This window comes from Streptomyces hydrogenans (assembly GCF_014656075.1).
GTDB lineage: Bacteria > Actinomycetota > Actinomycetes > Streptomycetales > Streptomycetaceae > Streptomyces > Streptomyces hydrogenans.
The window spans coordinates 1-40,874 of sequence record NZ_BNBS01000075.1; the positions used below are offsets into that span (position 1 = coordinate 1).

The following is a 40,874-nucleotide window of genomic DNA, read 5'->3' on the forward strand; positions in this document are numbered from 1 at the left end:
GAAGGCGCCGGGGGCGCGGAGGGAACGGGCGGCCGGGGGGCCGCCGCGCTCGCCCCCGCCCCCGTCGCCCCGGCCGCCGCCGAGGGCTACCGCGGCATCGGCACCGATCCGCTCACCGACGCCGAGCTGGACCGGGCCAGGACGCTCGCGCTCGGCCCGGCCGACACCGCCGCCCGGCAGGACGTCGACGGGGACCGCGGCCGGCCGCAGCACCTCGGCACCGAACTCGCCGACCCGGTCCCCGGCCGGGAGGGCGACCGCCGCGCCCAGGTCCGCTTCTACGACTACGCGCGCGACGAGCTCGTCACCCGGACCGTCGACCTCGCCACCGGCAAGGTCGTGTCCACCGCGACCAGTCGCGGGGTGCAGCCCTCGGCCCACCCCGAGGAGCTGCGCGCCGCGCTCGACCTCATCCTCGCGAGCCCCCTCGGCAAGGGCGTCGAGGAGGACTTCCGGGACGCCACCGGCACCGAACTGAAGAGCGCCGACCAGCTCTGGTTCAACGGCGACGTCTACCGCGTCCACCGCGAGAGGAACGTCCCCGAGGCGCTCTCCCGCTGCGGCGAACACCGCTGCGTCCGGCTCGTCACCAAGGTCCGCAACGGCGCCTGGATCGACACCCGGAACCTGATCGTCGACCTCTCCGCGAAGAACGTCGTCCGCGTCGGCTGACCACCGCCGCCCGCCGTTGTCGTCACCCGCCCCGTCCGCGGGGCCCGTACGCAAGGAGCACGTCCGCATGACCGACCGGCACCACCGGCGGGCCAGGGGGATCCTCGCCGCCCTCGCCGTCACCGCCTCCCTCGGCACCGCGACCGCGGCCGCCGCGCCCGCCCCGCCGACCCCGCCGACCCCGGGGACCTTCCCCACCACCCGGCCCCACCCGTCCGTCTCGGCCGCCTGCTCGGCCGCGTACCGCATCACCAAGAAGCTCGACGGCGGCGCGTCCTGGGACATGTGCTGGCGCTACAGCACCGACGCCGGCCTGATCCTCGACCGGGTCACCTACCAGCCGCCGGGCGGCGCGCCCGTGCGCGTCCTCACCACCGCCCGGCTCGCCCAGATCCACGTGCCCTACGACGACGGCGGCGCCGAGTACGACGACCTCACCGGCGCCGGCTTCGGCTGGGGCCTGCAGGACCTCAAGCCCGCCGAGTGCCCCGGCGGCACCCTCTCCTCCGTCAAGGTCCCCGAGGTCGGCACGGTCAAGGGCCTGTGCACCACCACCCGCGCCCGCGGCCACGCCTACCGCATGGCCAGCGACAGCGGTTCCGGCGTCTACCAGGCCCAGGCCAAGGACCTGCTCGTCTACACCGTCAACAAGGTCGGCTGGTACGAGTACATCTCCGAGTGGCGCTTCGCCGCCGACGGCACGATCGGCGCCAACGTCGGCGCCACCGGCAGCCTCTCGCCCGTCGACTACAACGCCACCGACGGCCGCGGCTGGCCCATCGGCAAGGAGGCCCGCGGCTACGCCACCAGCCACGCCCACAACGTCTTCTGGAAGCTCGACTTCGGCCTCGACAACGGCAAGGACCGGATCGAGCAGTACGACTCCACCGTCACCGCGCCCGTCGGCGACGGCGGCCCCACGGTGAAGACCAAGCGCACCGCGGTGACCAAGGAGCTCGCCGGCGACGCGAAGAACATGCGCTGGTGGCGGGTGGTCAGCGGCACCGGCAAGAACGCCGACGGCCACGCCCGCAGCTACGAGATCGTCCCCGGTCACACCGACACCCACGCCGGCCGCGGCTTCACCAAGCACGACGTCTACTTCACCCAGTCCCGCGCCTGCGAGCAGTACGCGAGCAACAACATCGGCAACTGCCCGGCCGCCGCCGGTGACAGCGTGGACAAATGGGTCAACGGGGAGACTCTGGCCAAACCGACCGTGTGGGTCAACATCGGGTTCCACCACATCGCCCGGGACGAGGACCAGCAGCCCATGCCCGTCCACTGGCAGGGCTTCCAGCTCGCCCCCAGGGACGTAACCGCTATGAATCCCCTCACTCCGCCCGATCTCGCCTCGCAGAACGGACAGCCGGACAGCCGGAGTTGAGCATTCCGCCGACCGATCCTGCTGCACCGCCTCCCGCTCGCGGAGTACCCTTCCTTGATCTTGTCGGAAGAATCGGTACGAGGGTCCGGAGCAGAAGGCGGTGCGCGGGTGGGCTCGGGAGGTCTTGAGCTGCCCCCAGGTGACGCGGGTCACGAGGGGGGACCGGCCGACCCCGGGGAGGCACCGCCCACGGTGATCCTCCCCACCGGCCAGGCCGCGCCCCCCGGCGCGGTCCCGGTGGCCCGCCCCGTCGAGATCGGCGCCGAGCTCGACTGGGGCGCCGAGGCGTGGGGCGAGGTCCGCACCCGCGCCCAGCGCGCCGGCCGCGCCTACATCTGGCTCAATCTCGTCGAGCAGCGGATGCGGGCCGTCGTCGCGGCCGTCCTCAGACCGGTCTACGAACCCGTCCACGGCGACGAGTGGGTGGTCGCCGCCGCCGGCCCGGCGGGCCAGGAATGGGTCCGCCGGGCCGTCGCCGTCCGCGAGGTCTCCCGCCGCAAGGGCTACCTCCTCGACCCCGCCGACGACAACGTCCTCTCCTTCCTCACCCTTCCCCAGCTCCGCGAGCTGATGGTGCAGCACTGGCCCTGCTTCGAGCCCTACTTCGACGACCGGCGCGAGGTCGAACTCGCCCTCGACGAACTGGAGGTGACCCGCAACGTCGTCTCCCGCAACCGGGCCCTCTCGCCCACCGTCCTCGCCCAGGCCGAACGGGCCTCCGCCCGCATCCTGGAGATCCTCGGCAGCGGCGCCGGCGTCCCCTCCGCCGACCGGCTGCCCGTCGACGCCGTCGAGGACCTCGTCGGCGACCGCTACGCCGACGTCGTCTCCGTCCACCCCGACCGCGTCCGGCTCCAGCGCCAGCTGCCCGCCGAGGACCTCTTCGGCGGCGCCCGCCGCCTCGACGCCACCGGCATAGGCCTGAACCTGCTCGTGCAGAACTTCTCCGGCCGCCGCATGGTCCGCCTCGCCGAGTCCGGCTGCCGGATACGGCTCCTCTTCCTCAACCCCGCCAGCAGCGCCGTCAAGCGCCGCGAGCGGGAGCTCGGCATCCGCAAGGGCGAACTGAGCCGCTCCGTCGAGATGAACATCCTGCACATGCGCCGGGTCCGCTCCAAGCTCCGCGACCCCGACGCCTTCCAGATCCACGTCTTCGACGAGACCCCCCGCTTCACCGCCTACCTCGTCGACGGCGACGGCCCCGACGGGGTCGGCGTCGTCCAGTCCTACCTCCGCAGGGCCCGCGGCATGGAGGCGCCCGTCCTGGTGCTGCGCGGCGGCGGCCGGACCGTCGTCCGCCAGGACGCCCCCGGACGTGACGCGGACCACGGACTCTTCGAGACCTACCGGGAGGAGTTCGAGTCCGTCTGGCTCGACTCCCGCCCCGTCTCCTGAGCCCCGGCCGCGCACCCCGCGGCGGCGTTGTCAGTGGCGCGTGCGAGGGTGGCAGCACCAACGGGGGAGATCACGTAAGGAGGACCCGATGGCCTGGCATGGGGAACCACTGGTCGGCTTCGACCTGGAGACGACGGGGACGGACCCGCTCGAATCCCGCATCGTCACCGCGTCGGTCGTCGGCGTCCACCGCGGCGCGGTCGTCCGGCAGCGGGACTGGCTCGCCGACCCCGGAGTCCACATCCCCGAGCAGGCCGCGGCCATCCACGGCATCAGCAGCGAGCGCGCCGCCGCCGAGGGCCGCCCGGTCCGCGAGGTCGCCGACGAGGTCGCCGAGACCCTGACCGGCTACTGGTCCCAGGGCGTCCCCGTCGTCGCGTACAACGCCTCCTTCGACCTCACCCTGCTCTCCGCCGAACTCCGCCGGCACGGACTGCCCTCGCTCGCCGAGCGGATGGGCGGCACCGGCATCGGGCCCGTCCTCGACCCGTACACCATCGACCGGGCCGTCGACCGCTACCGGCGCGGCAAGCGCACCCTGGAAGCGGTCTGCGGCGAGTACGGCGTGGAGCTCACCAGCGCCCACCAGGCGTCCGCCGACGCCCTCGCCGCCGTCCGCGTCGCCCTCGCGATAGCCGACCGCCACCCGCAGGTGGCCGCCCTCGCCCCGGCCGAACTGCACGAGCGGCAGATCGGCTGGTACCGCGCCTGGGCCGAGAACTTCCAGGACTTCCTGCGCCGCAAGGGCGACCCGGAAGCCGTCGTCGACCCGGTGTGGCCGCTGCGCGGCGACCCGGTGCCGGCCCGCTGACCTGCCGCTCCGGGGCGACCGGGGCCCGGCCGGGGGAGGCCCGCCGGACCGCCCACTGCCCGTCCGGAAAGGTGACATTCTCGGCCCGGCGCGCCCGTGCCGGCCCGCGAACCCTTCCTACGATGCCGGGACCCCCACCAGCACCCGCGAGGCGCCCACGCGCCGGAGTAGGAGCGCGTCCCGTGCAGTTCAACCTCATCGGCCCCTTCGAGCTGGTGACCGGTGACGGCCGGACCCACACGCCGAAGGCCCCGAAGATCTGCCAGATGCTCGCCGTGCTCGCCCTCCAGCCGGGCGAGGCCGTGGCCACCGACACGCTGATCAGAGAGCTGTGGGGCGAGAACGCGCCGGGCAACGCCCCCAAGATCCTCCAGACCCACGTCTACCACGCCCGCCGCATGCTGGACGAGGCGCTGGACACCGCCGACCGCCGGCCGCTCGTCACCCAGGTCCCCGGCTACCGGCTCGACATCGACGGCGACCAGACCGACGTGCACGTCTTCGAACGGCTCGTGCGCCAGGCCCAGCGGGACCTCTCCCAGGGCTTCCCGGAGAACGCCGCCGCCCACCTCGTCGAGGCCAGGAGGCTCTGGCGCGGACCGATGCTGTGCAACGTCCAGGTCGGACCGGTGCTCACCGGCCGGGTGGCCCGCATGGAGGAACTGAGGATCCGCGCGCTCGAACTGTGGGTCGAGTCCGAGATACGCCTCGGCCGCCACCGCGAACTCCTCCCCGAACTGCGGACCCTCGTCAACGACCACCCGCTGCACGAGTGGTTCCACGGCCAGCTCATCTCCGCCCTGCACCGGGCCGGCCGCCGCGGCGAGGCCCTCCAGGCGTACCGGCACCTCTACGCCATCCTCAAGAGCGAACTCGGCCTCGAACCCTCCGCCGAGCTGCGCCGCCTGCAGGCCGAGATCCTGCACGCCACCGACCAGGACGGCACCCGGACCGTCGCCCGCCGGGGCGTGGGGCCGCAGCCGCACGTCACCCCGCTGTGGCCGTCCGCCGCCGCCAGCTGACCCGCCGTCGGCGGGAGGGGCGGCTCAGCCGCTCCGGACCGGGTCCGGCGCCACCTCGCGCAGCCGGCGGCCGAGCGCCCGCACCAGCTCGGGCGGCCGGCGGGCCGACGCCTCGAACGGCCCCTCCTCCAGCACCGCCCGCACCGCGCACTCCAGCAGCAGCGTGACGACCGCCGCCTCCTCGCGCCGGGCCGGCGGCGCCCCGTCCGCGGACGGCGGACCGTCGGGTCCGGCCGGCGCGGCGAGCCCGAAGACGTCCCGCAGCAGTTCCCGGGCCCGGCGCACCGACGCCTCCCGCGCCCCGGAGCCGAACCGCCCCTCGCCGGCGGACGGGCCCGGCAGCGCCCCGGCGAAGCGGCGCAGCCCCGCGTCCGCGTAGGGATCCGGCAGCACCGCGCCGGCCGCGGGCCTGCCGGGCAGCGCGTACGCGCGCGACGCCACCGACCGCGACAGGCCCTCCGTCAGCGCGGCCGCGAAGCTCCGCCCGAGCGCCGTCGCCCCGGCGCCCGTTCCCCGCGCGTCGTCCCCTGTTCCTCCTGGCATTTCCCCGACGCCCCCGCGCATTCGTCCGCCGACGCTTCACCGAACCGCTTTCGGTGAACTCGGGTCCCACGGAACCCGACCGGCGGTCATTCCCCGGTAATCGGAAACCCCGACGCCGCGGGGAAGGCCGATTACTGGCAGGAGACCAGGGTGGGAAGGGTCCGCTGGTATCGTCCGGATCGGATTTCCGCAGGTGTTGCAGACATGAATGGAGTGAATGCGCCGTGACCGATGCCAATTACACACTGGTGACCGACATAGAAAAGCACCAGGAGGCTTTCGGAATAGCGTTCAACTCCGGCGACGCGGACGCGGTCAATGCCATGTACGTCGACAACGCGCTCGGAATGTGGGAGCCCGGGTTTCCGCTGTACGGCGATGCCCGGCGCGATTACGTGGTCGAGTTCCTGAAGAACCGCAAGCCCACCGTCGACGCGACGGTCCGCCAGCAGCTGGTCGTCGGCGACACCGCCCAGCTGGTGGTCGAGTGGCAGATGGCGGCGCTGGACGAGGACGGCCGGCCGGAGCTCCTCAAGGGCGTGGCCATCGACGTCCTGCACCGCGGCGAGGACGGCTACTGGCGCTACGTCGTCGACAACCCGTTCGGCGTCAGCGGCCCCTGGGACGCCGAGGGCGCGGCGCAGGCCTGACCGCGCCTCACGCCGGGGAGCGACCCCCCCCACCACCGATCACACCCGACGCGGCGCACCCGCCGCACGACGTACGGAGTACCCCTGTGTCCACCCTTCCCGCCTCCGGCGCGCCGGTCACCGTCATCGGCCTCGGCCTCATGGGCCAGGCCCTCGCCGGCGCCTTCCTGGCCAAGGGCCACCCGACCACCGTCTGGAACCGGTCCGCCGCCAAGGCCGACGACCTCGTCGCCCGCGGCGCCGTCCTCGCCGACTCGGTCCAGAGCGCGGTCGAGGCGAGCCCGCTCGTCGTCGTCTGCGTCTCCGACTACGACGCCGTGCACCAGCTCCTCGGCCCGGTCGGCGGCTCGCTCGCCGGCCGCACCCTGGTCAACCTGACCACGGCCAGCTCCACCCAGGCCCGCGAGACCGCCGAGTGGGCGCAGAAGCTCGACGCCGCCTACCTCGACGGCGCCATCCTGGCCCTGCCGCACGCGATCGGCACCGAGGAGGCCACCCTCCTCTACGCCGGCCCGCAGGCCACGTTCGAGGAGCACCGCGCCACCCTGGAGGTGCTCGGCGCCGAGGCGACCGTCTACCTGGACGAGGACCACGGCCTGTCGGCCCTCTACGACCTGTCCGTCCTCAGCATCATGTGGGGCGTCCTCAACAGCTTCCTGCACGGCGCCGCGCTGCTCGGCACCGCGAACGTCAAGGCGTCCACCTTCGCGGAGCTCGCCGTCACCGCGATCAACGTGACCGCCGAGTACGCCTCCGCCTACGCCCAGCAGATCGACGCCGGCGAGTACCCGGCCACCGACGCCACCGTCAACGTCCACGTGGGCGGCATGACGCACCTGGTGGAGGAGAGCGAGACCCTCGGCGTCAACGCCGAGCTGCCCCGCTTCTTCCTGGAGCTGGCCAAGCGCGCGGTCGCCGCCGGCGACGCGGAGAACAGCTACGCCTCGCTGATCAAGCAGTTCCGCAAGCCCTCCGCCTGATCCCGAACCGCACACCGGCACCACGAGCCGGGAACCCGTCGCCCACAGCGCCTCGGATTCCCGGCTCCGCCGTGCCTCCACCCGTCCGACACCTGACTCGACATCATTCACGGGGGATCCATGTTCACCGACCGTGGCACGAAGGCCACCTCCCGCTCGGCGATATCCCGCAGAGCCGCGCTGAGGTCCGGCGGCCTCGCCCTCGCCGGCACGGCGCTCGCCACCGGCCTGCCCTCGCTCGCCGAGGCCGCCGAGAGCGCCGACCTCACCGCCCGGACCAGCTACGACAGCATCGTCGTCGGCGCCGGTCTGGCCGGTCTGGTCGCCGCCCGCGAACTGCGGGCCAAGGGCCGCCGCGTCCTCCTCCTGGAGGCCCGCAACCGGATCGGCGGCCGCACCTGGACCGACCGCTTCAACGACTACGAGATCGAGCGCGGCGGCGCCTGGGTCGACCCGCTCCAGCCGCACGTCTGGCGCGAGATATCCCGCTACCGGCTGAACGTCGTCGCCGACGCCGGGCCCGAGCGGGTCCTCATGCCGACCACCACGGGCTTCGCCGAGTCCGACCCGATCACCGCCTACACCCGGCAGGGCGAGCTGTTCACGCCCTTCTTCGACGGCGCGCGGGAGTACTTCCCCCGGCCCTACGCGCCGTTCACCCGCGAGGACCTGATCACCCCGCTCGACGGCTTCTCCCTGCGCGATCGGCTGAACCAGCTGGCCTACGCGCCCGAGGACGAGATCCGGATGACCAGCACCACCGGCCTGTACGGGGCGCCGACCGCACGCGGCTCCCTGCTCCAGCTGGCCCAGTGGTGGGCGCTGGCGGGCTGGAACTACACCGGCTTCTCCGGGATCAACACCTACCGCATGGAGCGCGGCACCGCCGCGCTGGCCGGCGCGATCCTCGCGGACGGCCGCCCCGACCTCAAGCTCAACTCCCCGGTCGCCTCCGTCACCGAGGCCAACGGGCGGGTCACCGTCGTCACCCGGGCCGGCCTCTCGTACTGCGCGCCCGAGGTCGTCATGGCCGTCCCCGTCAACGTCTGGAAGCGGATCACCTTCAGCCCCGGCCTCCCGCAGGCCCACCGGACGGCCACCCAGCAGGGCTACGGCGTCCCCCGGCAGAAGAAGGTCTGGCTCGACCTGGCGACGCCCACCGACCGCTTCCTCGCCGAGGCGCCCGAGGACCACCCCTTCGTCATCATGGGCCGGATGAACGACAACGCCCCCGTTGTCGCCTTCACCGTCGACCCCACCCTGAACCTCGCCAGCCACGCCGCCGTGGAGGCCGCGGTCCGCCGCATCGTCCCCTCGGCGACGCTGCGCTCGTACACCGTCTGCGACTGGCAGGCCGACGAGTTCTCCCTCGGCGGCCCCACCTACCGCAGCCCCGGCCAGCTGACCGCGCTGCACCGGGCGATCGCCCAGCCGCTCGGCAGGATCAAGTTCTGCGGCGACGACCTGGCCCTCGGCTGGACCGGCTACATGGACGGCGCCATCGAGTCCGGCCTCCGGGTCGCCGGCTCGCCGACCCTGGCCCCGCTGCCGGCCGCCGCCCCCGCCACCCACGGCATCGCGGTGCCGCGCGTCGACCGCAGGGTCTACCGCTCGATGATCGGCCTCTGACCACCCGCTCCCACCACCTCACCCCAGGGGTTTTCATGACGACGTCCCAGCGATCCGTCACCGAACCGGTGGACGCGGTCTTCGCCTGGTTCCGCGAGATGCACGAGAAGCACCCGGTCCATCACGACGACACGTACGGATGGCAGCTCTTCCGGCACGCCGACATCACGCGCGTGCTCACCGATCCCACCACCTTCTCCTCGGACACGGTCCGGCTGTACAACGACCCCCAGCCCGACTTCGACCTCTTCCTCATGGGCAACCTGGTCACCAGCGACGCCCCCCACCACAAGAAGCTGCGCCGCGCCATCAGCGGCGCCTTCACCCCGCGCGCCGTGGCCGGACTGGCCGGACGCATCGAGCGGACCATGGCCGAACTGCTCGACGCCGTGTCCGGCAAGGACGGCTTCGACCTCATCGGGGAGGTGGCCTACCCGCTGCCGATCCTGGTCGTCGCCGAGATGCTCGGACTGCCGGCCGAGGACGTCCCGATGTACCGCGGCTGGGGCGACGCCCTGGGCGCGCTGGACGCCGCGACGGTGCCGCCCGAGGTGATGGCCGAGGAGATCGTCCCCGCCCTGCGGGAGATGAACGCCTACATCCTGGAGCACGTGCGCAGGCGCCGGGAGAACCCGGGCGACGACGTGATCACCATGCTCACCCGGGCCACCATCGACGACGCGCCCCTGCGGGACGGCGATCTGATCGGTCTGATCGGACTCACCCTCTTCGCCGGCCACGCCGCCTCGATGGCGCTGCTCGGCAACGCGGTCCTCACCTTCGACCGCCACCCCGAGGCGTTCGCCGCCCTGCGCGCCGACCGCACGCTGCTGCCCAACGCCGTCGAGGAGCTGACCCGGCTCTACCCGCCCTTCGCCCGCCTGGTGCGCGTCACCACCGCGGAGACCGAGCTGTGCGGCCGGAAGATCGGCAAGGGCGAGCTGGTGACGCTCTGGTCGGGGGCGGCCAACCGGGACCCCCGGCGCTTCCCGGACCCGGACCGCTTCGACCTCCACCGGGACACCAGCGGGCACATCGCCTTCGGTCTCGGCGCGCACTTCTGCCTGGGGGCGCCGCTGGCCCGGCTCCAGGCCCGGATCGCGCTCGACGCGCTGTTCGACCGCTTCGAGAGCATCACCGTGGACCACGCCGCCGGCGTCGAGTTCGAGGACCCGATGCAGATCATCTGTCCCCGGCGGCTGCCCGTACGAGTCTCCGGCTGAGCCGGCCGACCGCATCCGAGGAACCCCATGTCCCTGTCATCCAAGCCCTCCGCGTCCGTGACCCCCTCCGCGCCCCCCGCGGAGGGGGAGGCGCCGGCCGGGTGGCGGTCGTGGCACCGTCCGCTCCTGCTGGCGGCGGCGGTGATGGTGCCCGCGGCGGTCGTCTCCGCCGTGGGCCTCCTGGTCGACGACCGCGTCCTGCTCGACGCCCCGATCTGGCTCAAGCCGTTCAAGTTCTCGCTGTCCTTCGCCGCCTTCTGCCTCACCCTGGCGTGGATGGTGTCGTTCGTCCCCCGCCGCCGGCGGCTCGTGTGGTGGGCGGGGACGGTCGTCGGGGCGGGCAGCGTCATCGAGATCGTGATCATCTCGGGCCAGGCGGCGCGCGGCAGGCGCAGTCACTTCAACTACGCCACCCCGCTCGACGAGACGCTCTACAACGTGATGGGGGGCACGGTCATCCTCCTGTGGCTGGCCACCCTCACCCTCGCCGTGCTGCTGGTCCGGGCCCGGCTCGCCGACCGGGCCTCGGCCTGGGCGATGCGCTGCGGCATCGTCCTGGCCCTGGCCGGGACCGCCGTCGGCTTCCTGATGGACCGGCCGGCGCCGGGACAGAAGATGGGCGTCACCGACGTGGTGGGCGCGCACAGCATCGGCGTGCCGGACGGCGGCCCCGGCATGGCCCTGACCGGCTGGTCGACGGCCGGCGGGGACCTGCGGGTGCCGCACTTCTTCGGCATGCACGCGCTCCAGCTCCTGCCGCTGCTGGTGCTGCTGCTCGGGCTGCTGGCCCCGCGCTTCGCGCGGCTCGCCGACGACCGGCTGCGGCTGCGGCTGGTGCTGGTCGCGGCGGGGGCGTACGCGGCGGTGTTCGCGCTGATCCTCTGGCAGGCGCTGCGCGGCCAGGCGCTGCTCGACCCGGACGGGACGACGCTGGCGGCGGCCGGCCTGGTGCTCGCCGCCACCGCGACCGGCGCCCTCGCCGCACTGCGGTCCGGCCCCCGGGAGCCCGCCTCCTGACCCGCCGGTACCGTCCCGGAACGGCCCCGGAGCTCTCATCGAGCTCCGGGGCCGCGGCCGTCGTCGTGGGAAGTCTCAGAAGCCGTCGAAGAAGCCGTACAGCCGGCCGATCCGGCCGTCCGGCGCCACCCAGGCGACGTCGGAGCCGCTGGCCACCGGCGGACGGCCGGGCGGGCCGACCCGCCAGGTGAAGTGCACCGCGTCGTGGTGCGCCAGGACGGTGCCGAAGGTGAAGCTCATGCCCCGGAAGTTCCCCTGCGCCGACGCCAGATAGGCGTCGACGGCCGCGTGGCCGGCGGCGTCCGCCACCGGGTCGGTGTAGGTGCCCTCCGGGGTGAAGACCTCGGCGACCAGGGCCCGCCGGAGCCCCTGGTCCGTCTCGTTCCACATCGCGATGTACTTCTCGACCAGTCCGGTCGCGGCCTTCTTGTCCATATCCGCAGGCTACAACAGGGACAAGGGCCGGGAATCGGCCCTCGTGCGTCTTCGTGGTCCTTCGTCAGGTGTGCCCGGAATTCCCGGGAAAGAATTCGGCCGCCTCCCGGACGATTGTCCGGAAGGCGGCCGAATTCAACGGGTCATTCCGACGCGCGGTCCCCGGCGGAGCCCGCGGGCGGGAAATATCCCGCCCGGACGAAGAAGTCCACGTAGGTGGCGAACAGCGCGCGGTCGACCGGCGGGCAGACCAGACCGGTGTCGGCCAGGGCCCGCTCGGTCTCCGAGACGTCGATCGGCGGGTACGTGGTCGTGCCGGACCCGGCGTTCATGCCCTCGAACGAGTCGAGCAGCGGGACCACCGCGTTCCTCCGGTCCGACCGGACCCGCGCCGACCACGTCTCCCAGTCCAGGGCGGGCAGCTCGTAGCCGAAGGACCGGAGGTGGCCGACGAAGTCGGTGAACGTCTGGTCCTGCCGGTTGTAGAGGTGGAAGGTGCGGTTCGCCGCGTCGGCCCGGCGGGACAGCGTCACGATCGCCCCGCTGACGTAGTCCACCGGGACCATGTGGAGGACGCCGGCCAGGCTCTCCGGCACCGCGCCGGTCTCCAGCAGCCCCTTGAGGCTCAGCCAGACGAAGTCCTTGGTCTGGCAGGCGCCCGTCACCCGGTCGCCGCAGACCACGTCCACGCGGTAGACCGACACCGGCACCCCCCGCTCCCGGGCGAGCCCGATGACCTGCTCGGCCACCCACTTGCTCTGCAGGTAGCCGTTGTGCAGCAGGTGGCCGGGGCCGGTCGGGTCCGTGACGCCCGCCGGGGCGGTGTCGCCGGGACCCGGCGCGGGGAAGACGCCGGTCGTCGAGACGTAGTGCACCGGCACGGTCCGGTGCGCCGCGGCCAGCCGCAGCACCTCCCGGGTCCCGCCGACGTTCCCCGCCGCGAGCGCGGTGTACGGCCGGACCCAGCTGACCGTCGCCCCCGCGTGGTAGACCGCGTCGACCCGCCGGGCGAGCCCGTCGAACTCCTCCTCGGACAGGCCGAGACGGGGCGCGGCGAGGTCGCCGACGACGACGCGGACCCGCTCCGGGTCGATCTCGTCCGCCACCCGGTACCACGCCAGGCCCTCCCACAGCCGGGCGGCCGCCCCCTCCGCGTCGGCGCCCCGCACCAGGCAGTGGACCACCGCGCGGGTCGAGCGCATGAGGTCGCGCAGCAGGAAGGCGCCCAGGAAGCCGGTGGCGCCGGTGAGCAGCACCTCGCCGGGATCGGTGGCGACCGGGATGGTCCGGTCGGTCGCGCGGACGTCCTCGTCGAGGTGGACCTCGGCGGCGAAGTCGACCCCGGCGGGCCCCCCGGAGCCGTCGGCGGTGGCCGCCAGGAGCGTGCCCAGGTGGTCCGCGAGCTCCTGCGGCGTCGGGTGCTCGAAGACCAGCGAGGGCGGCAGCCGGAGCCCGGTGGCCTCCGCGAGCCGGTTGCGCAGCTCGACCGAGGTGAGCGAGTCGAAGCCGATCGCGGAGAACCGCTGCCGCGGGTCGACCGCGCCCGGCGCGGAGTGCCCGAGGACCATCGCGACCTCGTGGCGGAGGAACTCCGCCACCGCCTCGCTCCGGCCCTCCGGCGTCAGCCCCGCCAGCCGCTCCGGCAGCAGCTCCTCGTCGGCCGCGGCGGCCCCGTCGGCGGTGGGGACCAGCCGGCGCAGCAGCAGCGGCGCCCGGGTGGCGTGGGAGCGCAGCGCGCCCAGGTCGAGCGGGGTGACCACCAGCGCGGGCCGGCCGGCCAGCAGGGCCCGGTCCATCAGGGCCGGGCCGGCCCCGTCCGCGATGGTACCGAGCCCGGACCGGGCGATGCGGTCGAGTTCGGTCCGGGTGAGGTGACCGCTCATGCCGTCCTCGTGCGCCCACAGCCCCCACGCCAGCGAGGCCGCCGGCAGGCCGAGTCCGGCCCGGTGGCCGGCGAGGGCGTCGAGGAAGGTGTTGGCCGCCGCGTAGTTGGCCTGGCCGGTGCCGCCGACGACGCCCGCCACGGAGGAGAACAGGACGAAGGCGTCGAGCTCCTGGCCGAGGGTCAGCTCGTGCAGGTGCCAGGCGGCGTGTGCCTTGGGCCGCAGCACGGTGGCGAGCCGGTCCGGGGTGAGGTCCTGGACCAGGCCGTCGTCGAGGACACCGGCGGCGTGCACCACCGCGGTGAGCGGGTGCTCCGCCGGTATGCCGGCCAGGAGCGCGGCGACCTCCGCCCGGTCGGCGAGGTCGCGGGCCTCGATCCGCACCTCGGCGCCGAGCCCGGTGAGCTCCTCGGCCAGCGCGGCGGCGCCGGGCGCCGCGAGCCCGCGGCGGCTGACGAGGAGCAGTCGGGTCACCCCGTGGGCGCGGACCAGGTGGCGGGCGAAGAGGGCGCCGAGCGCCCCGGTCCCGCCGGTGATCAGCACGGTGCCGTCGGGGCGCCACCGGTTGCCGCGCGGCGGCGTGCCGACGCGCGGGAGGGTGGTCAGACCGGGGACGAGCACCCGTCCGGAGCGGACGGCGAGCTGGCTCTGACCGGTCGTCAGGGCGGTGGGCACGGCCGCCGCCGAGCGCGGGTCGTCGTCCACGTCGACCAGCACGATCCGGTCGGGCGCCTCCGACTGGGCCGACCGGAGCAGCCCCCAGGAGGGCGCCGCCACCAGGTCCGTGACGTCCGAGCCGTCCGGCAGGGCCGAGACCGCCCCGCGGGTCAGGACGACCAGCGGGATGCCGGTGGTCCGCTCGTCCGCCAGCCACGCCTGGGCCAGTGCCAGCACCCGCCGCGCGGTCTCCTCGGCCCGCCCCGGTACGTCACCGGTCGGGGCGTCCGTCGGGGAGAGCACGGGCACGAGCAGCGCGTCGTACGGCTCCGGCCCGTCCAGCGCGGCCAGTGCCTCGGCCACCCCGGCGAAGACGCCGCCGGCGGGCTCCGGCAGGCCGGCCGGAGCGGTGCCGTCCAGCGCCGCCAGGACCGGCGGGAGGGCGGTGCCGGGCGCGTCGAGCGCCGTCCAGCCGACCCCGAACACCGCCTCCTCGACCGGCTCCCCGGCCGTCTCCCCGAGCGCCGGCGCGGCCGGTGCCGTGTGCGTCACCCAGTACCGCTCGCGCTGGAAGGGGTACGTCGGCAGGTCCACCGGGCGCGCCCCGGTGCCGGCGAGGAACGCCGTCCAGTCCACCGGCACCCCGGCGGACCAGAGCCCGCCCAGCGCGGTGACCACGTCCCGCGCCTCGTCCGGGCCCTTCCGCACGGACGGCACCGGGGTGATCGAGGCGGCCTCGGCGACCAGGGCCGAGAGCACCCCGGCCGGGCCCAGCTCCAGGGTGACGGCGACGTTCTGTCCGGCGAGGGCGCGGACCGCGTCGTGGAACCGGACCGGCATGCGCACCTGGGCCGTCCAGTACTCCGGCGCGCACAGCTCCTCCGCCGTGACGGGCTTTCCGGTCAGCGTGGACACGATCGGAACGGCCGGTGGGCGGAAGGTGACCTTCCGCAGCACCCGTCCGAACTCCTCCAGCATCGGGTCCATGAGCGGCGAGTGGAAGGCGTGGCCGACCGGCAGCTCCTTGGTGCGGCGGCCCCAGGACCGGACCGTCTCCGCGACCGCGGCGACCGCGGCGCGCTCGCCGGACACCACCGTGGACACCGGGCCGTTGACCGCGGCCAGCGCCGCTCCCGGGTGTTCCCGCAGCAGGCGCTCCAGCTCCTCCTCGGTGGCCTGGAGCGCGGCCATCGCGCCGCCCTCGGGCAGCGCCTGCATCAGCGCGCCCCGGGCGGCGACCACGGCCGCCGCGTCGGACAGCGAGAGCACCCCGGCCACGTGGACGGCGGCGAGTTCGCCGATCGAGTGGCCCACCAGGACGTCCGGGACGACCCCCCACGACTCGAAGAGCCGGAAGAGGGCGACCTCCATCGCGAACAGGGCGGGCTGGGCGCAGCCGGTCCGGCCCAGCGCGGCCTCGTCCTCGATCACCCGCCGCAGCGGCACGTCCAGGTACGGGTCGAGCTCCGCGCACACGGCGTCGAAGGCGGCGGCGTACACCGGGAACTCCCGGTACAGGCCCAGGCCCATGGCGGCCCGCTGGGACCCCTGGCCGGTGAAGAGGAAGCCGAGCCGGCCGCCCTCCGCGGCCGCGGCCGGAGCGGTGCGCGCCCCGTCCCCGGCGAGCCGGCCGAGCGCGTCCCGCAGGGCACCGGCGTCCGCCCCCACGGCCACGGCCCGGTGGGGGAGCGCGGCGCGGGTGGTGGCCAGCGAGAGGGCCAGGTCCGCCGGGGACGGGCCGGCGCCGTCCGCGAGGAGCGGCAGCAGGCCGGGGGCCCGCGCCGCGAAGGCGGCCGGCGAGGAGGCCGACAGCGGCAGCGCCAGGAACGGCGGCACGCCGCCCGCCGACGGCTCCGGCTCGTCGTCCTGTGCGGCCGGCGCCTGCTCGATGATGACGTGCGCGTTGGTGCCGCTGACGCCGAAGGAGGAGACCGCCGCCCGGCGGGGCCGGCCGCCCGTCTCCGGCCACGGCCGGGCCTCGGCGAGGAGTTCGACCGTCCCGTCCGACCAGTCGACGAGCGGGGTCGGCTCGTCGAGGTGCAGGGTCCGCGGCAGTTCGCCGTGGCGGATCGCCTGCACCATCTTGATCACCCCGCCGACGCCGGCCGCGGCCACCGAGTGACCGATGTTCGACTTCAGCGAGCCGAGGTACAGCGGGCGTTCCCTGGTGTGCGCGGCCCCGTACGTGGCAAGCAGCGCCTGGGCCTCGATGGGGTCGCCGAGCCGGGTCCCGGTGCCGTGCGCCTCGACGGCGTCCACGTCGGCGGCGTCGACGCGGGCGCCCGCCAGGGCGGCCCGGATCACCCGCTCCTGGGAGGGTCCGCTCGGCGCGGTCAGGCCGTTGGAGGCGCCGTCGGAGTTGACCGCCGAGCCGCGCAGCACGGCCAGCACGCGGTGGCCGTTGCGGACCGCGTCGCCGAGCCGCTCCAGCAGGAGCAGCCCGGCCCCCTCGGACCAGCTGGTGCCGTCGGCCGCCGCCGCGAAGGACTTGCAGCGCCCGTCGGGGGCGAGCCCGCGCTGCCGCGAGAAGTCGACGAAGCCGCCGGGGGTGCCGGCGACCATCACCCCGCCCGCCAGCGCCAGGGACGACTCGCCGGAGCGCAGCGACTGCGCGGCGAGGTGCAGGGCCACCAGCGACGACGAGCAGGCCGTGTCCACGGTCATCGAGGGGCCCTCGAAGCCGAAGGAGTACGAGAGCCGGCCGGACGCGACGGCGCCCAGCTTCCCGGTGAGGAGGTACCCCTCCAGCTCCCGGGGGCCGTCGAGCCCGAGGTAGGACTGCTCCACGGCGCCGACGAACACGCCCACGCCGGAGCCCTCGACGGAGGCCGGGGCGATCCGCGCGTGCTCGAAGGTCTCCCAGGCGGTCTCCAGGAGGACCCGCTGCTGCGGGTCCATCGCGAGCGCCTCGCGGGGGGAGATCCCGAAGAAGGCCGCGTCGAAGTCGGCCGCCCCGTCGAGGAAGCCGCCCTCGCGGGCGTACGTGGTGCCCGGCACGTCGGGGTCGGGGTCGTACAGCGCCTCGACGTCCCAGCCGCGGTCGGTGGGGAAGCCGGTGACCGCGTCGCGGCCGTCCGCGGCGAGCCGCCACAGGTCGTCGGCGGAGCGGACGCCGCCGGGGTAGCGGCAGGCCATGCCGATGATCGCGATCGGTTCGGACCGGCCGGACTCCAGCTCCGCGATCCGCTGCTTGGCCTTGTGCAGATCGGCGGTGACCCATTTCAGATATTCAGCGAGTTTGTTCTCATCCACCATCGGAAGGTCCACCTGTTCTGGGATCGGGCGGGATCAGTCCCGGCCGCGACCGAGCTCGTTGTCGATGAAGGCGAGGAGTTCGGCGGTCGACGCCGCCTCCAGGGCGTCGGACGCGGGCGGGCCGGCCGGGTCCGACGGGGCCGCGCCGGCCTCCAGCCACCGGGACAGCAGGGTCTGCAGCCGGACGGTGATCGCGTCGCGGTCCGCGCCCGCGGCCGCCTCGCCGTCGGCGAGCGCCTCCTCCAGGCCGTCCAGGGCGACGAGCGCGGCGGGGCGCTCCGACTCCGCCTCCCGCGGGCCGAGCAGGCCGAGCAGGAACGCCGCCAGCTTCGCCGGGGTGGGGTGGTCGAAGACCGAGGTGGCCGGCAGCCGGAGCCCGGTGAGGGCGCTCAGCCGGTTGCGCATCTCGACCGCCGTCAGCGAGTCGAAGCCCAGCTCCCGGAACGGCTGGCCGGGGTCGACCGCCGTCGGGTCGCCCAGTCCGAGGACCGCGGCGACCCGGCCCCGGACCAGGTCCAGGACGAAGTCCGCGCGCTCGGGCCCGGCCATGCCGGCCAGCCGCTCGGCCATCGACGGCTCGCCCCGGCCGGCCGTCGCCCGCTCGCGGGCCGGGACCAGCGCCCGCACCAGCGGGGGCACCCGGTCGAGGTCCCGCAGGACCTCCAGGTCCAGCGGCGCCGCGGCCAGCAGGGCCGGCTCCGCGGCGACGGCCGCGTCGAACAGCTCCGTGCCCTCCGGGACGGACAGCGTGCCGAAGCCGTCGCGGGCGAGGCGGGCGCGGTCGATCGCGCCCAGGCCCGCGTTGATGCCGCCGTCGGCGTCCCACAGGCCCCAGGCCACCGAGGTCGCCGGCAGGCCGCGGTCGCGCCGGTGCAGGGCGAGCCCGTCGAGATAGGCGCTCGCGGCGGCGTAGTTCGCCTGCCCGGGGCCGCCGAGGAGGCCGACGGACGAGGAGAACAGCACGAACGCCGTGAGGTCCGCCTCCTCGGTCAGCTCGTGCAGATGGCGGGCGCCGTCGGCCTTGGGGCGCAGCACCGCGTTCACCTGCTCCTCGGTCAGGTCCGCGACCAGGCCGTTGTCCAGGACGCCGGCCGCGTGCACGACGCCGCGCAGCGGCCGGTCGGCCGGGATGCCGGCGAGCAGCGCGGCCAGCGCGTCCCGGTCGGCGACGTCGCAGGCGGCGAGGGTGACGGTCGCGCCGAGGGCGGTCAGCTCCTCCCGCAGCGCCTCGGCGCCCGCCGCCTCCGGGCCGGAACGGCTCGCGAGCAGCAGCCGGGTGACGCCGTGTCCGGTGACCAGCCGGCGGGCCACGGCGGCGCCGAGCGCCCCGGTGCCGCCGGTGATCAGGACGGTGCCCTCCGGGTCCCAGACCGGCGCCCCGGTCCTCCCGCGCAGGGCGGACGGCCGGATCCGGAGCAGCCGGGGCACCCACAGGTGGCCGTCGCGGACGGCGGCCTGCGGTTCGTCGGCGGCGAGCAGCGCCGCCAGGAGCGCCGCCGGCACCGGCTCGGTGTCCGGTCCCGCGCCGGGGTCGGCGTCCACGAGCAGGACGCGGCCCGGCGCCTCCGCCTGCGCGGAGCGGACGAAGCCCCAGGCCGCGGCGGCGGCCGGGTCGGCGGTCCCGGTTCCGGCCGCGGCGACCGAGCCCCGCGTGACGAGGACCAGCCGGACGCCGGCGAAGCGGTCGTCGGCCAGCCAGTCGCGCAGCAGCCGCGCCGCCCGCAGGACCGGTCCGCGCGCGTCCCCGGCACCCGGACCGCCGCCGTCCAGCGGCACGACGAGGGCGTCGTACGCGCCGCCGGCCGCGAGCGCGTCCGCGAAGGCGCCCAGGTCCTCGTGGACGGGCACGCCGTCCGTCCCGGCGCCGGACGCCGCTCCGAGCCGCGCCCAGGTGGCCGGGGCGTCGGCCGGCCGGACCTCGTCCGGGACCCAGTCGAGCCGGTGGAGGGCTGCGAGCGGGCCCGGCCCGTCGGCGCCGGTGCCCGGTCCGGCCGCGGTGCCGGCCAGCGGCTCCAGCCAGTAGCGCTCGCGCTGGAAGGGGTACGTCGGCAGCTCGACCGGCTCCGCCCCGGACTCGGCGAAGAACGCCGTCCAGTCGACCGGGACGCCCCGGGCGTGCAGCGTGCCGAGGGCGCCGACCAGGGTCTGCGGCTCCGGCTTGTTCCGGCGCAGCGCCGAGATCGCCAGCGTGTCCTCGCGCTCCGCGCCGGCCGCGGCCATGGCGGACAGGACGCCGTCGGGGCCCAGCTCCAGGAGCGTGGTCACGCCCTCCGACTCCAGGGTGCGGACCGCGTCGAGGAAGCGCACGGGGTTGCGGATCTGGTCCACCCAGTACTCGGCGGAGGTCCAGCGGTCGCCGTTCTCGACCTCGCCGGTCACCGTGGACACGATGCCGAACACCGGCCGGTGGAAGGTGAGTTCCCGGGTGATGGAGCGGAACTCGTCGAGCATCGGGTCCATCCGGTGCGAGTGCGAGGCGCGGAGGATCGGCAGGACCTTGACGGACCGGCCGCGCTCCTTCCAGACGGCCGCGACCGCGTGGACGGCGTCCTCGTCGCCCGAGAGCACCACGGCGCGCGGGCCGTTGATGGTGCCGATGACCGCGCGCCCCTCGGCGTCCAGGGTCGCGCGCACCTCCTCCTCGGTGGCCTCGACGGCGACCATGGCGCCGCCCTCCGGCAGCCCGCGCATCAGCCGGCCGCGCGCGGTCACCAGGACGGCGGCGTCGGAGAGCGAAAGGACGCCGCCGAGGTGCGCGGCGATCAGCTCGCCCGTCGAGTGGCCCACCAGGTAGTCGGGGCGCACCCCCCAGGTCTCCAGGAGGCGGAAGAGCGCCACGCCCACGGCGAAGAGCGCGGCGAGGGTGTAGTCGATCTGGTCCAGCTCGTCGCCGGTGGCGATCACCTCCCGCAGCGGCCGGGGCAGGTGCTCGTCCAGCGCGTCGCACACCTCGTCGAAGGCGGCAGCGAACGCCGGGAAGGTGGCGCACAGTTCCCGGGCCATGCCGACGCGCTGGGCGCCGCCGCCGGTGAACATGAAGGCCAGCTTGCCCTCGCCCTTGGCGCCCAGGACGGCTCCGGTGCCCTCCTCCGCGAACGCGCCCAGGCCGGACAGGAGTTCGTCGCGGTCCCCGGCGAGCGTCACGGCCCGGTGCCGCAGCGCCGTGCGGGTCGTGGCGAGCGAGCGGGACAGGTCGGTGAGGTCGAGCTCCGGCCGCTCGGCGAGGAAGGCGCCGAGCCTGCGGGCCTGCGCCCGCAGCGCCTCGGGGGAGCGGGCCGACAGCACGTACGGCAGGACCGGCGCGGGCGGTACGGGGCTCCGCCGCGCGGCGGGCGCCGCGGCCGGCGTCTCCTCCTCGCCCTCCTCGGGGACGGGCAGCGGCGGCTGCTCGACGATCACGTGCGCGTTCGTGCCGCTGAAGCCGAAGGCGGAGACGGCGCCGCGGCGCGGACGGTCGAGGTCCGGCCACTCCCTGGCCTCGGTGAGCAGGGCCAGGGCGCCGGTGTCCCAGTCGACGTGCGGCGTGGCGTCCTCGGCGTGCAGCGTCTTCGGCATCAGACCGTGCCGGATGGCCTGCACCATCTTGATGACGCCGCCGACGCCGGCGGCGGCCTGGGTGTGCCCGATGTTGGACTTGAGGGAGCCCAGCCGCAGCGGCCGGCCCTCCGGCCGGGACCGCCCGTAGGTGGCGAGCAGGGCATTGGCCTCGATGGGGTCGCCGAGCGGGGTGCCCGTGCCGTGCGCCTCGACGACGTCGACGTCGTCGGCCGACAGGCCCGCGTTGGCGAGCGCCTGACGGATCACCCGTTCCTGGGCGGGGCCGTTGGGGGCGCTGAGCCCGTTGCTGGCGCCGTCCTGGTTGACCGCCGAACCCGAGATCACGGCCAGCACCCGGTGGCCGTTGCGGCGGGCGTCGGAGAGCCGCTCCACGAGGAGCAGGCCCGCGCCCTCCGCCCAGCCGGTGCCGTCGGCCGAGGACGCGAAGGACTTGCACCGCCCGTCGGCCGACAGGCCCCGCAGCCGGGAGAACTCGACGAACGCCTGCGGCGTGGACATCACGGTCACCCCGCCGGCCAGGGCGAGGTCGCACTCGCCCCGGCGCAGCGCGGTGGCCGCCAGGTGCAGCGCGACGAGCGAGGAGGAGCAGGCCGTGTCGACGGTGACGGCCGGGCCTTCGAGACCGAAGACGTACGACAGCCGGCCCGAGGCCACGCTGCCCGCGCTGCCGCTGTACAGGTAGCCCTCGAACTCCTCCGGCGGCAGATGGGGACGGGCCCCGTAGTCGTGGTACATCGAACCGACGAACACGCCGGTCCTGCTGCCGCGCACCGAGTCGGCGGGTATGCCGGCCCGTTCGAAGCTCTCCCAGGCCGTCTCCAGGAGCAGCCGCTGCTGCGGGTCGGTGGCCAGCGCCTCGCGCGGCGACATGCCGAAGAACTCCGGGTCGAACCGGTCGGCGTCGTGCAGGAACCCGCCCTGGTCGGTGTAGGACGTGCCCACCCGGTCGGGGTCCGCGTCGTAGAGCCGGTCCAGCGGCCAGCCCCGGTGCTCGGGGAACGGCGTCACCGCGTCCACGCCCCCGGCGACCAGCTGCCACAGGCGCTCCGGCGAGTCGACGCCGCCGGGGTAGCGGCAGGCCATCCCGACGATGGCGATGGGCTCGCGCTCCTTCTCCTCGATCTCGCGCAGCCTCCTGCGGCCCGCGTGCGCCTCGGCGACGGCGCGCTTGAGGTACTGGCGGAGCTGGTTCTCGTCGGTGCTCATGCGCCCTCAGCTCCCCGGATCGCCTCGGGGGAGGTGGCCGCCGACTCCTCTGCACCATGCACGGTCGTCATTTCCTTTCCCGGAGAAAAATTCATGCAGTCCATATTCCTGGGCATTCTCGCCCGACCTCCGCCGTCGGCCAGTAATTACCCGGTCGCCGACCGCGGGAAAGAATCCGGTGACCGTCGGCTTATGTGCCAGTGGGTGACGGATTACGGACCCGTTACGGCCCGCCGATACCGTTCCAGGCACAGTGGACCGTCTCAGGTGGGGATCGGATTGAATATGAGCCCGGAAGCAGAAGAGCGCGACCTCGCCGAGGCGTACCTCGGCGGCCTGCTCGCCTCGCTCGGACTGAGCGTCGAATACGTCAGGGCGGAGAAGGACACGCTCTACCGCCTGGACGAGGAGGGCCGCGAGCGCGCCGTCCTCGACCTCGTCGGCGGCTACGGCTCGACGATCCTCGGGCACAACGCCCCCGAGCTCGTCGGCTACGCGAAGGAGCTCCTCGACCGGGGCGTGCCGGTGCACGCGCAGTTCTCCCGGCACCCCTACGCCAACGACCTCGCCCTGCGGATCGACGCCATCGTCAAGCGCGAGCTGGGCCCCGCCGAGGAGTACGCCGCGATCTTCGCGAACAGCGGCGCCGAGGCCGTCGAGATCGCCATGAAGCACGCCGAGCTCGACCGGATCATGCGGCTGGCCGAGCTGGAGGCGGAGATCGACGCCGCCGCCGAGCGGGCCCTCGCGGCCGCTGCCGGCGGCGCGCCGCTGCTCGCCGACGACACCCTCCGCCGCCTCGCCGCCGAGGCGGGGCTGCCCGAGGGCGCCGGGACCGACGAGGTGGCCGACGGGATCCGGCGGATCAACGCCGCCCGTACGGCCGCCGCCGCCCCCGTCTTCCTCGCCCCCGAGGGCTCCTTCCACGGCAAGCTGGTCGGCAGCGTCCAGCTCACCCACAACGCCGGCTTCCGCACCCCCTTCGGCGCGCTCGCCGCGCAGTGCCGCTTCGTGCCGGTGCACGAGCCGGACGCGGTGGCCAAGGCCGTCGAGGCGGAGCGCCGTACGCTCTTCGCCCTCGCCTCCGACGCCGACGGCGTCCGGGTCGTCGAGCACGAGCTGCCGGTCATCGCAGCCTTCGTCCTCGAACCGGTCCAGGGCGAGGCGGGCATCAGGCCGTTCGACCGCGAGACCGTCCGGCGGATCCAGGACGCCTGCGCCGCGGCGGACTGCCCGGTCATCGTCGACGAGGTGCAGAGCGGCATGGGCCGCACCGGCACCTTCTTCGCCGCCGCCCCGCTGGGCCTGCGCGGCGACTACATCACGCTGGCCAAGAGCCTCGGCGGCGGCCTGGTCAAGGCGGCCCTCACCCTGGTCCGCACCTCCCGCTACCGCAAGGAGTTCGAGCTGGTGCACAGCTCGACCTTCGCCAAGGACGCCTTCTCCACCCTGATCGCCGGCCGCACCGTGGACCTCCTGGAGGCGGACGGCGGCGCGGTCTACCGCAAGGCCGCCGAGCGCGGCGCCCACCTCACGGCCATGCTGCGCGGGCTCCAGGAGGAGTTCCCCGACGTCGTCCGGGAGGTCCGCGGCCGGGGCCTGATGATCGGCCTGGTCTTCCACGACCAGTCCGCGTCCGCCTCCGCCCCGATCGCCGAGCAGTCCCGCGCGGGCCTCCTCGGGTACGCGCTCTCCGGCTACCTGCTGCGCGTCCACGACCTGCGGATCCTCCCGACGGCCAGCGCCACCGACACGCTGCGCCTCGAACCCTCCGTCCACCTCACCGACGCCGAGACCGACCGCCTGGAGGCCGGGCTGCGCGCCCTGCTCACGCTCCTGCGGAACCAGGACGGGGACGCGCTCCTCCCGCCGGCGGCCTGACCGCCCACGGCGGATCCATGGAGCAGTGGGGAATTCCGGGCGCGGGGGAACGCGCCCGGAAACGCATCGCGGTTGTCTGAACTCTCATCAAGGAAAGAGCTCTCACAATGACGACAGGACATGACGGTCACGGGGATGTTCGCGACGATTCCGTCGCGATCGTCGGAATGTCTTGCCGGTTGCCCGAGGCGACCGGGACACATGATTTCTGGGAGCTCCTGAGAGACGGACGCACCGCCGTCACCGAAATACCGGACGACCGGCGGGACGGAATATCGGGCTCGGTCGGCTTCGACGACGGGGCCCGCTTCGGGGCGTTCCTGGACGGGGTCGGCGACTTCGACGCCGCCTTCTTCGGGATCTCCCCGCGCGAGGCCGCGGCCATGGACCCGCAGCAGCGGCTGGTGCTCGAACTCGCCTGGTCCGCCCTGGAGGACGCCGGCATCGTCCCCGCCGCCCTGGCGGGCAGCGCCGCCTCCGTCTTCGTCGGCTCGCTCCGCGACGACTACGCCGGCCTGGTCCTCAGCGGCGGCGACGCCGCGATCACCCCGCACACCAACACCGGCACCCACCGCGGGGTCATCGCCAACCGGGTCTCCTACGCCCTGGACCTGCGCGGCCCGAGCGTCGTGGTCGACACGGCGCAGTCCTCCTCGCTCGTCGCGGTCCACCTGGCCGCCCAGAGCGTCCGCTCGGGCGAGTCGCCCGTCGCCCTCGCCGCCGGCGTCAACCTCAACCTCCTCGCCGAGGGCGCGCTGGGCGCGAAGCGCTTCGGCGGCCTCTCGCCCGACGGCCACAGCTACGTCTTCGACGCCCGCGCCAACGGATACGTCCGGGGCGAGGGCGCCGTCGTGCTGGTCCTCAAGCCGCTGTCGGCCGCCCTCGCCGACGGCGACGACGTCTACGCCGTCATCCGCGGCAGCGCCGTCAACAACGACGGCGCCACCCCCGGCCTGACCGTGCCCAGCGCCCAGGCCCAGGAGCGCGTGATCCGGGCCGCGCTGCGGCGTGCCGACCTCGCCCCCGGCCAGGTGCAGTACGTGGAGCTGCACGGCACCGGCACCCCGGTCGGCGACCCGGTCGAGGCGGCCTCCCTCGGCGCCGTCTTCGCGGACCGCGACGCGGACGGCACCGGCCGCGCCGAGGACCCGCTGCTCGTCGGCTCGGTGAAGACCAACGTCGGCCACCTCGAAGGCGCCGCCGGCATCACCGGCCTGCTCAAGACCGTCCTCGCCATCCGCAACCGCCGCATCCCGGCGAGCCTGAACTTCGAGACCCCCAACCCCGCGATCCCCTTCGACGCCCTCGGGCTCCGCGTCCACACGGCCCTCGCCGACTGGCCGCACCCCGAGCGCCCGCTCGTCGCCGGCGTCTCGTCCTTCGGCATGGGCGGCACCAACGCCCACGTGGTCCTCGCCGAACCGCCGGCCCCCGCCGGCCGCCCGGACCCGGAGCCCGGCGCCGACCGCCGGACCGCCGCCGACGTGCCCGTCTCGGGCCGGACGCCGGCCGCCGTGCGGGCGCACGCCGCGCTGCTGCGGGACGCCGGGATCGACCCGTACGACCTCGCCCACTCCCTGGCGACCACCCGGACGGCGTTCCGGCACCGCGCCGTCGTCCTCGCCTCGGACGCCGAGGAGCTGCGCACCGGCCTCGACGCCCTCGCGTCGGGGACCCCGGCCCCCCACGTGATCACCCGCCCGGAGACGGACCCGGAGACGGAGACCGACCCGGAGACGGACGCGGGCACGGCGGCCGCCGGGTCGCCCGCCCGGGACCTCGACGGCGAAGCCGGACCCGCCCGCCTCGCGGCGGCGTTCGTCCGCGGCGAGGACGTCGACTGGACGGCGCTCCCCACGGAGCCGGGAGCCCGGCGGGTGCGGCTGCCGGGCTACCCCTTCCAGCGCGAGCGGTACTGGACGGGCACCGACCCGGCCCCGCGCGACGGAGACGGGGCCACCGGCGCGGCCGACGACCTGGCCGCCCTCGTCGCGGCGGAGATCGCGGCCGCCCTCGGCGCCGCCGGCCCCGACGCCGTCGAACGGGACACCAACTTCCGGGACCTCGGCTTCTCGTCCCTGATGACCGTCGAACTCATCGAGAGCCTCTCCGCCGCCACCGGCCGGAACCTCTCCAGCGGGCTGCTCTTCGACCACCCGACGCCCCGGGAGCTCATCGCCCACCTCGTCGAGACCGGGACCGGCCCCGCCGCAGGCCGCCGCCGGGCCGCCGGCCGACCGGCCGCCCCGGCCCGGACCGGCGCCGCCGACGAGGACGCCATCGCCATCGTCGGCATGGCCTGCCGCTACCCCGGCGGCATCGCCTCGCCCGAGGACCTGTGGCGGGTCGTCGCCGAACAGCGCGACGTCATCGGCCCGTTCCCGCACGACCGCGGCTGGGCGGCCGGCGAGGGCTACTCCCGGGTCGGCGGCTTCCTCACCGGCGCCGCCGAGTTCGACCCCGCCTTCTTCGGCATCTCGCCCCGCGAGGCGCTCGCCATGGACCCGCAGCAGCGACTGCTGCTCCAGACCTCCTGGGAGGCCCTGGAGCGGGCCGGCATCGACCCGAAGACCCTGCGCGGCAGCCGTACCGGCGTCTTCGTCGGCGGCACCGCCTCCGACTACGGCCCCCGGATGCACGAGGCGGGCGACGAGGTCGCCGGCTACGTCCTCACCGGCACCACGACCAGCGTCCTGTCCGGCCGCATCGCCTACCAGCTCGGCCTCGTCGGCCCCACCCTCACCGTCGACACCGCCTGCTCCTCCTCGCTCGTCGCCCTGCACCTCGCCGTCCGCGCCCTGCGCTCCGGCGAGGCGTCGGCGGCCCTCGCCGGCGGCGTGACCGTCATGGCCACCCCCGGCATGTTCGAGGAGTTCTCCCGCCAGCACGGACTCGCCGCCGACGGACGGTGCAAGCCCTTCTCCGACGCCGCCGACGGCACCGGCTGGGCCGAGGGCGTCGGCATGCTGGTCCTCGAACGCCTCTCCGACGCCCGCGCCAACGGCCACGCCGTGCTCGCCGTGATCCGGGGCAGCGCCGTCAACTCCGACGGCTCCTCCAACGGCCTGACCGCCCCCAGCGGCCTCTCCCAGCAGCGCCTCATCACCACCGCCCTCGCCGACGCCGGACTGACCGGCGCCGACGTGGACCTGCTGGAGGCCCACGGCACCGGCACCTCCCTCGGCGACCCCATCGAGGCCGAGGCCGTCCTCGCCACCTACGGGCAGGACCGCGAGGTCCCGCTCCTCCTCGGCTCGCTCAAGTCCAACATCGGCCACACCCAGGCCGCCGCCGGCGTCGCCGGCGTCATCAAGGTCGTCCAGGCCATGCGCCACGAGGTGCTGCCGCGCAGCCTGCACGCCGAGACGCCCACCCCCCGGGTGGACTGGACGTCCGGCCGGGTCGAGCTGCTCACCGAGGAGCGGGACTGGCCCGAGGCCGGCCGGCCCCGCCGCGCCGCCGTCTCCGCCTTCGGCATCAGCGGCACCAACGCCCACCTCGTCCTCGAACAGGGCGAACGGACCCCCACCGCCCTGGTCTTCACCGGCCAGGGCGCCCAGCGCGCCGGCATGGGCCGCGAACTCCACGCCTCCTCCCCGGTCTTCGCCCGCGTCCTCGACGAGGTGTGCGCCGCCTTCGACCCGCACCTGGACCGGCCGCTCAAGGAGCTGATGTTCGGCGACGACCCGGCGCTGCACCAGACCCGCTACACCCAGCCCGCCCTCTTCGCCCACGAGGTCGCGCTGGCCCGCACCGCCATGGAGCACGGCCTCGTGCCCGACCTGCTCGCCGGGCACTCCATCGGCGAGCTGACGGCCGCGCACCTGGCCGGCGTCCTGAGCCTGCCCGACGCGGCCAAGCTGGTCGCCGCCCGCGGCCGGCTCATGCAGCGGGCCCGCTCCGGCGGCGCGATGATCGCCGTCGAGGCCACCGAGGCCGAGATCACCGCGAGCCTGGTCGACGGCGTCGTGGTCGCCGCCGTCAACGGACCGGTGTCGGTGGTGATCGCCGGCGACGCCGAGGCCGCCGAGACCGTGGCCGCCGGCTGGCGGGAGCGGGGCCGCAGGGTGACCCGGCTGACCGTCAGCCACGCCTTCCACTCCCCGCACATGGACGAGGTCCTCGACGAGTTCCGCGCGATCGCCCGGACCGTCGAACACCGGCCGCCGGTCGTCCCGGTCGTCTCCACGGTCACCGGCCGCCCGCTGCCCGCCGACCCCGACGGCTACGCCGACCACTGGGCCGAGCAGATCCGCGGCACCGTGCGCTTCCACGACGCCGTCCTCGCCCTCCGGGAGGCCGGGGCCGCGCTGTTCGTCGAGGCGGGCCCGTCGGCCGCCCTCACCCCGCTCATCCGCTCCGCGGGCGTCACCCGCGTCGTCCCGCTCGGCCGCTCCACCGGCTCCGAGCCCGACGTCCTGCGCGCCGCCCTCGACCGGATCCACGGCGTCGAGCCGACCCACCCCTTCCTCCGCGACCGGTACTGGCTGCCGCCGCGCCCCGCGCGCGCCGTCTCCGAGCACCCGCTGCTCGACTCCGTCGTCGAACTCGTCGACCGCGACGAGGTCGTCCTCGCCGGCGCCGTCTCGCTCGCCGACCACCCGTGGCTCGCCGGCCACGTCGTCGGCGACACGGTCCTGCTGCCCGGCACCGCCTTCCTGGAGCTCGCCCTCTTCGCCGGCGAGCGGGTCGGCCTGCCCGAGGTCGCGGACCTGACCCTGGAGTCCCCGCTCGCCCTCCCGGCCACCGGCGCCGTCACCGTGCAGGTCACCGTCCGCGAGCGGCAGCTGACCGTCCACTCCCGGCGCGACGGCGAGCGCGAGTGGACCCGGCACGCCTCGGGCCTGCTCCAGGCCCCCGGCCTCGCGCCGGAGCCCCCCGCCGACGACCCGGCCCCGTGGCCGCCGGCCGGCGAGCCGCTCCCGGTGGAGGACGCGTACGAACTCCTCGCCCGCCGCGGCTACGCCTACGCCGGGGCCTTCCGCGGCCTGCGGGCGGTGCACCGGGACGGCGAGACGCTCTACGCCGAGCTCCGGCTCCCGGAGGAGCACCTCGGGGCCGAGGACGGCTTCCTGCTGCACCCGGCTCTGACCGACGCCGTGCTCCACCCCGTCGTCCTCGGCCTGGCCGACGGCGCGGAGGGCACCCGCCTGCCGTTCGTGTGGAGCGGCGTGCGGACCCACCGGGCCGTCGCCGGGGGCACCGAGCTGCGGGCCACGATCACCCCCGTCGGCCCCGACACCTACGAGCTGCTGCTCGCCGACGCGACGGGCGCCCCCGTCGCCACCGTCGACGCGCTGACCCTGCGGGCCACCGCCTCCGGCGGCACCGGCACCGAGCCGCTGTACGAGGTCGCCTGGCGGCCCGCGGCCGGACCCGCGCCCACCGACGGCCCCGACGACGACGCCGCGCCGCCCACGGTCGTCGAGCTCGCCCCGGACGCCGACCCGGCCGTCACCGCCACCCGGGCGCTGGCCGCCGTCCAGGAGTGGGTCACCGGCGAGCACGACCCGACCGAACGGCTCGTCCTCGTCACCCGCGACGCCGTGGCCACCACCCCGGACGCGGCGCTCGCCGACCCGGCCGCCGCCACCGTGTGGGGCCTGGCGCGCACCGCCCAGAGCGAGTACCCCGACCAGATCGTCGTGGTCGACGTCGACCCGGCGGGCGCCCGGGACGTGACCGCCGCCGCCGACGCCGCCGTACGGACCGGAGAGCCGCAGCTCGCCCTGCGCGACGGCGCGTTCCTCGTCCCCCGCCTGGTCAGGACGGCCCCCGCCGACCCGCTCGCGGCCGAGTCCGTGACCGGCACCGCCCTCGGCTGGGACCCGGAGGGCACCGTCCTCGTCACCGGCGGCACCGGCGGCCTCGGCGCGCTGGTCGCCCGCCACCTCCACCACGAGCACGGCCTGCGCAAGCTGCTCCTCGTCAGCCGCCGCGGCCCCGACGCGCCCGGCGCCGCCGAACTCCAGGCGGAACTCGACGGCGCCCGCGTGGTCGCCCTCGACGTGACCGACCGCGCCGCGCTCGCCGCACTCATCGAGGGCCTCCCCGCCGACGCCCCGCTCACCGCCGTCGTCCACACCGCCGGCGTCCTCGACGACGCCACGATCACCGCGCTCACCGGGGAACGCGTCCGCACCGTGATGGGCGTCAAGGCCGACGCCGCACGCCACCTCCACGAGCTGACCGCCCACCTCCCGCTCGACGCCTTCGTCCTCTTCTCCTCCGTCTCCGGCCTCCTCGGCACCGCCGGCCAGGCCAACTACGCGGCCGCCAACGCCTATCTGGACGCCCTCGCCGCGCACCGCCGCGCCCAGGGCCTGCCCGGCACCTCGCTCGCCTGGGGCCTCTGGCAGGAGGGCATGGGCCACTCCCTCGGCGCGGCCGACCTCGACCGCTGGACCCGCTCCGGATTCGCCCCGCTCACCGCCGCCCAGGGCCTCGACCTCTTCGACCGCGCGGTGACCGCGGCGACCGCCCTGCCCGTCCCCGCCGCCCTGCGGCTCTCCGGGATCCCCGCCGCCGCGCCGGTCCCGGCCCTGCTGAGCGGGCTCGTCAGGAGGCGCCGGAAGCAGGCCGCCCCGGCTCCCGCCGGACCGGCCGGCACCGCCCTCACCGAGAAGCAGGCCCGGGACCTGGTCCGCACGCACACCGCCGCCGTCCTCGCCCTGGCCTCCCCGCAGCTGCTCGACCTGTCCAAGGCCTTCCGCGAGCAGGGCTTCGACTCGCTCGCCGCCGTCGACCTGCGCAACCGCCTGGGCGCCGCCACCGGACGCCAGCTGCCCGCCACCCTCGTCTTCGACCACCCCACGCCGGAGGCGCTGGCCCTCTTCCTGGCCGAGTCCTCGGCCCGGGCGGCGGGGGAGGGGCGGCCCGCCGCGCGCCGGCGGACCGGCACCCGCTCCGACGAGCCCATCGCCATCGTCGGCATGGCCTGCCGCTTCCCCGGCGGGGTCCGCTCCGCCGACGACCTGTGGCGGCTCGTGCTCGACGGCCGGGACGCCGTCTCCGAGTTCCCCACCAACCGCGGCTGGGACCTGGACGGGCTCTACCACCCCGACCCGGACCACCCCGCCACCAGCTACACCCGGCACGGCGGCTTCCTCCACGACGCCGACCTCTTCGACGCGCCCTTCTTCGACATGTCGCCGCGCGAGGCCCTCGCCACCGACCCGCAGCAGCGCCTGCTCCTCGAAACGGCCTGGGAGACCTTCGAGGACGCCGGGATCGACCCGACCGGCCTGCGCGGCAGCCGCACCGGCGTCTTCGCCGGCGTCATGTACGACGACTACGCCGCCCGGCTGCCCGCCACCCCCCGCGAGGTGGAGGGCTTCCTCCTGGCCGGCAACACCTCCAGCGTCGTGTCCGGCCGACTGGCGTACGTCTACGGCCTGGAGGGCCCGGCGATCACCGTCGACACCGCCTGCTCCTCCTCGCTCGTCGCCCTGCACCTGGCCGCGAACGCGCTGCGCCAGGGCGAGGTCGACCTCGCCCTCGCCGGCGGCGTCACCGTCATGACGGGACCGAGCACCTTCGTCGAGTTCTCCCGGCAGAAGGGCCTCTCCACCGACGGCCGCTGCAAGTCCTTCTCGGCCGACGCCGACGGCACCGGCTGGTCGGAGGGGGTCGGCCTGCTCCTCGTCGAGCGGCTCTCCGACGCCCGCCGCAACGGCCACAAGGTCCTCGCCGTGCTCCGCGGCTCGGCCGTCAACTCGGACGGCGCCTCCAACGGCCTCACCGCCCCCAACGGCCCCTCGCAGGAACGGGTGATCCGCTCCGCCCTCGCCGACGCCGGCCTGTCCGGCCGCGACGTCGACCTCGTCGAGGCGCACGGCACCGGCACCCGCCTCGGCGACCCGATCGAGGCCCAGGCCCTGCTCGCCACCTACGGCCAGGACCGCGAGGAGCCGGTCCGCCTCGGCTCGCTGAAGTCCAACCTCGGACACGCCCAGGCCGCCGCCGGCGTCGGCGGCGTGATCAAGATGGTCCAGGCGCTGCGCCACGGCGTCCAGCCGCGCACCCTGCACCTCGACGAGCCGTCCCCGCACGTGGACTGGTCGGCCGGCGCGGTCGAGCTGCTCACCGAGCGGCAGGACTGGCCCGAGCTCGACCGGCCCCGCCGCGCCGCCGTCTCCGCCTTCGGCATCAGCGGCACCAACGCCCACGTGATCCTGGAGCAGGCAGAGACCCCCGCGCCCGCCCCGCGCACCCCGGCCGCCGCCCCGGGCGACCCGGCCCCCGCCGCGCCTCCGATCCTGCCGCTGGTGCTCTCCGCCCGCGGCGAGGAGGCCGTGCGGACCCGCGCCCCCGACCTGCGCGCCCTCCTCGACGCCCACCTCGGCCTCGACCCGGCCGACGTGGCCGGCACCCTCGCCACCCGGCGGGCCCGGCTCGACCGGCGGGCCGTCGTCCTCGGCGCCGACCGGGACGCCCTGCTGCGCGGCCTGGACGCCCTCGCCGCGGGCGACTCCACCACGCCCGGAGTGGTGCGCGGCGACGGAACCGGACGCGGCGCGACCGCCTTCCTGTTCACCGGTCAGGGCGCGCAGCGCCTCGGCATGGGACGCGAGCTGTACGAGCGCTCCGCCGTCTACCGGGCGGCGTTCGACGAGGTCTCCGCGGAGCTCGACCCGCTGCTCGACCACCCGCTGGGCGGGGTCGTCTTCGCCGAGCCGGACAGCGCGGACGCCGTGCTCCTCGACCAGACCGCCTACACGCAGGCCGCGCTGTTCGCCGTCGAGGTGGCGCTCCACCGCTTCGCCGAGCACCACGGCCTCACCGCCGACTACCTCCTCGGGCACTCCGTCGGCGAGGTGGCCGCGGCCCACGTGGCCGGGGTCTTCGACCTGCCCGACGCCTGCCGCCTGGTCGTCGCCCGCGGCGCCGCGATGCAGTCGGCCCGCGACGACGGGGCGATGGCCGCCCTGGAGGCCACCGAGGCCGAGGTCCTGGACGCGCTGCCGGCCGGCGCGGAGATCGCCGCCGTCAACGGCCCGCGCTCCGTGGTGGTCTCCGGCGACGAGGCCGCGGTGACCGCGGCGAGCGAGCACTGGGCGGCGCTGGGCCGGCGCACCCGGCGGCTCGTGGTCAGCCACGCCTTCCACTCGGCGCACATGGACGAGGCCCTGGACGGCTTCCGGGCCGCCCTGGACACCGTCACCTTCCACGAGCCCGGCGTCCCGGTCGTCTCCAACGTGACCGGAACCCTGGCCGAGGAGGGGCAGCTCACCTCGCCCGACTACTGGGTCGCCCACGTCCGCCGGGCCGTCCGCTTCTCCGACGGCGTCCGCACCCTGCGCGACCACGGCGTCACCGAGTTCGTCGAGCTCGGCCCGCACGCCGTGCTCACCGCGATGGTCGCCCAGGCCCTCGCCGACGACGACACCCCCACCACCCCCGGCGGCGCCCGGGTGGCGATGCTCCGCTCCGGCCGCGACGACGTGGAGACCGCCTACGCCGCGCTCGCCGCCCTGCACGTGCGGGGCGCGTCGATCGACTGGACGGCGCTGCTCCCGGCGACCCGTCAGGTCCCCCTCCCGCGCTACCCCTTCCAGCACCGCCGCTACTGGCTGGAGGCCCCGTCCTCCGGGCACCCGCTGCTGGGCACGGTGGTGGAACTCGCCGACGGCGCGACGCTGCTGACCGGCGAGACCTCCGCCACCGGCTGGGCCGGCGAGCACCGGATCCGCGGCGAGGCCGTCGTGCCCGGCACGGCGCTGCTGGAGATGGCGCTGTACGCCGGCGAGCTCCTGGACTGCCCGACCGTCGCCGAACTCACCCTCACCGCACCACTGGTGCTGCCCGTCGACGGACCCGCCGCGGTGCAGGTCAGGGTCGAGGCGCCGGACGAGCGCGGAGCCCGTGCCGTCGTCGTCCACGCCCGCCCCGTACCGGGCGACGGCGAGGCCGGGGACGCAGGCGAGGACCGCGGCTGGACCCGGCACGCCCACGGCGTCCTGGTGCCCGGCCGGGCCGCCCCGTCCGCCGCCGCCGCGCCCTCCGGCGCCGAGGTCGACCTGACCGGGGCGTACGAGCGGCTGAGCGGACACGGCTACGACTACGGCCCCGCCTTCCGCAACCTCGTGACGGTCCGCCACGACGGCGACGACCGCTTCGTGGAGGTCGCCCTCCCCGAGCGGCAGCGGGCCGAGGCGAGCCGCTTCGGCCTCCACCCGGCCCTGCTCGACGCCGTCCTGCACGTCCTGCTCCCGGGCGTCGTCGACCCCGCGGCCCCGGCCGTGCTGCCCTTCTCCTGGAGCGGCGTCACCCGCCACGCCACCGGCGCCGCCGCGCTGACCGCCACGGTCACCGTGAGCGGCGGCACGGCACGGCTGACCGCCCACGACGGGAACGGCGACCCCGTCCTGACCGTCGACGAGCTGGCCCTGCTGCCGCTCGGCCAGGGCCAGGTGCCGGCCGGACTGCACACGGTCGTCTGGCGTCCGGCGGCCACCACCGCCCCGCCGGCCGCCGAACCGTCCGTGCGGCACGACCTCACCACGGACCCGGCCGACGACACCGGTCACGCCGACGACACGGACGACACCGCCGGCACCGGCGCGCGGGCGCGCGCCGCCGTCCACTCCGTCCTCGGCCTGGTCCGCCGGGTCCTGGCCGAGGAGGACGAGCGCCGCCACGCCTTCGTGCTCGCCCCCGGCCTCCGGCACGCCGCCGTCCGCGGCCTGCTCCGCAGCGCCCAGGCGGAGAACCCGGGCCGGATCCAGCTCGTCGAGGCCGACGCCACGGCGACCGGGGACCTCCTCGACGCCGCCCTCCGCTCCCCGGAGCCGGAGCTCGCGATCCGGGACGGCGCCCTCCTGCTGCCCCGGCTCGGCCGCCCGGCCGCCGGCGCCGACCCCGTCGTGGACTGGAGCGCGGGCCCGGTGCTGATCACCGGCGCGACCGGGACCCTCGGTGCGCTCCTCGCCCGCCACCTGGTCGTCCGCCACGGCGCCCGGCACCTGGTGCTGGTCAGCCGCCGCGGCGAGAGCGCGCCCGGCGCCGCCGAACTCCGCGCCGAACTGGCCGCACTGGGCGCCGAGGCCGTCCTGGTCGCCGCCGACGTCAGCGACCGCCCGGCCCTGGAGGCGGTCTTCGCCGCCCACCGGCCCGCCGCGGTCGTGCACACGGCCGGCGTGAACGCCGACGCCACCCTGGCCGGCCTCACCGGGGAACAGCTCGACTCCGTCCTGCTGCCGAAGGTCGACGCGGCCTGGCACCTGCACGAACTGGCCGGTGACCGGCCGCTGGTGCTGTACTCCTCCGTCGCCGGCCTGCTCGGCACGGCGGGCCAGGCGAACTACGCCGCGGGCAACACCTTCCTGGACGCCCTCGCCGCCCACCGCCACGCCCTCGGCCTGCCCGCCGCCTCCCTCGCCTGGGGCCTCTGGGCCGAGAGCAGCGGCATCTCCGGCGACCTGACCGAGGTCGACCTCCAGCGCCTGGCCAGGACCGGGCTGCGGCCGCTCGACACCGCGGAGGCGCTCGGCCTCTTCGACGCCGCCGTCGAACGGCTCGGCGGCACCGGCACGCCGGTGTTCGCGCTGACCGGCATCGACCGCCCCGCCCTGCGCGGCAGGACCGGGCTGCCCACGCTCCTGCGCGACCTGGCCGGACCGGCCGCCCCCGCGGCCGGCCGTCCCGCCGGCAACCCCGGACCGGACGCCGACACCGCCCCGGTCCTCGACCGGGCCGGGCTCCAGGACGCCGTCCGCCGCCAGGTGGCCGCCGTCCTCGGATACGCCGACCCCGCCGAGGTCGACGAACGGCGCTCCTTCAGCGAACTCGGCTTCGACTCGCTGACCGCCGTGGAGCTGCGCAACCAGCTCGGCGCCGCGCTCGGACGGCGGCTGTCCGCCACCGTCGTCTTCGACCACCCCACCCCCGACGCGCTCGCCGCGCACCTGTGGACCCTGGCCGAGGCCGACGGCGGGTCCTCGCCCCGCGACGGGGCGGCCCCGGCCGGGCGGCGCCCCGCGACGGACGGGACCGGCGACGACGAGCCGATCGCGATCGTCGGCATGGCCTGCCGCTACCCCGGCGGCGTCGCCTCGCCGCAGGACCTGTGGCGGCTGGTCGCCGAAGGACGCGACGCCACCTCGGACTTCCCCGTCAACCGCGGCTGGCCCGGCGACCTGTACCACCCCGACGCCGACCACCCCGGCACCTCCACCACCCGCCGCGGCGGCTTCCTGCACGACGCCGACCTCTTCGACGCCGAGTTCTTCGGCCTCTCGCCCCGGGAGGCGTCCGCGCTCGACCCGCAGCAGCGCCAGCTCCTGGAGACCACCTGGGAGGCGGTCGAGAACGCCGGCCTGGAGCCGGACTCCCTGCGCGGCACCCGGACCGGCGTCTACGTGGGCGTCATGTACAGCGACTACGGCTCCCGGCCCGGCCTGCCCTCCGACGGCGTGCAGGGCTACCTCTACAGCGGCAGCGCCGGCTCCATCGCCTCCGGCCGCCTCGCCTACACCTTCGGCTTCGAGGGGCCGACCCTCACCGTCGACACCGCCTGCTCGTCCTCGCTCGTCGCCGTGCACCTCGCGGCAGGCGCGCTGCGGAGCGGGGAGTGCGAACTCGCGGTGGCGGGCGGCGCGACGGTGATGTCCACGCCGACGCCGTTCATCGAGTTCTCCCGGCTGCGCGGGCTCTCCGACGACGGCCGCTGCAAGTCGTTCTCGGACGACGCCGACGGCACCGGCTGGGCCGAGGGCGCGGGCATGCTGCTCCTGGAGAAGCTGTCGGACGCCCGCCGCAACGGCCACCGCGTCCTCGCCGTCCTGCGCGGCTCCGCGGTGAACTCCGACGGCGCCTCGAACGGCCTCACCGCGCCCAACGGACCCGCCCAGGAACGGGTGATCCGGGCCGCGCTCGACTCCGCGCGGCTGGCCCCGTCCGACGTCGACCTGGTCGAGGCGCACGGCACCGGCACCCGGCTCGGCGACCCCATCGAGGCCCAGGCGGTCATCGCCACCTACGGCTCCGACCGGGAGCGGCCCGTCCTGATGGGCTCGCTGAAGTCGAACATCGGCCACGCCCAGGCGGCCGCTGGCGTCGGCGGCATCATCAAGGTCGTGCAGGCCCTGCGCCACGAACTCGCCCCGGCCACCCTGCACCTCGGCACCCCGTCCCGGCACGTCGACTGGGCGGACGGCAAGGTCGAACTCCTCGACCGGGCCCGCCCCTGGCCGCGCGGGGAGCGCCCCCGCCGGGCCGGCGTCTCCTCCTTCGGCTTCGGCGGCACCAACGCCCACGTGATCGTCGAGGAGGCGGAGACGGAGGCCGTACCGGCGCCGCTGCCCGCGGCCCCGGCCCCGGAAGCCGCCGACCTCCCGGCGACCGGTCTCCCCGGCGCGCCGGCCCCGCTCCCGTGGGTGCTCTCCGCCCGCGGCGAGCAGGCCCTCGCCGACCAGGCGGAGCGCGTCGCCGCGCTCCGGACGCCGGACGAGGCGTACACCCTGGCGACCCGCTCCGCGCTGCCGTACCGGATCGCCGCGACCAGCGCGGCCGGACTGCGGGACGCCGTCCCGGTGCGGGCGGCCGGCGGCGGGCTCGCCTTCGCCTTCACCGGGCAGGGCGCCCAGCGCGCCGGCATGGGGCGCGAGCTGGCCGCCGCCCACCCCGTCTTCGCCGCCGCCTTCGACGCGGTGTGCGCGGAGTTCGGCGACGCGCTCGGTACGGCCGTCCGGGAGGCGATCGCCACCGGACGGGACCTGGACGAGACCGGCACGGCACAGCCCGCGCTGTTCGCCGTCGAGGTCGCGCTCTTCCGGCTCGTGGAGTCCTGGGGCGTCCGGCCCGACCTGGTGCTCGGACACTCGATCGGCGAACTGGCCGCCGCGCACGTCGCGGGCGTCCTCTCGCTGCCCGACGCCGCCCGTCTGGTCGCCGCCCGCGGCGGTCTGATGCAGGCGCTGCCGCGCGGCGGGGCGATGGTCGCCGTCGAGGCGACCGCCGCCGAGCTGGACGGCCGGGAGCTCCCGGCCGGCGTCACGGTCGCCGCCGTCAACGGCCCGGCCTCGCTGGTCCTCTCCGGCGCGGAGGAGCCCGTCCTGGCCTTCGCCGCCGAGGAGTTCGCCGCCCGGGGCCGGCGCACCAAGCGGCTCACCGTCAGCCACGCCTTCCACTCGCCGCTGATGGAACCGATGCTGGACGACTTCCGGGCGGTCGCCCGGGAGCTCACCTACCACCCGCCGGTGATCCCCGCCCTCTCCACCGTCACCGCCGGCCCCGCCGAGCGGTGGACCGACCCCGAGTACTGGGTCGACCAGGTGCGGGCGACCGTCCGCTTCCACGAGGCACTGCTCACCGCCCGGGACCAGGGCGTCCGCACGGTCCTCGAAGTGGGCCCCGACGCGGTGCTCACCGGCATGATCGCGGCAGCCTTCCCCGCCGAGGAGACCGACAGCCCCGTCGCCGTCCCGCTGCGGCGCGAGGGCCGGCCCGAGCCGGAGACGGTCGCGGAGGCCGTCGGCACCCTGTTCACCCGGGGCGTCGAACCCGACTGGAACGCGGTCCTGCCCGGCGCCCGCCCGGTCGACGTGCCCACCTACGCCTTCCGGCGCAGGCGCTTCTGGCTCACCCCGGTGAGCGGGAGCGACGTGACCGGCGCCGGACTGCGCGCCACCCGCCACCCCCTGCTGGGGGCGGCGGTCGACCTCGCCACCGGAGCGGACGGCGCCGGAGGCGTCACCGTCTCCACCGGCCGGATCTCCCTGGCCGGCCACCCGTGGCTGGCCGACCACCGGGTGGGCGGCGCCGTGATCGTGCCCGGCACCGCGCTGGTCGAACTGGCCGCCACCGCCGGACCGCTGGAGCGGTTCACCGTCGTGGAGCCCGTGGTCGTCCCGGAGACCGGCGCGCTCGTCCTCCAGCTGACGGTGGACGGGGCCGAGGTCACGCTCCACTCCCGGAGCGACGCCCCGGACGCCGCCGGTCTCCCGTGGACCCGGCACGCCGTCGGCACCCTCGCCGACGACGCCGGGGCGCCCGCCGCCGACGGCCCCTGGCCGCCTGAGCTGACCCCGGTCGACCTCGACGGCCTGTACGAGCGGGTCGCCGAGCACGGCTACGGCTACGGCCCCGCCTTCCAGGGCCTGCGGTCGCTGCACCGCGGCGGCGAGGAACTCTTCGCCGAGGTCGCCGCCGACCAGGACGCCGAGGGCTTCGCCGTCCACCCGGCGCTCCTCGACGCCGCCCTGCACCCGCTGCTCCCCGGCGTCGCCGACGACACCCGGCCGGCCCTGCTGCCCTTCTCCTGGTCGGGAGTCCGCTTCCGGGACGGATCCGGAGCACCGGGCGGCACGGTCCTGCGCGCCCGGATCACCCCCACCGGCCCCGAGTCGGTGCGGCTGGTCGTCAGCGACGCCGACGGCACCGTCCGGGTCGAGGTCGAGGAGCTGGTCCTGCGCCCGTTCACCGGCCTCCCGGCCACCGCCTCGGCCGGCGCGAACCTGCTGTACGCACCGGTCTGGCGGCCCCTCGACGAGGCACCGGCCGGGACGTCCGCGCCGGATCCGGCCCCCGAGGTGACCCAGGTCGACGCCGGTGCGGGCGAGCTGCCCGAGCGCGCCCGGCGGGCCGTCCACCACACCCTCGGCCTGCTGCGGGACCGGCTCGCGGCCGACGCCGCCGGACGGCTCGCCGTCGTGGTCGGCGCCGACCTGGCCCACGCCGGCGTGCGGGGCCTGGTGCTCAGCGCCGCCGCCGAGCACCCCGACCGGTTCCTCCTGGTGGACCGCCCGGACTGGGACGGCACCGGCGACGTCCGGGACGAGGTCGCCGCCGCCCTGGCCCAGGCCCCGGCCGCGCTCGCGGACGAACCACAGGTGCGGTTCGCCGACGGGCGGGCGCTGGTGCCGAGGCTGGTCCGGCACCGTCCGGCCGTCGCGGAGCCGGACGCCCCGGCGAGCGGCACCGCCCCCTGGGCGGAGGGCACCGTCCTGGTCACCGGTGCGAGCGGAGCGCTGGGCACGGCGCTCGTCCGCCACCTGGTGGAACGGCACGGCGCCCGCTCGCTCCTGCTGCTCAGCCGGAGCGGGACGGCCCCGGCCGTCGAGGGCCTGGACGGCGACGTCCGGCTGATCGCCGAGGCGTGCGACGCCACCGACCGCGACGCGCTCGCGGCGGTCGTCGACCGGCACCGCCCCGTCGCCTTCGTGCACGTCGCCGGCACCCTCGCCGACGGCACGCTGGCCGGGCTCACCCCCGACCAGGTCGACACGGTGCTCCGGCCCAAGGTCGACGCGGCCTGGCACCTGCACGAACTGGCGGGCGAGAAGCCGCTGGTGCTGTTCTCGTCGATCGCCGGCCTGCTCGGCACGGCGGGCCAGGCGAACTACGCGGCCGGGAACACCTTCCTGGACGCCCTCGCCGCCCACCGGGCCGCGCTCGGCCTGCCCGCCGTCTCGCTGGCCTGGGGCCTGTGGGAGACCGGCATGGGCGGCGGGCTCGCCGAGGCGGACCTGCGGCGGATCCACGGGCTCGGGCTGCGCGCCCTCGCGGAGCCGGAGGCGCTCGCCGCCTTCGACCTCGCGACCGCGCCGCTCGCCGCCCCGGCGCCCGGCGGGGACACCGCCCCCGTGCTCGCCGTGACCGGCGTCGACCGGGCGGTCCTCGCCGCCGAGCCCCGCCCGCCCGCGGTGCTCCGGGACCTCGCGCCCCGGACC

At 75.7% G+C, this 40,874-nt stretch carries 15 protein-coding genes and 1 pseudogene; 12 read left to right on the forward strand and 4 right to left on the reverse strand.

Annotated elements, in window-relative coordinates:
- The 5 genes from IE321_RS26955 to IE321_RS26975 all read left to right on the forward strand — a co-directional run.
- Nucleotides 1-672: Tat pathway signal sequence domain protein (locus tag IE321_RS26955; protein WP_190224854.1), on the forward strand; the 672-nt coding region annotated here is incomplete at its 5' end.
- 67 nt (nt 673-739) lie between these two features.
- A complete protein-coding gene (locus IE321_RS26960; RefSeq protein WP_190224855.1) occupies nt 740-2,059 on the forward strand; it encodes a copper amine oxidase in 1,320 nt (439 codons plus the stop codon).
- Nucleotides 2,060-2,167: 108 nt separating this feature from the next.
- Nucleotides 2,168-3,454, forward strand: coding sequence for a DUF5919 domain-containing protein (locus IE321_RS26965; RefSeq protein ID WP_043226398.1), 1,287 nt, complete (start codon nt 2,168-2,170; stop codon nt 3,452-3,454).
- Between the two features lie 88 nt (nt 3,455-3,542).
- Nucleotides 3,543-4,265: a 3'-5' exonuclease gene (locus IE321_RS26970; RefSeq protein WP_043226397.1), complete on the forward strand. Its 723-nt coding sequence runs from the start codon at nt 3,543-3,545 to the stop codon at nt 4,263-4,265.
- Nucleotides 4,266-4,447: 182 nt separating this feature from the next.
- Nucleotides 4,448-5,287, forward strand: coding sequence for an AfsR/SARP family transcriptional regulator (locus IE321_RS26975; protein ID WP_079022190.1), 840 nt, complete (start codon nt 4,448-4,450; stop codon nt 5,285-5,287).
- 24 nt (nt 5,288-5,311) lie between these two features.
- Here IE321_RS26975 and IE321_RS26980 read toward each other — a convergent pair whose 3' ends face one another.
- On the reverse strand, nt 5,312-5,830 hold the full coding sequence (locus IE321_RS26980; protein WP_190224856.1) for a hypothetical protein: 519 nt from the start codon (nt 5,828-5,830) through the stop codon (nt 5,312-5,314).
- Between the two features lie 224 nt (nt 5,831-6,054).
- Between IE321_RS26980 and IE321_RS26985 the strand changes: the two genes are divergently transcribed.
- The 5 genes from IE321_RS26985 to IE321_RS27005 all read left to right on the forward strand — a co-directional run bounded on the left by IE321_RS26985 (nt 6,055) and on the right by IE321_RS27005 (nt 11,329).
- Complete coding sequence (locus tag IE321_RS26985; protein WP_043226396.1) at nt 6,055-6,480, forward strand: YybH family protein; 426 nt, start codon at nt 6,055-6,057, stop codon at nt 6,478-6,480.
- Nucleotides 6,481-6,566: 86 nt separating this feature from the next.
- Nucleotides 6,567-7,460 carry an NAD(P)-dependent oxidoreductase gene (locus tag IE321_RS26990; RefSeq protein WP_043226393.1) on the forward strand — a complete coding sequence of 298 codons (894 nt, stop codon included), beginning with the start codon at nt 6,567-6,569 and terminating at the stop codon, nt 7,458-7,460.
- Nucleotides 7,461-7,580: 120 nt separating this feature from the next.
- Nucleotides 7,581-9,089 (forward strand): flavin monoamine oxidase family protein, encoded by a 1,509-nt coding sequence (locus IE321_RS26995; protein ID WP_190224857.1) that lies wholly within the window; start codon nt 7,581-7,583, stop codon nt 9,087-9,089.
- A 35-nt stretch (nt 9,090-9,124) separates the two neighbouring features.
- Nucleotides 9,125-10,312, forward strand: a complete 1,188-nt coding sequence (locus IE321_RS27000) for a cytochrome P450 (protein ID WP_190224858.1) — start codon at nt 9,125-9,127, stop codon at nt 10,310-10,312.
- Between the two features lie 144 nt (nt 10,313-10,456).
- Entirely contained in the window at nt 10,457-11,329 is an 873-nt protein-coding gene (locus IE321_RS27005; protein ID WP_190224863.1) for a hypothetical protein, read from the forward strand.
- Between the two features lie 75 nt (nt 11,330-11,404).
- Here the strand turns inward: IE321_RS27005 and IE321_RS27010 are convergent, their stop codons facing one another.
- The 3 genes and pseudogenes from IE321_RS27010 to IE321_RS27020 form a co-directional block, all read right to left on the reverse strand.
- Nucleotides 11,405-11,764: a nuclear transport factor 2 family protein gene (locus IE321_RS27010; protein WP_043226389.1), complete on the reverse strand. Its 360-nt coding sequence runs from the start codon at nt 11,762-11,764 to the stop codon at nt 11,405-11,407.
- Between the two features lie 143 nt (nt 11,765-11,907).
- Nucleotides 11,908-17,556: a thioester reductase domain-containing protein gene (locus tag IE321_RS27015; protein ID WP_373316641.1), complete on the reverse strand. Its 5,649-nt coding sequence runs from the start codon at nt 17,554-17,556 to the stop codon at nt 11,908-11,910.
- 36 nt (nt 17,557-17,592) lie between these two features.
- Nucleotides 17,593-22,305, reverse strand: a pseudogene (locus tag IE321_RS27020) (type I polyketide synthase); the annotation flags it as partial.
- 303 nt (nt 22,306-22,608) lie between these two features.
- On the opposite strand from IE321_RS27020, the gene IE321_RS27025 reads away from it, so the two are divergent.
- Both IE321_RS27025 and IE321_RS27030 read left to right on the forward strand, forming a co-directional pair.
- Entirely contained in the window at nt 22,609-24,204 is a 1,596-nt protein-coding gene (locus tag IE321_RS27025) for an aspartate aminotransferase family protein (RefSeq protein WP_190224861.1), read from the forward strand.
- 107 nt (nt 24,205-24,311) lie between these two features.
- Nucleotides 24,312-40,874, forward strand: a 16,563-nt coding sequence (locus IE321_RS27030) for a type I polyketide synthase (RefSeq protein WP_190224862.1), incomplete at its 3' end; no start/stop codon positions are given.

Bases quoted from the DNA above. Each gene is read 5' to 3' on its own strand.
- IE321_RS27025 (WP_190224861.1), top strand. From the start codon at position 22,609: ATGAGCCCGGAAGCAGAAGAGCGCGACCTCGCCGAGGCGTACCTCGGC.
- IE321_RS26970 (WP_043226397.1), top strand. From the start codon at position 3,543: ATGGCCTGGCATGGGGAACCACTGGTCGGCTTCGACCTGGAGACGACG.
- IE321_RS27005 (WP_190224863.1), top strand. From the start codon at position 10,457: ATGGTGCCCGCGGCGGTCGTCTCCGCCGTGGGCCTCCTGGTCGACGAC.
- IE321_RS26995 (WP_190224857.1), top strand. From the start codon at position 7,581: ATGTTCACCGACCGTGGCACGAAGGCCACCTCCCGCTCGGCGATATCC.
- IE321_RS26980 (WP_190224856.1), bottom strand. From the start codon at position 5,830: ATGCCAGGAGGAACAGGGGACGACGCGCGGGGAACGGGCGCCGGGGCG.
- IE321_RS27000 (WP_190224858.1), top strand. From the start codon at position 9,125: ATGACGACGTCCCAGCGATCCGTCACCGAACCGGTGGACGCGGTCTTC.
- IE321_RS27010 (WP_043226389.1), bottom strand. From the start codon at position 11,764: ATGGACAAGAAGGCCGCGACCGGACTGGTCGAGAAGTACATCGCGATG.
- IE321_RS26960 (WP_190224855.1), top strand. From the start codon at position 740: ATGACCGACCGGCACCACCGGCGGGCCAGGGGGATCCTCGCCGCCCTC.